This window comes from Enterococcus sp. DIV0240d, from assembly GCF_051711245.1.
Classification (GTDB): Bacteria; Bacillota; Bacilli; order Lactobacillales; family Enterococcaceae; genus Enterococcus_D; species Enterococcus_D casseliflavus.
This window is the reverse complement of record NZ_JBIOMG010000001.1, coordinates 115,343-173,013: the sequence shown is the minus strand read 5'-3', so window position 1 is coordinate 173,013 and position 57,671 is coordinate 115,343. Positions and strand designations below refer to the sequence as shown.

The 57,671-nt window shown below is 41.2% G+C and carries 43 protein-coding genes and 1 pseudogene (2 of these 44 running past the window's edge); 28 read left to right on the top strand and 16 right to left on the bottom strand.

Annotation, left to right across the window (positions count from 1 at the left end):
• Positions 1-732 carry the 5' portion of a biotin--[acetyl-CoA-carboxylase] ligase gene (locus IGJ25_RS00785; RefSeq protein ID WP_081117227.1) on the bottom strand. Its footprint begins 231 nt before the window's first position, so the window shows 732 of its 963 coding nt (coding positions 1-732); its start codon is at positions 730-732; its stop codon lies off the left edge, out of view.
• A gap of 433 nt (positions 733-1,165) precedes the next feature.
• Between IGJ25_RS00785 and rpoB the strand changes: the two genes are divergently transcribed.
• Both rpoB and rpoC read left to right on the top strand, forming a co-directional pair.
• Positions 1,166-4,783: a DNA-directed RNA polymerase subunit beta gene (rpoB, locus tag IGJ25_RS00780; RefSeq protein ID WP_008381746.1), complete on the top strand. Its 3,618-nt coding sequence runs from the start codon at positions 1,166-1,168 to the stop codon at positions 4,781-4,783.
• Positions 4,784-4,870: 87 nt separating this feature from the next.
• Positions 4,871-8,521, top strand: a complete 3,651-nt coding sequence (gene rpoC / locus IGJ25_RS00775; RefSeq protein ID WP_015510610.1) for a DNA-directed RNA polymerase subunit beta' — start codon at positions 4,871-4,873, stop codon at positions 8,519-8,521.
• Between the two features lie 230 nt (positions 8,522-8,751).
• On the opposite strand, the gene IGJ25_RS00770 is transcribed toward rpoC, so the two are convergent.
• Positions 8,752-10,158, bottom strand: a complete 1,407-nt coding sequence (locus IGJ25_RS00770) for a helix-turn-helix domain-containing protein (protein WP_194185552.1) — start codon at positions 10,156-10,158, stop codon at positions 8,752-8,754.
• Positions 10,159-10,456: 298 nt separating this feature from the next.
• Here IGJ25_RS00770 and IGJ25_RS00765 point away from each other — a divergent pair, with 298 nt between their 5' ends.
• Positions 10,457-16,648, top strand: coding sequence for a Spy0128 family protein (locus tag IGJ25_RS00765; protein ID WP_438779057.1), 6,192 nt, complete (start codon positions 10,457-10,459; stop codon positions 16,646-16,648).
• An 81-nt stretch (positions 16,649-16,729) separates the two neighbouring features.
• On the opposite strand, the gene IGJ25_RS00760 is transcribed toward IGJ25_RS00765, so the two are convergent.
• On the bottom strand, positions 16,730-17,401 hold the full coding sequence (locus IGJ25_RS00760; protein ID WP_081117230.1) for a prepilin peptidase: 672 nt from the start codon (positions 17,399-17,401) through the stop codon (positions 16,730-16,732).
• A gap of 125 nt (positions 17,402-17,526) precedes the next feature.
• Between IGJ25_RS00760 and IGJ25_RS00755 the strand changes: the two genes are divergently transcribed.
• On the top strand, positions 17,527-18,015 hold the full coding sequence (locus IGJ25_RS00755; protein WP_005230382.1) for a Dps family protein: 489 nt from the start codon (positions 17,527-17,529) through the stop codon (positions 18,013-18,015).
• A gap of 41 nt (positions 18,016-18,056) precedes the next feature.
• Here IGJ25_RS00755 and argH read toward each other — a convergent pair whose 3' ends face one another.
• Complete coding sequence (gene argH, locus IGJ25_RS00750; protein WP_081117231.1) at positions 18,057-19,436, bottom strand: argininosuccinate lyase; 1,380 nt, start codon at positions 19,434-19,436, stop codon at positions 18,057-18,059.
• 54 nt (positions 19,437-19,490) lie between these two features.
• Positions 19,491-20,705 (bottom strand): argininosuccinate synthase, encoded by a 1,215-nt coding sequence (locus tag IGJ25_RS00745; protein ID WP_005233014.1) that lies wholly within the window; start codon positions 20,703-20,705, stop codon positions 19,491-19,493.
• Positions 20,706-21,111: 406 nt separating this feature from the next.
• On the opposite strand from IGJ25_RS00745, the gene rplM reads away from it, so the two are divergent.
• Positions 21,112-21,558: a 50S ribosomal protein L13 gene (gene rplM, locus IGJ25_RS00740; RefSeq protein WP_301280258.1), complete on the top strand. Its 447-nt coding sequence runs from the start codon at positions 21,112-21,114 to the stop codon at positions 21,556-21,558.
• 15 nt (positions 21,559-21,573) lie between these two features.
• Positions 21,574-21,966 (top strand): 30S ribosomal protein S9, encoded by a 393-nt coding sequence (rpsI, locus tag IGJ25_RS00735; RefSeq protein WP_003128901.1) that lies wholly within the window; start codon positions 21,574-21,576, stop codon positions 21,964-21,966.
• A 174-nt stretch (positions 21,967-22,140) separates the two neighbouring features.
• On the opposite strand, the gene IGJ25_RS00730 is transcribed toward rpsI, so the two are convergent.
• The 4 genes from IGJ25_RS00730 to IGJ25_RS00715 form a co-directional block, all read right to left on the bottom strand.
• Positions 22,141-23,376: a tyrosine-type recombinase/integrase gene (locus IGJ25_RS00730; protein WP_225000773.1), complete on the bottom strand. Its 1,236-nt coding sequence runs from the start codon at positions 23,374-23,376 to the stop codon at positions 22,141-22,143.
• Positions 23,377-23,444: 68 nt separating this feature from the next.
• Positions 23,445-23,720 (bottom strand): helix-turn-helix domain-containing protein, encoded by a 276-nt coding sequence (locus tag IGJ25_RS00725; protein WP_048603186.1) that lies wholly within the window; start codon positions 23,718-23,720, stop codon positions 23,445-23,447.
• A 16-nt stretch (positions 23,721-23,736) separates the two neighbouring features.
• Positions 23,737-24,768, bottom strand: a complete 1,032-nt coding sequence (locus tag IGJ25_RS00720) for a replication initiation factor domain-containing protein (protein ID WP_064687422.1) — start codon at positions 24,766-24,768, stop codon at positions 23,737-23,739.
• Positions 24,743-25,255 carry a hypothetical protein gene (locus IGJ25_RS00715; RefSeq protein ID WP_048603188.1) on the bottom strand — a complete coding sequence of 171 codons (513 nt, stop codon included), beginning with the start codon at positions 25,253-25,255 and terminating at the stop codon, positions 24,743-24,745. The genes IGJ25_RS00720 and IGJ25_RS00715 overlap by 26 nt, the downstream gene beginning before the upstream one ends.
• A 1,088-nt stretch (positions 25,256-26,343) precedes the next feature.
• On the opposite strand from IGJ25_RS00715, the gene IGJ25_RS00710 reads away from it, so the two are divergent.
• The 10 genes from IGJ25_RS00710 to IGJ25_RS00665 all read left to right on the top strand — a co-directional run bounded on the left by IGJ25_RS00710 (position 26,344) and on the right by IGJ25_RS00665 (position 35,775).
• Positions 26,344-28,965 (top strand): sigma 54-interacting transcriptional regulator, encoded by a 2,622-nt coding sequence (locus tag IGJ25_RS00710; RefSeq protein WP_225000774.1) that lies wholly within the window; start codon positions 26,344-26,346, stop codon positions 28,963-28,965.
• A 142-nt stretch (positions 28,966-29,107) separates the two neighbouring features.
• Positions 29,108-29,524, top strand: a complete 417-nt coding sequence (locus IGJ25_RS00705; RefSeq protein WP_142652036.1) for a PTS sugar transporter subunit IIA — start codon at positions 29,108-29,110, stop codon at positions 29,522-29,524.
• 2 nt (positions 29,525-29,526) lie between these two features.
• Complete coding sequence (locus IGJ25_RS00700; protein WP_225000775.1) at positions 29,527-30,027, top strand: PTS sugar transporter subunit IIB; 501 nt, start codon at positions 29,527-29,529, stop codon at positions 30,025-30,027.
• A gap of 29 nt (positions 30,028-30,056) precedes the next feature.
• Entirely contained in the window at positions 30,057-30,815 is a 759-nt protein-coding gene (locus IGJ25_RS00695) for a PTS mannose/fructose/sorbose/N-acetylgalactosamine transporter subunit IIC (RefSeq protein WP_225000776.1), read from the top strand.
• Positions 30,808-31,623 carry a PTS system mannose/fructose/sorbose family transporter subunit IID gene (locus IGJ25_RS00690; RefSeq protein WP_225000777.1) on the top strand — a complete coding sequence of 272 codons (816 nt, stop codon included), beginning with the start codon at positions 30,808-30,810 and terminating at the stop codon, positions 31,621-31,623. The genes IGJ25_RS00695 and IGJ25_RS00690 overlap by 8 nt, the downstream gene beginning before the upstream one ends.
• Positions 31,624-31,632: 9 nt before the next feature.
• Positions 31,633-33,141 carry a glycoside hydrolase family 43 protein gene (locus IGJ25_RS00685; protein ID WP_225000778.1) on the top strand — a complete coding sequence of 503 codons (1,509 nt, stop codon included), beginning with the start codon at positions 31,633-31,635 and terminating at the stop codon, positions 33,139-33,141.
• Between the two features lie 27 nt (positions 33,142-33,168).
• Positions 33,169-33,876: an HAD family hydrolase gene (locus tag IGJ25_RS00680; protein ID WP_225000779.1), complete on the top strand. Its 708-nt coding sequence runs from the start codon at positions 33,169-33,171 to the stop codon at positions 33,874-33,876.
• Positions 33,877-34,131: 255 nt separating this feature from the next.
• On the top strand, positions 34,132-34,347 hold the full coding sequence (locus IGJ25_RS00675) for a hypothetical protein (protein ID WP_204686160.1): 216 nt from the start codon (positions 34,132-34,134) through the stop codon (positions 34,345-34,347).
• Positions 34,340-34,915, top strand: coding sequence for a Fic/DOC family protein (locus IGJ25_RS00670; protein WP_225000780.1), 576 nt, complete (start codon positions 34,340-34,342; stop codon positions 34,913-34,915). The genes IGJ25_RS00675 and IGJ25_RS00670 overlap by 8 nt, the downstream gene beginning before the upstream one ends.
• A gap of 626 nt (positions 34,916-35,541) precedes the next feature.
• Positions 35,542-35,775 (top strand): helix-turn-helix domain-containing protein, encoded by a 234-nt coding sequence (locus IGJ25_RS00665; RefSeq protein ID WP_010748885.1) that lies wholly within the window; start codon positions 35,542-35,544, stop codon positions 35,773-35,775.
• Here the strand turns inward: IGJ25_RS00665 and IGJ25_RS00660 are convergent.
• Positions 35,758-35,886 (bottom strand): annotated as a pseudogene (locus tag IGJ25_RS00660) (helix-turn-helix transcriptional regulator); the annotation flags it as partial. The gene IGJ25_RS00665 and the pseudogene IGJ25_RS00660 overlap by 18 nt on opposite strands.
• 610 nt (positions 35,887-36,496) lie before the next feature.
• Here IGJ25_RS00660 and IGJ25_RS00655 point away from each other — a divergent pair.
• The 12 genes from IGJ25_RS00655 (at position 36,497) to IGJ25_RS00600 (ending at position 51,897) form a co-directional block, all read left to right on the top strand.
• Positions 36,497-38,455: an alpha-glucuronidase gene (locus tag IGJ25_RS00655; RefSeq protein WP_081117109.1), complete on the top strand. Its 1,959-nt coding sequence runs from the start codon at positions 36,497-36,499 to the stop codon at positions 38,453-38,455.
• 139 nt (positions 38,456-38,594) lie between these two features.
• Positions 38,595-39,920 (top strand): ABC transporter substrate-binding protein, encoded by a 1,326-nt coding sequence (locus IGJ25_RS00650; protein ID WP_010748888.1) that lies wholly within the window; start codon positions 38,595-38,597, stop codon positions 39,918-39,920.
• Between the two features lie 91 nt (positions 39,921-40,011).
• Positions 40,012-40,896 (top strand): carbohydrate ABC transporter permease, encoded by an 885-nt coding sequence (locus tag IGJ25_RS00645; protein WP_010748889.1) that lies wholly within the window; start codon positions 40,012-40,014, stop codon positions 40,894-40,896.
• On the top strand, positions 40,897-41,772 hold the full coding sequence (locus IGJ25_RS00640) for a carbohydrate ABC transporter permease (protein ID WP_010748890.1): 876 nt from the start codon (positions 40,897-40,899) through the stop codon (positions 41,770-41,772).
• Positions 41,773-41,781: 9 nt separating this feature from the next.
• Positions 41,782-42,498 carry a hypothetical protein gene (locus IGJ25_RS00635; protein ID WP_010748891.1) on the top strand — a complete coding sequence of 239 codons (717 nt, stop codon included), beginning with the start codon at positions 41,782-41,784 and terminating at the stop codon, positions 42,496-42,498.
• A 27-nt stretch (positions 42,499-42,525) separates the two neighbouring features.
• On the top strand, positions 42,526-44,160 hold the full coding sequence (locus IGJ25_RS00630) for a glycoside hydrolase family 43 protein (RefSeq protein WP_438779050.1): 1,635 nt from the start codon (positions 42,526-42,528) through the stop codon (positions 44,158-44,160).
• 613 nt (positions 44,161-44,773) lie between these two features.
• Positions 44,774-45,766: an ABC transporter permease gene (locus tag IGJ25_RS00625; protein WP_081117105.1), complete on the top strand. Its 993-nt coding sequence runs from the start codon at positions 44,774-44,776 to the stop codon at positions 45,764-45,766.
• Positions 45,767-45,781: 15 nt separating this feature from the next.
• On the top strand, positions 45,782-46,666 hold the full coding sequence (locus tag IGJ25_RS00620) for a carbohydrate ABC transporter permease (protein ID WP_010748894.1): 885 nt from the start codon (positions 45,782-45,784) through the stop codon (positions 46,664-46,666).
• Between the two features lie 48 nt (positions 46,667-46,714).
• Positions 46,715-48,322 carry an ABC transporter substrate-binding protein gene (locus IGJ25_RS00615; protein ID WP_002323465.1) on the top strand — a complete coding sequence of 536 codons (1,608 nt, stop codon included), beginning with the start codon at positions 46,715-46,717 and terminating at the stop codon, positions 48,320-48,322.
• Complete coding sequence (locus IGJ25_RS00610; protein ID WP_081117104.1) at positions 48,323-49,807, top strand: glycoside hydrolase family 32 protein; 1,485 nt, start codon at positions 48,323-48,325, stop codon at positions 49,805-49,807.
• 176 nt (positions 49,808-49,983) lie between these two features.
• Entirely contained in the window at positions 49,984-50,976 is a 993-nt protein-coding gene (locus IGJ25_RS00605; RefSeq protein WP_015510589.1) for a LacI family DNA-binding transcriptional regulator, read from the top strand.
• Between the two features lie 51 nt (positions 50,977-51,027).
• The gene (locus IGJ25_RS00600) at positions 51,028-51,897 is read left to right on the top strand and encodes an ROK family protein (RefSeq protein ID WP_010748897.1); all 870 of its coding nucleotides are present in this window, start codon (positions 51,028-51,030) and stop codon (positions 51,895-51,897) included.
• A 432-nt stretch (positions 51,898-52,329) separates the two neighbouring features.
• Here the strand turns inward: IGJ25_RS00600 and IGJ25_RS00595 are convergent, their stop codons facing one another.
• The 6 genes from IGJ25_RS00595 to citD form a co-directional block, all read right to left on the bottom strand.
• The gene (locus IGJ25_RS00595) at positions 52,330-52,869 is read right to left on the bottom strand and encodes a DUF1697 domain-containing protein (protein WP_010748898.1); all 540 of its coding nucleotides are present in this window, start codon (positions 52,867-52,869) and stop codon (positions 52,330-52,332) included.
• A 274-nt stretch (positions 52,870-53,143) separates the two neighbouring features.
• Positions 53,144-54,535 (bottom strand): oxaloacetate decarboxylase subunit alpha, encoded by a 1,392-nt coding sequence (locus IGJ25_RS00590; protein ID WP_225000782.1) that lies wholly within the window; start codon positions 54,533-54,535, stop codon positions 53,144-53,146.
• Positions 54,532-55,074, bottom strand: coding sequence for a citrate lyase holo-[acyl-carrier protein] synthase (gene citX / locus IGJ25_RS00585; RefSeq protein ID WP_017144445.1), 543 nt, complete (start codon positions 55,072-55,074; stop codon positions 54,532-54,534). Before citX ends, IGJ25_RS00590 begins: the two co-directional genes overlap by 4 nt.
• Complete coding sequence (citF, locus tag IGJ25_RS00580; RefSeq protein ID WP_010748901.1) at positions 55,067-56,599, bottom strand: citrate lyase subunit alpha; 1,533 nt, start codon at positions 56,597-56,599, stop codon at positions 55,067-55,069. The genes citX and citF overlap by 8 nt, the downstream gene beginning before the upstream one ends.
• A 2-nt stretch (positions 56,600-56,601) precedes the next feature.
• On the bottom strand, positions 56,602-57,489 hold the full coding sequence (citE, locus tag IGJ25_RS00575) for a citrate (pro-3S)-lyase subunit beta (RefSeq protein WP_005230463.1): 888 nt from the start codon (positions 57,487-57,489) through the stop codon (positions 56,602-56,604).
• Positions 57,477-57,671 carry the 3' portion of a citrate lyase acyl carrier protein gene (gene citD, locus IGJ25_RS00570; protein WP_005230465.1) on the bottom strand. It continues 114 nt past the right edge of the window, so the window shows 195 of its 309 coding nt (coding positions 115-309); its start codon lies off the right edge, out of view; the stop codon is at positions 57,477-57,479. Before citD ends, citE begins: the two co-directional genes overlap by 13 nt.

Below are 57,671 nucleotides of genomic sequence, written 5' to 3'. Positions count from 1 at the left end.
TTGAATCAACGCGGCTCGAGAAAAGGTTGGATACTCTTCACCAGGAAAGAGTGAGGTCGCTTTTTCCCGAATCTCTGCTGGAAACTGCTGTTGCGGAATCGAAAAACTGATGCCGATACCGATAACAACCGAGGTAATGCGGCCTGTTTCAAAGTCACTGGTTGCTTCAGACAAAATACCGCAGATTTTTTTTCCATCTAAGTACAGATCGTTGACCCACTTAAGGGCCGTTTCCTTCATTAGAAGGGCATCGATGGCTTCTGCGACTGCCACCGCAGCCAAAACGGTATATTGCGGCAATTCTTGAAACGCTTGGTTTGGTTTTAAGAGCAAGCTCATGTAGATTCCTTGTTTTTTCGGTGAGAAAAACGGTCGTTCGAAGCGGCCATGGCCGCCTGTTTGTGTTTCGGTCAAAAAAAGGGCGGGGGTTGCCAGTCCACTGTCCAAAGCGGCGATCTTGGCTTCTTTCATGGTGGACTCAACAGCATCCTTGATTTGAATCGTGGGGATCATCGGCAAGGCGGCTGCAAGTGCTGCTTGATCGTAGCGGTCAGCGGAGACAAAGCGATAGCCGTTGGCCAAGTGTTCGAAATGATAGCCTTCTTTCTCAAGTTCTTTAATGGCTTTCCAGACTGCTGTACGAGAGATCGACAAGGCTTGGGCTAGTTTTTCTCCGGACAGTACAGTATCTTCTTTTTGTAATAAGGTCAGTATTTTTTCTTTTGTCGTCATAAGGATATCCTTCCTAATGTTTCACGTGTAACGTTTTCGTTAGCATAGCAAGAAATCGGCAAAAAGCAAAGTAGTTTCTTACGAAAAACAGTCCGCACTCGGTTCGTTTTTTTCTTTAGAAAATCTTAGGAAATGGGTGCGTCAGAAAAGCATTGTAACTTCCAATGAAAGCTTGACAGAAAAGTGCTTCGTCTGTATAATAAGGAGTTGCAAAAACTATCTGAACGAAAAAAGCAGAAACGAAATATTGTCCGTTTCGGCTTAGGAATAAGGAAACAAAAGTAGAAAATGCCCAATGCATCCGTTCTATTTTTGGTTTTTTTTTGCCTAAAAGCCGCAAAAAATGCTTTCTGTAACCTATATTTAATATTTGTTACAGTTTTGTAAATAATCGGATAGCCTTTTTGAAAGACTTTATGAAGAGGTGAAGAGCTTGGCTGGACACGTAGTAAAATACGGAAAGCATCGCGAACGTAGAAGTTTCGCACGGATCAGTGAAGTATTAGAATTACCGAATTTGATTGAAATTCAAACCGACTCTTACCAATGGTTCCTAGATGAGGGCCTAAGAGAAATGTTTGAAGATATTTTGCCAATCGAAGGATTCAACGGTAACTTGTCCCTAGAATTTGTGGATTATGAATTGAAAGAACCAAAGTATACAGTAGAAGAAGCCCGTGCCCATGATGCAAACTATTCGGCACCATTACATGTTACTTTGCGTTTGACGAACCGTGAAACTGGGGAAATCAAATCCCAAGAAGTATTCTTTGGTGATTTCCCATTAATGACTGAACAAGGAACCTTTATCATCAACGGGGCAGAACGGGTTATCGTTTCTCAGTTGGTCCGCTCTCCAGGTGTATATTTCCATGGCAAAGTCGATAAAAACGGCAAAGAAGGCTTTGGTTCAACTGTTATCCCTAACCGCGGTGCGTGGTTAGAAATGGAAACTGATGCCAAAGATATCTCTTACGTACGGATTGACCGTACCCGTAAAATTCCTTTGACGGTCTTAGTCCGTGCCCTAGGGTTTGGTTCTGATGACACGATCTTTGAAATTTTCGGCGACAGTGAATCATTGCGCAACACGATCGAAAAAGACTTGCATAAAAACGCAAGCGATTCTCGTACCGAAGAAGGATTGAAAGATGTTTACGAACGTCTTCGTCCAGGCGAGCCAAAAACAGCAGACAGCTCACGCAGCTTGCTGAACGCACGTTTCTTCGATCCAAAACGTTACGACTTAGCAAATGTTGGTCGTTACAAAGTAAACAAAAAATTAGACTTGAAAACACGTCTATTGAACTTGACCTTAGCAGAAACCTTGGTTGACCCTGAAACAGGCGAAATCATTGTTGAAAAAGGCACTGTTTTGACTCACCAAGTCATGGAAACACTAGGCGCATTTATCGATAATGGCCTAAACAGTGTAACGTACTACCCATCAGAAGATGGGGTCGTTACCGAACCAATGACCGTCCAAGTCATCAAAGTCTTTTCACCAAAAGATCCAGAACAAGAAGTCAACGTGATCGGTAATGGCTATCCAGATACTGCTACACGTACGGTTCGTCCAGCGGATATCATTGCTTCAATGAGCTACTTCTTCAACTTGATGGAAGGCATTGGCAATGTCGATGACATCGACCACTTAGGAAACCGTCGGATTCGTTCTGTTGGTGAATTATTGCAAAACCAATTCCGGATCGGGCTTGCTCGGATGGAGCGTGTCGTGCGTGAACGGATGTCGATCCAAGACACCGAAACCTTGACACCGCAACAATTGATCAACATTCGTCCGGTTGTCGCAAGTATCAAAGAATTCTTTGGTTCTTCTCAGTTGTCACAGTTCATGGACCAAACAAACCCACTGGGTGAGTTGACCCATAAACGTCGTCTATCTGCCTTAGGACCTGGTGGTTTGACCCGTGACCGTGCCGGCTATGAAGTCCGAGACGTTCACTATTCCCACTATGGCCGTATGTGTCCGATCGAAACGCCTGAGGGACCAAACATCGGGTTGATCAACAGCTTGGCCTCTTATGCCAAAGTCAACAAGTATGGCTTCATTGAAACACCATACCGTCGAGTTGACCGCGAAACAGGCCGTGTTACTGACAAGATCGATTACTTGACTGCCGATACCGAAGACCACTACGTTGTGGCCCAAGCAAACAGCTTGTTAAATGAAGACGGCTCTTTCGTAAACGACGTTGTTATGGCGCGTGCTACTTCTGAAAACTTGGAAGTTTCGATCGATAAAGTCGACTACATGGACGTATCACCAAAACAAGTAGTCGCAGTCGCAACCGCATGTATTCCTTTCTTGGAAAACGATGACTCCAACCGTGCCTTGATGGGTGCCAACATGCAGCGGCAAGCTGTACCATTGATCAATCCGAAAGCACCTTGGGTTGGTACTGGTATGGAATACAAATCAGCACATGACTCAGGAGCTGCTTTGTTATGTAAACATGATGGGATCGTAGAATACGTGGATGCAGCCGAAGTGCGCGTTCGTCGTGACAATGGCGCATTGGACGTTTATTCTGTTACCAAATTCCGTCGTTCAAACTCAGGAACCAGCTACAACCAACGTCCATTAGTAGCACTTGGTGAAAAAGTGGAAAAAGGCGACATCTTAGCAGATGGCCCATCTATGGAACAAGGCGAAATGGCACTAGGACAAAACGTCTTAGTCGCATTCATGACTTGGGAAGGGTACAACTATGAAGATGCCATCATCATGAGCCGTCGTTTGGTGAAAGATGATGTTTACACTTCTGTCCATATTGAAGAATATGAATCAGAAGCCCGCGACACAAAATTAGGACCTGAAGAAATCACTCGCGAAATCCCGAACGTTGGGGAAGACGCATTGAAAGACCTAGACGAAATGGGGATTATCCGCATTGGTGCGGAAGTCAAAGATGGCGATCTGCTTGTTGGGAAAGTTACGCCAAAAGGGGTAACGGAACTTTCAGCAGAAGAGCGTTTATTGCACGCAATCTTTGGTGAAAAAGCCCGCGAAGTGCGTGACACTTCTCTACGTGTGCCTCACGGCGGCGGCGGAATCGTCCACGATGTCAAAATCTTTACCCGCGAAGCTGGCGATGAATTGTCACCAGGTGTGAACATGCTGGTTCGCGTTTATATCGTTCAAAAACGGAAAATCCATGAAGGGGATAAAATGGCCGGACGTCACGGAAACAAAGGGGTCGTTTCTCGCATTATGCCAGAAGAAGACATGCCTTTCTTACCAGATGGCACACCAGTCGATATCATGCTGAACCCATTAGGGGTACCTTCTCGGATGAACATTGGACAAGTATTAGAGTTACACTTAGGAATGGCTGCGCGTCAATTAGGCATTCACGTGGCAACACCAGTCTTTGATGGAGCCAGCGATGAAGATGTTTGGGCAACCGTTGCTGAAGCAGGAATGGCCAGCGATGCCAAAACAGTGCTTTACGATGGACGTACCGGCGAACCATTTGATGGCCGCATCTCCGTTGGTGTCATGTACATGATCAAATTGGCCCACATGGTCGATGATAAATTGCATGCCCGTTCCATTGGACCTTACTCATTGGTTACTCAACAACCATTGGGAGGAAAAGCCCAATTTGGTGGACAACGTTTCGGAGAGATGGAAGTTTGGGCACTGGAAGCATACGGTGCTGCTTACACCTTGCAAGAAATCTTGACCTACAAATCAGATGACGTGGTTGGTCGTGTGAAAACATACGAAGCAATCGTCAAAGGGGAACCAATTCCAAAACCAGGTGTACCAGAATCATTCCGCGTATTAGTAAAAGAATTGCAATCACTGGGTCTAGACATGCGTGTACTAGATATCGATGATGCAGAGATCGAACTACGTGATATGGATGATGACGATGATGATTTGATCACCGTTGATGCCTTAACAAAATTTGCGGAGCAACAAACAGCCCGCGAATTAGAACAAAAAGCACAAACAGAAGCTAAAAATGCCGCCGACGCGTTGAACCAACAAATCGAGACAGCAGAAGATCGCTTGCAATAATAGACGGCCCTCGCTATTTCCGCCACCAGCGGAAATAGCCCCCGTTCTATCGGATATGTCCATGAAATGAAATGGAGGGAACCTTTTTTGATCGATGTAAATAAATTCGAAAGTATGCAAATCGGTTTGGCTTCTCCTGAAAAAATCAGAAGCTGGTCTTATGGTGAAGTAAAAAAACCAGAAACCATTAACTACCGTACGTTAAAACCTGAACGCGAAGGGTTGTTTGACGAGCGTATTTTCGGTCCAACCAAAGACTGGGAATGTGCTTGCGGCAAATACAAACGGATCCGCTATAAAGGCATCGTTTGTGACCGTTGCGGCGTGGAAGTAACACGTTCAAAAGTGCGTCGTGAACGCATGGGACACATTGAATTAGCAGCACCAGTATCACACATTTGGTACTTCAAAGGCATTCCTTCACGGATGGGTCTTGTTTTAGACATGAGCCCACGTGCATTGGAAGAAATCATCTACTTTGCTTCTTACGTAGTGATTGAACCAGGAAACACCAGCCTTGAGAAAAAACAACTATTGACTGAACGGGAATACCGTGAAAAACGTGACCAATACGGTCAAGAATTTTCAGCAGCGATGGGTGCCGAAGCCATCAAACAATTATTAGATGGCGTTGATCTTGAAGGCGAAGTTGCTGAATTGAAAGAAGAATTGAAAAACGCAACTGGTCAAAAACGGACCCGTGCGATCCGCCGTTTGGATATCTTAGAAGCATTCCGTGCTTCAGGAAACAAACCAAGCTGGATGGTCATGGACGTTATCCCAGTTATCCCGCCTGATTTGCGCCCAATGGTGCAATTAGAAGGTGGACGTTTTGCCACAAGTGACTTGAACGACTTGTATCGTCGTGTAATCAACCGTAACAACCGTTTGAAACGCTTGTTAGACTTGAATGCACCAAACATCATCGTTCAAAATGAAAAACGGATGTTGCAAGAAGCAGTCGATGCCTTGATCGATAACGGTCGTCGCGGCCGTCCAGTTGCAGGACCAGGGAACCGCCCATTGAAATCTCTTTCTCACATGTTGAAAGGGAAACAAGGTCGTTTCCGTCAAAACTTGCTAGGAAAACGGGTCGACTACTCAGGTCGTTCAGTTATCGTCGTTGGTCCATTCCTTAAAATGTACCAATGTGGTCTGCCAAAAGAAATGGCGATCGAATTGTTCAAACCATTCGTGATGCGGGAGCTTGTTTCTCGTGAAATCGCGTCAAACATCAAAAATGCCAAACGCAAAATCGAACGTCAAGAAGACGAAGTTTGGGATGTCTTAGAAGATGTCATCAAAGAACATCCAGTGCTATTGAACCGGGCACCTACGCTTCACAGATTAGGTATCCAAGCATTTGAACCAGTCTTAGTTGAAGGTCGTGCCATTCGTTTGCACCCACTTGTTTGTGAAGCCTACAATGCCGATTTCGATGGAGACCAAATGGCCGTTCACGTACCATTGAACGAAGAAGCGCAAGCAGAAGCACGTATGCTGATGTTAGCAGCCCAAAACATTTTGAATCCAAAAGACGGAAAACCAGTTGTAACACCATCTCAGGATATGGTCCTAGGGAACTACTACTTGACGATGGAAGAAGAAGGCCGTGAAGGGGAAGGCATGATCTTCCGTGACATGGACGAAGCAGTTACGGCATGGCGCAATGGCTACGTGCATTTACACACACGGATCGCCATCAATCCAAACACTTTAGGGGACAAACCATTCACGTCTGAACAAAAACAACGCTTGATGGTAACAACGGTAGGTAAAGTGATCTTCAACTCGATCATGCCGCCAGAATTCCCATTCTTGAACGAACCGACTGACTACAACTTGACGGTTCAAACACCAGACAAGTACTTTATTGAAGCTGGTACAGATGTGCCTGCCTTCATCAAAGAACAAGAGCTTGTTGGCCCATTCAAGAAGAAAAACTTAGGAAACATCATTTCAGAAGTCTTCAAACGTTTCCGCATCACTGAAACGTCACGCATGCTTGACCGCATGAAAGACTTAGGATACAGCCATTCAACAATGGCAGGTATCACCGTTGGTATCGCTGATATCATGAACTTGCACGAAAAACATGACATCATCGACAATGCCCACAAACAAGTAGAAACGATCACGAAACAATTCCGTCGTGGGTTGATTACCGATGACGAGCGTTATGAACGAGTTATTGGTGTTTGGAATGCAGCCAAAGATGAAATCCAGTTAAAACTGATGGAATCATTAGAAGCGAAAAACCCAATCTTCATGATGTCTGATTCCGGTGCCCGTGGTAACATCTCCAACTTTACTCAGCTTGCTGGGATGCGTGGATTGATGGCCGCGCCTAACGGACGAATCATGGAATTGCCGATCATCTCAAACTTCCGTGAAGGTCTATCTGTCTTGGAAATGTTTATCTCGACCCATGGTGCCCGTAAAGGGATGACCGATACCGCCTTGAAAACAGCCGATTCCGGTTACTTGACACGTCGTTTAGTTGACGTTGCCCAAGATGTCATCATCCGTGAAGACGATTGTGGTACTGACCGTGGTTTAGACATTCAAGCAATTCGCGAAGGAAACGAAATCATCGAATCCTTAGAAGAACGTTTGATTGGACGTTACACACGTAAATCAGTGATCCATCCTGAAACTGGCGAAGTCCTTCTAGGGGTCAATGAATTGATCACTGAAGATTTAGCTAAAGCCATCGTGGACGCTGGCATCGAAACAGTATCCATTCGCTCTGTCTTCACATGTAACACCAAACATGGTGTATGTAAACATTGTTATGGCCGCAACTTAGCCACTGGTTCTGAAGTTGAAGTTGGGGAAGCAGTCGGTACCATCGCTGCCCAATCAATCGGTGAACCTGGTACTCAGTTGACCATGCGTACCTTCCATACCGGCGGGGTTGCCGGAGACGATATCACGCAAGGTCTCCCTCGTGTCCAAGAAATCTTTGAAGCCCGTAATCCGAAAGGACAAGCGGTCATTACCGAAGTTACCGGAGAAGTCATCGATATCTCAGAAGACCCTTCAACTCGGACCAAAGAAGTGACCATCAAAGGGGAAACCGATACGCGTACGTATACCGTTCCTTATACTGCTCGGATGAAAGTAGCAGAAGGCGACTTTATCCATCGTGGTGCGCCATTGACGGAAGGATCGATCGATCCAAAACAACTGTTACAAGTTCGCGATGTCTTGTCTGTTGAAAACTACCTATTACGGGAAGTTCAACGCGTTTACCGGATGCAAGGGGTAGAAATCGGCGACAAACATATCGAAGTAATGGTTCGTCAAATGCTGCGTAAAGTCCGCGTCATGGATCCAGGTGATTCAGGCATCTTGCCAGGAACATTGTTGGATATCGCCGACTTTAAAGACCGCAACTACGACACATTGGTAGCCGGCGGCGTTCCTGCAACTAGCCGTCCAGTCCTATTAGGGATCACGAAAGCATCCTTGGAAACCAACAGCTTCTTGTCTGCTGCGTCCTTCCAAGAAACCACTCGTGTGTTGACCGATGCAGCGATCCGCGGCAAGAAAGATCCTCTTCTTGGATTGAAAGAAAATGTAATCATCGGTAAGATCATCCCAGCTGGTACTGGTATGCCTCGTTACCGTGAAATGGAACCAAAAGAAGTAACAGTTGCCAGCGAAAATGTCTACAGCATCTCAGACATCGAAGCACAAATGGCTGCTGAAGACGCATTGAACAGCCAAAACTAATCAATGCCCAGCACCTGATTGACTCAGTGTGACGGAAAAGCTTGTCATTCTTCGGAATGGCAAGCTTTTTTTGTAGTTATATAGGATCAAATGTTGAACGCTCTTGGCATACTAAAAAGCCCCGCCAAAAGTGAAACGAAGCTTGTATCCTCAGAAGTTGCTCTAACTTCTGAAGGGATAGCACTTCAATAGCTCCTTTTGAGGGGCTTTTTTGTTTTTCATCGGTCTTCCTACCGTTTTTGTAAATTGGCGATCCCTTTTTCCTGAATCTGCTGCGCAATAAAAGCCAAGTCATTTGAAGTCAGATTGATATCCGCATAATGAAACAGATTTTTTCTACTGGAAGGTGTCAGATTGCCGATGATCAGATCATAGGTCTCATCCAGCATAGTCAGAGAAAACGAATCGAGGGGATTTAAGATCGTGATCGTTAGCTGATAGGGAATAAACTGCTGGATCTTTGTTTGGATAAATTCCGTATGATAACTATTCGTATCATAAAACAAGGCTAAGCGAAAGCCAGCATTGGCGTCGATGATTTCTTTGGCAAAATTGGGAAAAGAAGTATGAAAAATATAAATCAGGTAATTGATCGTACTTGGTCGAATGATCGGTAAACTCGAATGGGTCAAAAGCTGAACGATGTCTTGGTTGACTGCTTGCTGAACAAAATCACAATTAGCAACAAAGCGGGCGAAGCGATCATCCAAAATGCAGTAAAGAACCTGCAGATTGATCCCAAGAAAATAGGAAAAGACGACGGCATCCAGCTTTTCTTCAAAATTGCTTTCGCGGTAGTTGTATTTTCGAAACAATTGCTTCGTCAAATGATAAAATTCTTGTTTGGTTTTGCGAAAGACAGCGGGGTCTTGCCCAATGTGCGTCGTGACATAGCCAACCATTTTTTCTACATAGGCACGGGTATAGCCAGTAAATTCACTCAAGTCGATTTTTTCTAAAAAATACTCGATATGATTCGCATTGGTTTCAGAGGCAGCAAAACGGTCACGCTTCGTATTGATATAGATGACAAAAGCGATCTTTTTGATATCGGAAAAATAGAGATTTAAGGGCGTCGCTGCTGCCATAATATGGGCGATTTTCAAAAATTCCTGTTCTTGATTGATGTTGGCGTCGATAAATTCATATTGGTATTTCTCCAAGAAGAAAATCAGAAAAAATTGGCGAATATTCTTTTCATTGCCTTTTAACTGGATAGGTTTGGTTGCGATAAAGAAATCAAAAGGAGCTAGGATCAAGTTGATCCTCTTAATTAAACGAATAATCGATGATTTGCTTAAATTTAATTCCAGCGCCAGCATATCATAACTGGTAAAACTGGAAGAAAACAATAATTCCAGTAATTGAAACGCAGAAGAACGGTTCAAAAAGTGGCTGTAAATATCCAAACGAGTAGCAAAGGGATGTAAGTGCAAGCGAACCGCTGAAAAATCATCAAATTGTAAGTCCAGAAACGAAAATTCATTGTCAATTTCTGCGATATAGGTTTTTGCTGAGGACATGGAGATAGAAAATTTCAGTGCTAAATCGTGAAGACTGGTCCCTTGATCGTCCAATAAATACTCAATCAGCTGTAGTTTCTTTTGTGAAGTGGATGATAACAATTTCCGTAACATATTTTCCTCCAAGCCTCCTTTTGACTAAATAGTATCACGTTTTTACATGTATTCAAAAAAATTACCTGTTGAATTTTTTTTGAATACATCACCACGTGATAATTTGGGAAAATAGAAGTGTGGGATAGTAGTAACACGTTTGATGCAAGTAGCAAAGACCTAAATCGTAGAATCATGGGGAGGGGGAAAAAAGCAGTTGTTTGTTGGGATATCTTGCTCACTGTTGAACAATTTTATTCGTGGAGCACTTCCGAAATCAATTGAATAAAAAAACTTTATACAAAAGGAATGAATAATCATGAAAAAGCCATTTTCTATCTATATATGTTTGCTGGTGTTGCTTGGTTCAATTATTTGTGAACCAACGATCATATTAGCAGAAGCACTTAACGCAACCGATAGCACGCAACGGACGACAGAAACGCTAGCAAGTAGCGAAGCAGAGAGCGAAACGATCGATTCGGAAAAAGCACCGACGGACTCATCTGGGACAGAGGAAACACAACCTACGACTACTCAATCTACAGAAGCACCAACTACCGTCCCTAGCGAGAGTCAAGAAACCCAAGCATCTTCGACATTGAATCAAAACAGTATTCAACCGCGAGCACCAGATGCTGAGGCGGAAACGGAAGCTTCGGCTACCGCGGAGAATCTTAGTGCCAACCTAAATGAACGGGGCGTGCAGCTATTTGATAATGTTCGGATCACTGACTTAAACGATCAACCCTTCACTGCCGAAAATCCACCGATGTATAACGGCAACATCAAAATCCATTTTGACTGGTCGTTAGCAGACACGGAAGAAATTCGCGCAGGCGATTATTATACGTATCAATTGCCAGACTATTTTGCCATTCATAATACCGTTAGCGGCGAATTGACTCGTTCTGGCGGACAATCGATCGGAACCTTTACCTTGGATCATGATGGTACATTGACTGTCACGTTTAATGAGGCCGCACAGACATTATCCAATCGTTCGGGAACCATTGATCTGATCACGGAATTAAGTGTGAGTACTGTTACTGAAGAAGTGACGATTCATACTGGGATCTACGATGAAGATGGTCATGAGATCATCATTACATTGCCGATTTATGAAGTCGATATCATTAAGACTGGTAATGTGACTTCCAGCGGTTCAGTGGTCTGGGAAATTATTTTTAACCAAACCAGTCGTGAATTGCACGATGTGGTGATCACCGATAAGATGCCCCAAGGCTTATCTTATAGTACCTCGACGGGCTACTTGTACGATGAAGCTACCAAGGAGTGGGTTCGTACCGATGGCTTATATACCTTTAACAGCGTCAACAACACGTTTACCTTCAATCAAACCGTCAATCAACCGGTCCGCATCGTCATCAATAGTGTAGTCACCGATCCAACGGCTTCTTCTTTCAAAAACACGGCAACAATCAACGGTAGCGATTTTACAGAAAAAACCGCAGAAGCAACGGTGACCTATGATGAACAATCAGAATACAAACGGTTTAAAGGGTATGATCAAGAAACGAAACGTGCGTCATGGGAAATTTCCGTCACATTGGACAAAGACCAAGCCAAAGTTTTGGATCAGACCTATTCAGGAACGGATCCTGAAAAAGCCCTGCACTTTTTTGTGCCAGAAACTTTGGTGATCACAGACAAAGATGGCAACTCGATTCCAGCAGAAGATTGGTCCTTTGATGGGACGTACCAGCTGGACAAAGAGGGGGAAATCGTACGCTTTGGTATTACGTTTGCCAAAGCTGGTTACTACAAGATTCAATACGATACCCAGCTGTATGAATCGGTTTTAGCCGATACCCGTATTTACAACTACGCTTCGGTCCGCGACAATCAAAATACCTCGTTGACGGGCAGTGGGATCGTGACGCCAACCAAAACGATCGGTGTCGTGAAAACAGCTGGCACCAAAGATTATGAGACAAAGACTGTCGTATGGAAGATTGATGCCAATACGAATCAGCAAACAGTTAGCGACCTGATCATCGAAGACCGCTATCAATTGATTTCTGGCGCAAACAGCAGCGCACTGGCCTTGTTGGCGGATACGCTGGTAGTGACGGCGAGCGGCGTGACCGAGCCTTTGGTTCTTGATACCGACTATACGCTGGAGCTGATCAAAGAAACGAAAACACTGACGGACGGCACAACGAAGGAACTTGAGACGGGTTTTCTCATCAAGTTGCAAGGGGCGTACCAAACGACCTCGGCAACGATCACTGTTAATTTTAAAACCAGCTTCGATGTTTCACAGCAGATCGCATTAGGAAGTTCTAGCAGCCGGTTTAGTAATGCAGCGTTTGTGCATTATAAAGACGAAGCTGGCAATACGTTCACGGAAGCTTCTGAAACCAATACATGGATGGACACCAGTTGGTTAAAAAATGCCTTGAAATACGGCCTATTTATTGGTGAAGGGGAAGATGTCGCTAAAGCGATTACCGCCGTATTAGGTCGGAATCTAGGAACTATTTTTGATGAGCAGACCGCTTCGAGCGATCAAGTCTATTGGATGGGGCTATTCAATACGTACAAAGAAAAAATCAACAAAGATGCAGTCATCACTGACCAGCTGCAAGAAGGCCAAACCTTGAAAGACTTGGCGCTTTACACGGTCACAGTAACTGGGTATACGACGCAAGTCAGAGCGCTGAAAGAACAATTGGTGGAGAACGAGGATTACATCTACACCTATGATCCTGATACGAAGAAAGTTACGATCACCTTGCTGAAAGAAACGTCTGAAACACTGGCGGTCTTCTTGGCAACCGAAGCAGCTGAAGAGGTATTTACCTACAAAAATACCATCACATTGACGGACAATGACACAACCTTGACTGCCGATGGCCAAGTCGACAAGTCCGCAAAAACGGACTGGTTGATGAAAAACGGCAGCCAGAATGCCGACAACAATCGATTGATTGATTGGGAAATCATGATCAACGCTGACAGTCGCAAAATCCACAATGCGGTAGTCACCGATACCATCAACTACAATCAGCACACCTTTTTACGCGATGCCAACGATGCCGTGATCGTAGAGGTGTATGAAGCGGTCTTAAACAATGGCACTTGGGAAAAAGGAGAAAAAGTCACCTTCACCAACGAGGACAATCCGAAAATCACCTCGGATGTGGTAGCAGGGACGCAATCGTTAGTGATCGCTTTTGAAGAAATGATTGATAAACCGTACTTTATCGTTTATCAAACACAGCTTGATCCTGGGATTTTGAACAATGAACGGGTGGCCAATAGTGTCAATTTAACGGGTAGTGAGATCGAGATTCACACAGTGACCAAAGAAATCACCATCAAATCGACAGACGGCAGCGGAACCTCTTCTGGTACGAACGGCTCCTTGACGATCGTGAAATACGATGCAGATGGCACCAAAGAACGAGGGATCGATGAAGAAGCAGTTTTCCAATTAAGCCGCAAAAATGCGCAAAATACCTATGAAGTCATCTTGTCGAATCTGGTGGTCAAAAACAATCAGATCATGGAAAACGGCAACGCCATTGATCGGATCGACAATCTGCGTTACGGCGATTATATGATCCAAGAAATCACCGCACCAGAAGGATACGAACGAGATGCGACTCAGTACACCTTCACTATCTCTGATAAAGAAGTCAATTATGTCTTTGAGCTAGCCAACAAGCGAGAAATCAAAGAAACGACCCATGCTTTGAATGTCCAGAAGCTGCTTCATGGACGCGAGCTGAAAGACGGCGAATTTACTTTCTACCTGGTGGATGAAACTGGCTCTGTGATTCTAACCCAAACCAATGACGGTAACGGTCAAGTCACTTTTGACGACATCACTTACAACGAGCCTGGCGATTACCATTACACGATTCGGGAAAAAGCCGGCGATGATCCAACCATCACCTATACTGACAAAGAACTAAAGGTAACTGTGACGGTGACAGAAGAAGACAGTCAGTTGATTGCGACAGCAGTCTATGAAGGCAATCAAGTCTTTGAAAATGACTATACACCAAAAGCTGGCAGTGTCGTTTTGAATGCTGAGAAAATTTTGACGGGTCGAAGCTTGCAGGCAGAAGAATTTGACTTTGAACTAGTTGATGAAGCAGGAACTGTGCTTCAGACAAAAGCCAATGATGCCATGGGCAAGATCTACTTTGACGCTATTCCTTACGATAAAGCAGGTGAATACCGCTACACCATCCGTGAGAAAGCCGGAACTGACGACACCATCACCTACGATGCAAAAGAACTTGCGGTAGTTGTGACCGTCACGGATGAAGACGGGCAGTTGACTGCAGTAGCGGAATATGAAGGCAATCAAGTCTTCGAAAACAGCTATCAACCAAAAGCTGGTAGTGTCGTACTAAGTGCCGAGAAAGTCTTAACTGGTCGTACCTTACAAGCAAATGAATTCGATTTTGAACTAGTCGATGAAGCAGGCAACGTACTTCAGACAAAAGCCAATGATGCCACTGGCAAGATCTACTTTGACGCGCTCCCTTACGAGGAAACAGGTGAGTATCACTACACCATTCGTGAGAAAGCAGGAACTGACGGCACCATCACTTACGATGCAAAAGAACTTGCGGTATTTGTGACCGTCACTGATGAAGACGGACAGCTCACGGCAGTTACCGAATACGAAGGCAATCAAGTCTTTGAAAATGACTATACGCCAAAAGCTGGCGGTGTGGTCTTGAATGTAGAGAAAGTGTTGACGGGACGCGCGTTAGAAGCCAACGAGTTTGCCTTTGAACTAGTCGATGAAGCAGGTGATGTAGTACAGACGAAAAGCAATGACGCAATTGGTCAAATCTATTTCGATGAATTGACATATGACGAAATCGGCGAATACCGCTATACGATTCGGGAAAAAGCTGGTGCAGATAGTACCGTTACCTATGATACGAAAGAAATTGGTGTTGTTGTGAGAGTCACCGATGAAGACGGGCAACTGGTGGCAACAGCAACGTATGAGGGCAATCAAGTCTTTGAAAACGACTATACGCCACAAGCAGGCAGTGTCGTACTAAGTGCCGAGAAAGTCTTGATAGGTCGTACCTTACAAGCAGATGAGTTCGCATTTGAACTAGTGGATGAAGAAGGGAACGTTCTTCAAACAAAAGCCAACGACGCCACTGGCAAGATCTACTTCGATGCTCTTGCATATGTCGAAGCGGGCGAATACCGCTATACTATCCGTGAACAAGCTGGCAACAATAGTACGATCACGTATGATGCAAAAGAACTTGCGGTAGTTGTGACCGTAACGGATGAAGATGGACAGCTCACGGCAGTTGCCGAATACGAAGGCAACCAAGTCTTTGAAAACAGCTATCAACCACAAGCAGGCAGCGTCGTACTAAGTGCTGAGAAAGTATTGATGGGCCGTACCTTGCAAGCAAATGAATTCGATTTTGAACTGGTGGATGAAGACGGAACTGTTCTTCAAACAAAAGCCAACGATGCCACGGGCAAGATCTACTTTGACGCGCTCCCTTACGAGGAAACAGGTGAGTACCACTATACCATCCGTGAGAAAGCAGGAATCGATGGCACGATTACGTACGATAGGAAAGAACTGGCGGTAGTTGTCACTGTAACGGATGAAGACGGACAGCTCACGGCAGTTGCGGAATACGAAGGCAATCAAGTCTTTGAAAACAGCTATCAACCACAAGCTGGCAGTGTCGTACTAAGTGCCGAGAAAGTCTTAACTGGTCGTACACTACAAGCAAATGAATTCGCCTTTGAACTAGTCAATGAAGAAGGCAACGTACTTCAAACAAAAGCCAATGACGCAACCGGCAAGATCTACTTCGATGCTCTCGCATATGATGAAGCAGGCGAATACCACTACACCATCCGTGAGAAAATAGACAGCGATGGCACCATCACCTACGATACAAAAGAGCTGGCGGTAGTTGTGACCGTGACGGATGAAGCTGGACAGCTCACGGCAGTTGCCGAATACGAAGGCGATCAAGTCTTCGAAAACAGCTACCAACCACAAGCAGGCAGTGTCGTACTAAGTGCGAAGAAAGTCTTGACGGGTAGAGACTTGCAAGCCAACGAATTCGCATTTGAATTAGTGGATGAAGCTGGAAAGGTTCTGCAAACCAAACACAATGACGCAAATGGAACGATTACCTTTGATGCATTGACGTATGACGATGCTGGGGAACATCGTTACACGATTCGTGAAAAAGCTGGCAACGACGCCACGATCATCTATGATGAAACCACCTATCAAGTAACGGTCACCGTCAAAGATCAAGCAGGAAAATTGGTGGCTGAAGCGGAGCAAACGGCAGAGATGGTATTCAACAATCGTGTCAAAGAAGGCAAAACACCGAAGCCGGGAACTGACAACTTACCGAAAACCAATGACACCACGACCGCTGGTTGGGTCGTCTTGGGACTGTTGTTAGTAGTAATCGCAGTAGGCATCTACCTTGATCGCAAAAAACGGACGCCGTTATCATAGGCAGGGGAAGCAACAGAGCAGAAAGAGAAAGCGGGATGAGGCCAACTTGTCCCGCTTTTTCCTGTCCCGTTTTTCTTCACTTCAAAGAAAAAAACCGTCAAAAGTATGAAACGCTAGGAAGCGAACAGTCAGCAAACCCAGACTCAAGAAGGGGACGAAGGGCAACTGCGCCAATCGTTTCTTCCAGATGCCTTGATAGCTAAAAAAAGCGAGGAGACCGAGACTGCTGGCTACTAGTAAGAGGGCCAAAAGTGTCTTTGGCGCTAGCCAAGTGCCCCAGCCTGCCAGCACTAAGAGATCGCCGCCGCCCATTTTTTCCTGCCAGACAAAAAAGACCAGTGGAACCAGCAAGCCTAAAGACAGCCATTGAAAAGAAGCGCCGCTTCTAAGCTGTGCCAGCGCTAGCAGTAGGTGGGCGGGGTACAGCAGTTGCGGGTAGACGCTATAGTCTATCAAGTCGGTCAAGCTGAGTAAAAAGGCACTGGTCAGCCAGACAAAAGCCAGGAAGCTTTCTGAAGCATGAAAGGCAACCCCGCAAAGTCCGCCATAGCATATGCAAGCGAAGACCCAATAAAGCGGGGATGAAAGCCATCTTGTAGGAAGGAGAAGAAACCAATGGTTATCCGAAACTTTGTTCACTTTCTGGTAGTGAGAACGAGAATCACTTTTTGGTAGATTCCAAAACAGGGTTTGTAAGAGCAAAAGCCAAAAGAAGCCGAGTAAAGCGCCTAAAAAAAACACGAAAATCGTCATTTTTCGTACCCCCTCATAAAGAAATACGTAAGAGAGTGAGAAATTTTCTCAAATAGATGATTTTGTTGTACTTTTTATTTGTTTCGTATTATCCTTAAAATAGATAATTTAGAGGAGGAATCGTTATGAAATTTGAACAAACAAAAGAAGTATTAAACCAACTTGTTGCTGATTTAAGCCAAATGGCTATGGTCGTTCACCAAACACACTGGTACATGCGTGGACCTGGCTTTTTGACATTGCATCCAATGATGGACGAATTCATGGATGATCTAAATGAGCAATTGGATGAAGTTTCTGAACGCTTGATTACATTAGACGGTTCACCATATTCAACTTTGCGTGAAATGGCAGAACACACTCAAATCCCTGATGAAGTCGGCAACTGGGACCGCACGATTCCAGAACGCTTAGCTACATTGGTGGAAGGCTACCGTTACTTAGCGGACTTATACCAAAAAGGGATCGAAGTATCTGGTGAAGAAGGCGACGATCCAACCCAAGATATCTTCATCGGCTTCAAAACAGCCATCGAAAAACGTATTTGGATGATCCAAGCGCACTTAGGCGAAGCGCCATTGATCGATCCAGCGAAATCTCGCGTACGTCATTAATCAACAAAAAAACCAGCGAAGAATTTTCTTCGCTGGTTTTTTTACTTGCTTGTTAATAATGTTTTGGCGGCTTCAATTTGCTGTGCCACTTGATTAAAACCGGTGCCGCCATAGGAATGACGATTTTTGACGGCGGTGTAGGAGTCAAGTTTTTCAAAAATATCGCTGTCGATGGCAGGATGGATCGCTTGGTAGTCTTCCAAGGAAACATCTTGCAGATAGATGCCTTTGGTCAAGCACTCGCTGACGAGTTTGCCGACAATCTCATGTGCTTGTCTGAAAGGCACGCCTTTGCCAGCTAAGTAATCCGCTAATTCTGTTGCGTTGGAAAAATCCTTTTCAGTGGATTCTTGCATCCGTGCTTGATTGACCTTCATCGTTGCGATCATGCCCGTCATGATCTGCAAGCTTTTCGTGATGGTTTCGGCACTGTCAAACATACCTTCTTTGTCTTCTTGGAAATCTTTGTTGTACGCCAGCGGCAAGCCCTTCATGACCGTCAAAAGACCAAAGAGGTTCCCATAGACACGTCCTGTTTTTCCACGGATCAGCTCCGCCATGTCAGGGTTTTTCTTTTGAGGCATGATGGAACTGCCAGTGGAGAAGGTATCGGTCAGTTCCACGAATTGGTACTCGTGGCTGCACCAAAGAATCAGCTCTTCACAAAAACGAGACAGATGCATCATCAATAAAGAGGCGTTGCTTAAAAATTCCAAGATAAAATCACGATCGCTGACCGCATCTAGGCTGTTGCTGTAAATATTGCTGAACCCTAACTCTTGAGCAGTGAAGGCGCGATCGATAGGGAAGGTAGTTCCTGCCAAAGCAGCACTGCCTAAAGGCATCACATCGATGCGGCTCAAACTCTCACTGAAACGCTCTTGGTCACGCGTCAGCATACTGTAATAGGCTAAGAGGTGATGGGCAAAAGAAATCGGCTGTGCATGCTGCAGATGGGTATAACCGGGCATGATGGTGTAGATGTTGGCTTCGGCTTGTAAAACCAGCGCTTCTCGCAACTCAGCGATCAAAGTGATCACCTCTTGCACGACTTCTTTCAAATACAAATGCATATCGGTCGCCACTTGGTCATTACGACTACGGGCAGTATGCAATTTGCCTGCCACTGGTCCAATCAATTCATGCAAGAATGTCTCGATGTTTAAATGGATGTCTTCATTTTCAATCGTGAAGGTCAATTCGCCAGCGGCTAATTGCTGTTGAATCGTGGTCAAGCCGCCAATGATCGCTTCGCCATCGGTTTGACTGATGATGCCCGTATGGACCAGCATTTTGACATGGGCCAAACTGCCAAGAATGTCTTGCTTTGCTAACTTTTGATCAAACGTGATGGAAGCCCCAAAAGCATCGATCCATGCTTCATTTTTCCCATCGAAACGTCCGCCCCATAATTTTGCCATATTCTCACCTCAAAAAAAGATTACGGCTGAAGCGGCAGCTTCAGCCGTGCATACTTAAATCAATGTTTCTGTTAGTTGCTGTTGTGCTTGGATCTCAGCGTGCACTTTGCTTGGCAGTCCCCATAATTTGATGAAGCCGATGGCCGCATGCTGATCAAAGGTATCTGCAGAAGTATACGTTGCTAAGTTTTCATCGTACAAGCTGTTTTCAGATTTCCGTCCTTCACAAATGACATTGCCTTTGAACAATTTCAAACGCACGATCCCGTTGACGTAGACTTGCGTGCTTTTCAGGAAGGTAATCAAGGCTTCCGTCAATGGATTGAACCAAAGACCATCATAGATGACTTGGGCTAATTGCTGCTCGATGATTGGTTTGAAATGCGCCAATTCCCGTACAAAGACCAAATCTTCCAATTCTTTATGAGCCGTCATCAAAGCGATCGCTCCTGGACATTCATAAACTTCCCGTGATTTGATTCCCACCAGACGATTTTCGATATGGTCGATCCGACCAACGCCATGCTCGCCAGCCATTCGGTTTAGTTTCATGATCAATTCTGCTAGATTCATCGTTTCGCCATCAATGGCGGTCGGTACCCCTTGATCAAAAGTGATCTCAACGATCGTTGGTACGTCAGGAGTATCTTCTAATTCTTGCGTGATGGCGTAGGCTCCTTTTGGCGGTGTTGCCCAAGGATCTTCTAAGACGCCGCACTCACAGGCACGTCCCCACAAGTTTTGGTCGATGGAATATGGATTGTCCAAGTCAGCGGGAATCGGCACTCCTTTTTCCGCTGCATAGGCAATTTCTTCTTCTCGGGACCATTTCCATTCCCGAACCGGTGCGATGACTTTCAAGTGAGGCGCTAAAGCAGCGATCGCCACTTCAAACCGAACTTGGTCGTTGCCTTTACCAGTACAGCCGTGGGCGACGGTCGTTGCGCCAGTCGCTAATGCCAACTCCACCAATTTCTTGGCAATCAATGGACGAGACAAAGCGGAAACAAGAGGATAAGAATTTTCATAAAAAGTATTGCCTTGTAAAGCGATCAAAGCAAAATCTTGGGCGAATTCTTCGCGGGCATCGATGGCATAAGATTCAATCGCGCCAACTGCCAAAGCTTTGTCTTTAATGGATTGGGTGTCGCGACCTTCACCGATGTCTAGGCAGCAAGCCACCACATCATATCCTTGGTCCGTTAACCATTTAATTGAAACGGAGGTATCTAATCCTCCAGAATAGGCCAATATTACTTTTTCTTTCATACTTATTAACTCCTTTTCCGCGTGTTTTCAAGTGATTGAAGCTATCTTATCAGAATAAAAATAATAAATCAAGGGTAAAATTAAATATTTATACATAAAAGTGGTGATTATCAGGTTTTTATACTATTATCGATGGTTAAGGAAAAGAAGTGGATGCTCACTTTGTTAATGAAAGTTTATACATAATATTCATTATGGTATTCAGTTTTAGAAACCTGCAACAACAAGTTTCGTTTTTCAGAGAAAATGGCAGAAAACGAATGGAGAAAATTTTCAAAAAGAGGCGGAATTACGTTGACATTAGGCTTTATAGAAGGTATTATGTTATATGGTATTGTTTGCCCCACAAGAGCCCCGGAAACTCAAGTGTATGTCAAACATTCGTGAAATTGAATTGGAGGAAAAAATTGTGCGTACAACATATATGGCCAAACCAGGCGAAGTAGAACGTAAATGGTACGTAGTAGATGCAACAGATGTTCCTATGGGTCGTCTTTCAGCAGTAGTAGCATCTGTCTTACGTGGTAAAAATAAACCAACATTCACACCTCATGTGGATACAGGCGATTTCGTAATCGTCATTAATGCAGAAAAAATCAAATTAACAGGTAACAAAGCAAGCGATAAAATTTATTACCGTCACTCAAACTTCCCAGGAGGATTGAAATCAGTCTCTGCTGGAGAATTACGTGCTAAAAATTCTCGTCGTTTGATCGAAACTTCTGTAAAAGGCATGCTTCCTAAAAACACTTTAGGCCGTAAACAAGGAATGAAACTTCATGTTTATGCTGGCGCTGAACACCCACATGCTGCACAACAACCAGAAGTATTGGACATCACAAACTTAATCTAATAGGAGGGAATTTCATTGGCACAAGCTCAATATATCGGCACTGGCCGTCGTAAAAATGCAGTAGCCCGCGTACGTTTAGTACCAGGTACTGGTAAAATTACTGTTAACAAAAAAGATGTTGAAGAATACATCCCACACGCAGACTTGCGTGAAGTAATCAACCAACCATTCGGCGTTACAGAAACTAAAGGTTCATACGATGTTTTTGTAAACGTAAATGGTGGTGGATACGCTGGACAATCAGGTGCAATCCGTCACGGTATCGCACGCGCATTGTTACAAGTTGATCCTGATTTCCGTTTAGCTCTTAAACGTGCTGGCTTACTTACTCGTGACGCACGTATGGTTGAACGTAAAAAACCAGGTCTTAAAAAAGCTCGTAAAGCTTCTCAATTCTCTAAGCGTTAATATCCCTTATATATCAACGTTTCAGGCACTTTCCAATTTTTGGAGAGTGTCTTTTTTTGTACGCTTAGGTACGAAAAAATGTACGAGATTTTGAATTGGCTGTTTTTAAGACCTAGGTCAGACACTATATCATCGTTCTTTTTAGGTTGTATAATTGTTATTTTAAATAGTTATTTATTTTGCTTGTCGCGCTTCATCTAGGCGTTTCTCGAATTTCTCATAAGTGGAAAGATCGACAATATTTGGGGTATTGACGTATATTTCTGTCGTTTTGATATCCGAATGGGTTAGGGCTTGAGAAATTTGCGCCATTGTTGCACCACCTTCACGAGCCAACGTGCTAAAGGTATGTCGTAGCTTGTGTGGATTTGTCTGGGTTAGTTCCTCATGTCTTCGGTGAATGGATTTTAGCCGATAATTTAAGTAATCCACATGAACCGGAATATTTACTTCGCCACTTCGATTGGCATAAGTGAAAAGAAATTGTTCTTTTATCTGCTTAATCCCAAGTTGTAAAAGTTCTTCCTTTTGTTTTAGCTTCCATTCTTTCAATAGTTTAATAAGGAATGTCGGAATCTTGAACTTCGTGGCTTTTCGACCTTTTGTGGATTTTAAATTACCAAATTTATCCTTACTTTGAATCAAACTGACATAACCATTTTCAAAATCAATATGCTTCCACTGAAGGGCATAGGATTCGCTCTTGCGGTCACCTAGGTTCAACGTTAGCATCAAGAGAACATAGTCTTGCATGATTAGTAAACCTTTGCTGTAATCCTCATTGACTGCGTCTAACCAAGCAATCAATTCTTCGGCTGTCAGTGCTTCACCGTTTAGCTGACGCTCCGCCTTTAGTTGTTGTTTCTTGGGATCACCCACGTACCGAATCACTTTTTCAATCCGATTGTATTCGATATACTCTAATAGCTCCGCAATATCAAAAATCTGATTGACGTAACTTTTGATGATTTTGATATTGGCGTAAGTTTGGGATTTTTTCATCAAAGCGCGAAGCACAAAGTCTTTATTGTCGTTTAAGAACTTGATGGAATATTCACCAAACATCGGTAGAATATGAAGACGGAAGACATCTTTCGTATTGCTAACGGTTGTGGCAGTTGGTATTTGCCTAGATCGTCCAGTAGAACCAGCAATATACATATCCAACCAAACTGTCTCATAAAACTCTTTGAATTTGATATGACCGCTTAATTCAAATGAACGAGCACTCTTTTCATTAAGCACACGTTGAATTTTTTGAGACAGGTCTTTTTCAGCCTGTTCCGCTTCTTTTTTCGTCCTAAATGTTTTGCGGTAGCGCTCGGTAGTGACACCGAGAATTTGTCGCACCTCCTTGGGGTAAAACACCTCCAATTTGTAGTGGTTGTTTTTCAGTTTAGTAATTGCCATGTTATTTCCTACTTTCTTATACGCAAACCAGAACGTAGGAATTACTACGTTCTGATTATAAACCGCTTCTAGCGAGTATAGCAATGGAGCCATTCGTCTATAGCTTGCCGATCAAACCGCACAACACCTTGAATCGTAATTTTTGGCAGGCCTTGTTCGACCCATTTGTCCAAAGTGTTGTTCGCAATATGGAGATACTGGCAAGTTTCTTTCTTGGTTAAATAGCGTTTGTCAATCGCAGTATCTTGTCGTACTTGATTCACATTGTTTAGAAGAAGTGTGTACACACTATTTCCTAGCTGTTTCATCTGCTCATCGTTCAGTAAAAATTGAACTTCGTGCATAGGCAACCTCCTTTCTCTAGTAAGAATCTTCATTTTCCAATTCCAGTATTTTTTGTTCGATAAAGGTCTGATCTGTTTCCGTGAATTTTTCTTTTCCTGTGGCTAGTAATTCTCTCAAATAAACTTCTGCTTGTTCTGGGCCATAGGCTTGTAGAAAAGCTTCGTAAATCATGGCGAGCGATTTCGAAGTGGCATTTTCTAACCAAGCTTTCTTCTTGGAAAAGGTTGGTTTTTCACGAATTACACGTAAGGGTATTTTGGGAATACCCCCCACAAATTTATCCCACCATTTCATGTTCGGCCAACGAGCTTTGTTATGATAGTTGACGGGGCCTTTGGGTTTGGTCTTGAAGCTGTAGTGGGAAGCTAAAATGCCGCGAATTACCGTATTGAGTGGTATTCCTTTCGCAAGCTTTTCTACGGCTTGCCGAGCTTTCTGATCGGTTAATTCCAGTTCCCAGCGAACCCACTCGTTGACTTGAGCAATTTCCCCCGTTTTATCGCGGATTTCTTGCTTTTTGTCATAAATCCGCAGTAGTTGCGGCTGAGCGCCAATATAAAGCGTATGGCCAGTTAGAATGCCTTTCTGTAGTTGCCCACTGTTTACTTCCCGAAAGTGGCGACTTTGAGAGCTGAGTTGGCCGTTCTTCACGTATTTTTGCAAGGTAGACACAGGAGGAGAGGAGCCGTCAAATAAATCCATTGCCAAGTCGGCACGAGTAATGGTTCCTTTGGCTTTTAGAATGGTGGCTAAGAATTTCTGCCAATGCCACCCCTCCACGCTAGACATATATTCTTCATATTGGCGACACCCTTGACCCGATAAGTTTACTAATAGATTATTGTGGTGATCACTCTGGTGAATGATAATATCTGCAAAGGAATAGTGAGAATCGTAAGTGGGAAAAGGACTCCCTTTCTTTTCCGAAGTGAAGTCAGAAAGGGCAATTCCCAATAAGTCCGCAACTTTTTCCATTGAAGAATCTGGTAATGAAAAACGTAGAAAATCGATTAGACATTCGTTACTTTGCCGGTGTGTTTGGTTCATTCACTTCTCCTAGTTGATAGGAGGTGGCACTGATTTTCAATGCTGCAAATTGCCAGGTATCAATCATTGGTTGACCTTCTCCCACAAATGATTTTTTCTGAATTTTTCGGGGATAGACATTTAAACCAGTAAAACGAATGGGAATCAACTCGCCGTCTTCATAGTTATCTAAAATGGGCAGTTCTTCTTGATGCTCGACCACAATGGTAATCGGGGAGCCGAGTTCTGTTCCGCCGTTATTCAGAACCAGTTCGACAAAAGCCCGATCATAGACTTTGAAGGTGAGGATCATTAGCCCGGTCTCTACACGTTCGCCAACATGATTCTGTTCACGTTCCATGCGCATTTGAATATCACTTTTGGCTACAACAAAACGTTGCGGGAGTTTGAATTGTTTGAGATCGAAACGTAGGCTAGCTAGATTGACAGTTTCTGAATCGTTTAGTGAGATGCTGGTTCCTTTTTGGATCATTAATTTATTTGACATGTGTATTTCTCCTTTGATTTTGAATTTAGTCTTTGTTTTAATTGGTTGAAACAAAGTAGAGTGGGTGCACGAATCAGTTGCATAAAATTTCCTCCTTTCACTAACAAGAACAATTTGGAACTCCCTATTTTCCAAAAAATGTGGAATTTCTCATAATTTTCTTTATGGATGATTTCCCTTCCATTACTACTACAATCTGAGTAGGGTAATTTTTCGAAACAACAGACAATTGAATTGACTTGTAAGAGATTCTTAAACTATTTGCTTCTTAATCGCCTCATTTCGAAAAAGTTTCTTTTTTGAGAAAACACAAAAAAGACGTGTAAACGAACTCGGCTCTGCCGCTGGCAGCCGGTCCGTTCACACGTCTTTTGCTTTTCTATTTAGCTAATTTTGACAAAAATCGAATCTTTGAAGAATGCTCATGAGGCCTTTTGTAGCAACCTTCAGAGAGATTTCTAATGAGTTCGGTACCCCCGTGTTACTTACGGGGTGATATATATTATGTTTCCAAATAATTCAAATCGAAAACTAGAAGAAAGCTGAACTTCAAATTTTCTTTAATCTTTATTATCAGTTATAGTTGAATCTTCTTGATATTCCCTTGTGGTATTTTGTATGTTCTGTAAAAGTAGTCTCATATGCTTCTTAGTGTTCTTGCGATTTTCTTAATTGTATGAGCTCGAGAGTTCAAAATATTTACTATTTTAAAATCATTAATCGTACAGATGGTTAGTTACTGAAACGAATTTGTTTGATGAAGTGGCCTTGGTCACTTCATCAATAGCACTTGAAAACAGAGTTGTCTAATCAATCTTCTCCATAAATTGAAGGGGTCATCTTTACATCCAGCTGTATATTTGATTTCACATTCTTTAGCTATATTTTTTATTATTTGTTAATATATTGACAATGGAACTAGCTGTAAAATCAGTAATTTCAACTGAGTTAATACTCAAATTGAATTGAGTTAAATCATAAGAAATATATTTCGGTGAGCCTCGAACTTTTTGTATTAGACACATTTTAAAATCTGAAGTATAATTCAGTCAATATCTTTTAGACACATCTATAGCTAGGAGGTAAAGATGAAAAAAAGTGCTAAAAATAAGGTGTTTGAAACTCTTATAAGTATTACAAATCAAGAGGAGTCTCCATCTGCTACTGCTGCTGATATTGCCTTTATTCTGAATATTTCTAGACAGAATGTTAGCCATTATTTAACCAGGCTAATGGAAGAAGGGTTTGTAGATAAAATTTCTGGGAAACCTGTTTATTGGAAACCAATTAAACAGAATATGCTTGAAAATTCTAATGAAGAAACCAATTCTTTCCAAAATGTAGTTGGTTATGATGGTAGTTTGAGGGAAATTATTCAAAAGTGTATTTCTGCTGTTAAGTATCCGCCAAGCGGGTTGAATATACTAATAAATGGTAGCACTGGTGTTGGTAAAAGTTTTTTAGCAAATCAAATTTTTAATTATGCTAAAGAAGTTGGAATTATTGGACAGAGTGCACCTTTATCAGTTCTGAATTGTGCAGATTACGCGGACAATCCTGAATTATTATCTTCAACACTGTTTGGGTATAAAAAGGGAGCATTTACCGGAGCTGAAAAAGATACCAAAGGATTATTGTCGCACGCAGATGGAGGATATCTTTTTTTAGATGAAATCCATAGGCTTTCTCGTGAAAACCAAGAAAAACTTTTCTTATTTATGGATACAGGAAAATACCGACCTATCGGGGAAAATTCAGATTGGTCGGAAGCCAATGTTCGCTTTATTTTTGCGACTACGGAAAAAAGTGAGGACTTTTTTCTGGATACTTTCGAACGGCGTATTCAAGTAGTGGTAAAAATACCTGATTTTGGTGTGCGACCGTTAATTGAACAAATTGAGTTTGTTCAATTATTTTTCCATAATGAAGCAGAGATTCTTGAAAAAGATATTTTAGTTACCAAAGAGGTATTAGAAATTTTACTTACACATTCAATATTAGGTAATATTGGTCGACTAAAGAATATAATCAAAATAAGTTGTGCGGATGCGTATAGTAAAAGAAGTGGTTCAAACCTAGTAGTTACCAAAAGAGATCTGCCAATTGAATCACTAAAACAAGTGTCTAGAGAAGTCGCCTTTCCAATTAATGATTTACTTATTTCATATAAGCAACCTTTCTCATTAAATAAGCAGAATTTTTTTGACTTAGATGAGCGGTTAGAAAAAATGATGACTCAATTTAACAATAACGATTTGTCAGCGAGAACAATCGTATTAAAAAAAGAAATTCAAAGCTTAATTACATTGTTGGATCAAAAATTTCAATTAACAGATTCACAACAACTGAAAATGCAAATGTACCAAAAGATCTGGCAAAAAAAAGTTCAAAAAAAATATGGCTTGATTAATAGTTATCCTGCTGCTGAAGTTAGTAGCAGGATATATGCAAACATACCAGAATATAGCGTAAATCTTTCTAAGCTAGTTAGAAGTCTAACAAAAGAATTCCCCAGAACGGCCTATGTATGCTCGGCATTTTTGGATCATTTACCAGCACTTACTCAAAATGAGCGAGAACTGTTAGAATTGTTACTTATTATAACTTTATCTGATTATGTGGATGAGAAGCTACAGTTAAAAGGTTTATTATTAGCCCACGGAGATTCTACCGCAACAAGTATCCAATCAGTAGTAAATCAGCTGTGTGGAGATTACGTTTTCGAAGCTTTTGATATGCCTATCGAAAGTAATGTGTTAGAAGTCGTGCAATTAACAAAGCGGTTTGTAAACAATCAAGTCAATACTAATGGGCTAATTTTAATTGTAGATATGGGATCATTGAATCAAATTTATACGAAAATCAAAAGTGATTTAAAAGGGGAGTTATTAATTCTGAATAATTTGACTACCTCGATTGCTTTGGATATTGGCCTAAAAATGACCAATAACGTGCCTTTTAATCAAATATCGGAAGATGCTGTCGGTAAGTATTCGGTGAATGTTCAATATTTTGAAGGTTTTTCTCCTAAAAAAAATATCATCATTTCTTGTATGTCCGGTTTAGGAATTTCCAATAAGCTAAAAGATATCTTTTCAGAATATTTATCAGGAGATACAATTGAAGTTTTTGTAAAAGAATACCGAGAATTACGCGAGTTAATTAGTCAAAATGATGAAAAATTTTTTGACAATACCAAGTTAGTTATTACAACTTCGGATCTCCCTAAATCATTTTTAATACCTAATATAAATATATACGATATTTTAGAGGGGGAGGAAAGTGATCGCTTTGAACAGATTTTCCAAGATGAGCTTACTCATCAAGAATACTTAGAGTTGATTCAAGAGCTAGTGAAGTTCTTTTCGATAGAAGGCGTTGTCAGTCGATTAAATTTTTTAAATCCAGCAATCGTCATTTCTGAGGTGGAAACAGCCATATCAAAGTATGAAAATTATTATAGATTTACTTTAAATGGTAGAATCAAGTTAAATTTATATATGCACACAGCTCTGATGATGGAACGTTTATTTTTGTCTCGAACCGAAAAATCAGAGGAACCAACCCACGAGTTATCTCCAACTGAAGAAGAGTTCTATTATGTTTCTCGTAGTATCTTCCAACCGCTTGAAATGAAATATAATTTGAAGGTAAATGCTTATGAGCTTTCATTATTATATGAATTATTACGTACATTTTTAAAAAAATAATATGTCTAATGGAAGTGTCTAACTTTTTTTGTGTGTTAGACACTTTTTTTTATGTGCTTAAAAAAGGCTTTATAGCAATTTTTTGATTACTTGGCACGATTATTGCTTTAAATATTATGTAAAGGAAGCGAGGTGAATTTCAATGAATAAAATACTATTAGCATCTCATGGAGAGCTTGCAAAAGGAATGCAAAATACTGTTGAGATGATTACAGGGGATAAAGGAAGAATTTATGCGTTGTGTATGACCCCAGAGAAGGATCCGAGTTTTATTCTAGATGAAACACAAAAGATAATCGATGGAATGGATCAAGATGATCACCTTTTTATGTTCAGCGATTTTCCTGGGGGTAGTGTAAATACAGCATTGACAAAATTTATTACTAGTGAAAATATTCATCTTATTTCTGGTATGAATGTTGCAATGTTGCTTGAGTTTGTAATGTCAAATGTAGAAGATGCTAGCCAGTCCATTGTTAATAGCGTTGAAGCAGGAAAAAATGCAATCCAAGAAGTAAAATTCAAAAAAATTATTGAAGAGGATATTTGGGAGGATTAATAATGATTAGTTTATTAAGAGTAGATGATCGACTTATCCATGGTCAAGTTGCAGTAGTGTGGTCTAAATTTTTAGGAGCGACTAGAATTGTTGTTGCAAATGATCAGGCTGCTAGTGATGAGACACAAAAAATGGCTTTATCAATGGCGGTTCCTTCAAACATTAAAGCAGCATTTAAAACAGTAGATGATGCAGTTGGTATGTTACGAGACCCGAGAGCTGAAAAATTAAATATTTTTGTAGTGGTAGCATCTCCTAAAGATGCGTTGAAATTAGTGAAAGGGTTACCAGAACAGGTCAATGAAGTAAATTTAGGTAATTATGGAAGAATGAATAACTTGGAGGGGGCTAAGAAAGAACAGTTATCTCGAAATATTTTTGTTACGGATGAAGATAAAAAAGATTTACGAATGATTGACGAAATGGTCAATGATTTATACATTCAAACAATTCCATCAGATTCAAAAACACAAATTAACTTTGGAAAGGAGAATTGGTTATGATATATGAATCGTTAGTTGTCGGGGGACTAATGGCATTTGGATTGTTTTCTGATAAGGCATTAGGGGATCCGATGTTAAGACGCCCATTGGTAATGGGGGCATTGGTAGGATTATTGTTAGGAGATTTGAGGCAAGGGTTAATCATGGGAGCAGCAATTGAAGTTGTTTTCTTAGGAACTTCTCAAATCGGTGGTTCACTACCATCAGATACAATGACTGGATCAATTTTCGGAACAGCATTTGCAATTCTTACTAATCAGAATGTTGAAATCGCATTGACTTTGGCTATTCCAATTAGTATGTTAGCTGTTGCTATTAATCAGGCTTGTCTTTTTGTAGTCGGCCTTTTCTTGGATCGTTTCAATTCCTTGGTTGATAAGGGTGAATATAAGAAATTTGCTACCTTACATTGGGCACTTTGTTTAGCTCAATGTGCCGTGTATTTTATAGTTGGATTTGTCGGCATTTCATTAGGAACTACAGCCATTCAACATCTATTAGACATTATCCCTCAAGTGATTATGGATGGCCTTACTTTAACCGGTCAAATTCTACCTGCATTAGGGATTGCACTTCTATTAAACATGTTGTGGGATTCTAAAATTGCAGTCTTTGCTTTATTGGGATTTGTTTTAAATGCATATCTTGGAATGCCGTTGATGGGTATTGCTTGTATTGGAATTGTAGTTGCAGTTGTAGTTGGACTCCGAGATAAAGAGTTGGTTGAAATGAGTAATAGTAATACAACTAGCACGTCAACAACGAATGGAGATGATTTCTTTGACTAAACTAGAAAAAAAGGAATTGAATAAATTAAATCGTTCTAGCTTTTATCGTTCTTTGACACTGTCAGGCTCATGGAATTACATCAATGCCCAAGGAAATGCTATGGCATATACATTATTTCCAGCTTTGAAAAGAATCTATAAAGATAAACCTCAAGAATTAAAAGAAGCAATGAAGAGAAATATGGCATATTTTAATATATCCCCTCCATTTTCAACATTTTTGGCAGGTGTCACTACTAGTATGGAAGAAGAAAATGCAGCAGACTCTTCCTTTGATGCAGCTTCAATCAATGCTGTAAAAGCTAGCTTAATGGGGCCTTTAGCAGGTATTGGTGATTCTTTATTTTGGGGAACCTTTCGAATTATTACTACTGGTATTGGGATTAGCTTAGCTGAACAAGGAAATGTATTAGGTCCAATTTTGTTTCTAGTGTTGTTTAATTTGACCTATATGATTCCAAGATTTTATGGATTTAAGTTCGGCTATAATGTGGGTGCACAATTCATCCAAAAGGCTTATCAAAATGGTTTGATTAACATTATAACGAAAGCCGCTACTATCTTAGGTTTGATTATGGTAGGGGGAATGATATCTTCAACTGTATCCATTTCTACTAATTTTGCGTTCACTGTTTCAGGGACTGAATATAAAATTCAAGAAATTCTGGATCAAATCTTTAAAGGTATGCTTCCTATGCTTGCCACAATTGCTTGCTTTGGTTTAGTTCGAAAGAAAGTTAGTGCCAATAAAATTATTATTGGAATTCTGATTCTATCAATGATTCTTGCAGCAGTTGGATTCATTTAGGAGGACGCTATGAAATATCATAATCCAATTCTTAAAGGATTCTATCCAGATCCTAGTGTTTGTAAATTCAAAGGAAAATATTACTTAGTCACATCGACATTTGAGTATTTCCCTGGGATTCCGGTTTTTGAAAGTGATGATCTCGTAAATTGGGAACAAAAAGGACATTGCCTAGATAAAAATAGCCAATTAGATTTAACTAATAGTGAAACTTCCAAGGGGTTATTTGCGCCAACGATTCGGAGTGACGGTAAACGGCTATATATTATCGTAACCAATGTTACAATCATGCGGAACTTTTATGTTTATACGGATGATATTGAAGCTGGGTGGTCCGAACCAATATTTATTGATGGTTGGCCAGGAATTGATCCTTCTTTATTCTTTGACGATGATGGAAAAGTATACATTCAAGGAAATGCTTATAAGTCTAATGAAGCATTAGGAATTTATCAGGCCGAAATAGATATCACAACCGGGAAGCTACTTTCCGAAAGAACCTATATTTGTGCAGGAACTGGTGGAAAGGCTCCTGAGTCCCCACATGTGTTTAAACGTGATAGTTTTTATTATCTTTTAATGGCTGAAGGTGGTACTGAGTATGGTCACATGGTGACAATTTTTAGAAGTTCTTCTGTTTGGGGACCATATGAATCTTGTCCCTCAAACCCAATTCTAACCCACCGCAGTATTCAAAGTGAAATCCAGTGTGTAGGGCATGCAGATATGGTAGCAGATGATTTAGGAAATTGGTGGATGGTTTGTTTAGGAATTCGAGTGAAGGGTAGTCATAGTTATTATCATCATTTGGGACGAGAAACCTTTTTAACGCCAGTTACTTGGAACTCAGAGAGATGGCCAATCGTTAATAAGAACAATAAACTTGAATTAGAAATGGACGGTCCATTGATTAATCCACAGGTCATCAAAGAAAATAGTGTATCGTATAACTTTATGGAGTTAGACCAAATTCCAGATAGAATAATTTTCCTAAGAAATCCTGATGTGAATAACTATCAATTTATTGAAAATAAAGGAATGATGATGTACGGATCTGAAGGGGGATTGTCTGATGTAAGCACGGTTTCTTTTTTAGGAATTCGTCAGTCTGAGTTTAAAATGTATTTTTCAGTAGAAATTGATTTTAGTAATCATAAACAAGGAAAATTTGGAATTTCAACCTTCATGTCGAAGGATTTCCACTATTCTGTAGAGGTTGATTCGGCTTATAATAAAATTTCCTTCCGAAAGAAAATTGGAAGCATTAACTATATAGTTTGTGAATACGACTTGCCAGCGACGTCCTCCATAGAATTAAAGGTAACAGCAGATGAAAAATACTATTACTTTTCTTATATTGTAGAAGAAAATGAACATGCGCTGGGACAAGCAGAATGTGCTTTCTTAGCATCAGAATTATCTGGTACATTTACTGGAACGATTTTAGGAACATATAATCACGGGAATAAAAAACAAGTAGTATTAGTGGAAAAATTAAGTTATTTAGAAAATCAATAGAATTCCTATTTTTAAGGAAGTGTTTGAATGTGTAAAGCTGTATTATTTGACTTCAATGGCATCTTACTTCCGGATTCTCCTCAAAACGAGGCGGCTTGGTTGGAGTTTGCTAAAACTACTGCGGGGAAAATTTTATCACCCTCGGAATTTCAAGAAAATGTACATGGTAAAAATAATCGTTTGGTATTGGAGTATCTTTTTGACCGTAGCTTTACCAAAGAAGAAAGTATTCAATGGGGAGAAAAAAAAGAGAAAATCTATCGCCAAATGGTAAGACAGACGCCCAAGACGCAACAATTGCTATCGGGAGCACCAGAGTTTCTGGATTATTTAAAGGAGAGAGGAATCCCAGTAAATATCGCAACGGCAGCTGGATATAGCAATGTTCGTTTTTACTTTGATTTTTTTCATCTTGATCGTTGGTTTGATTTCGATACAATCGTGTATGATAACGGTGAGATGAAGAGTAAACCTGCTCCAGATTACTATCTACAGTCAGCCACAAAAATTGATGTTGATCCAAAAGATACAATTGTTTTTGAAGATTCTTATTCTGGATTACTGGCAGCAAAAAATGCTGGAGTAGGAAAAATTATTGCTATTGAAACTGAGGATAATCGCGATAATCTATCATCATTAAAAATTACCAATATAGTTGTAAAAGATTATTTTGCTCCTGAAGTGAAAAAACTATTTAATCAAATTAAAGTGAGCCATACAGTTGCTAAAATTTAAATCGTTTAAAAAAGCCCATTCTATCGGATTGCATTGATAAAATGGGCTTTTGTTGTTATTAGTAAAAATAATGGTTTTTTCTCAATTATCGTATTTGTATAATGGAGTTCTTCTGTTTTGTCAAGGTATGGTTACTATAAATGTCTTTGGCTATTATAGCATTAAATTTTTCGGTAGAACAGATTCGAGAACGTATGGAAGCTGTGAACTCATGGTATAATAGTGACTAGCATATTGGATAAGGGGTTGAAATATATGTCTGATTACAAATATTCAATAAAAAACACCACAAAAATCGAGCGTGAAAAACTTCGTAATGTAGCCTTGAGTTACTCAACATTAGATGCAGCAGCCCCCTCAGAAGATACAATGAAATTAGTAGAAGAGTATGTTGCTGGAAATATTGAAATTGCAGATGCTTTAGAATCGGTTATTGAAAAATACCGTAATATGGGTTTACAAAATGTTTGATCCCTATGTAATTCCTGGTACAGATGTTTTGAAGAATCATCTAGGGATAACTGATAAAGAGCTTCTTGATAAGGCAGAGGCAGATATTACCTACCTAAAGTTACTAGATATTGACGCTTGGTTTGAGAATAGACCACTTAACTATGAAACACTTTTGGCGATTCACGGGTATATATTTGGTGATTTATATCCTTGGGCTGGGCAACTAAGAACGATTGATATTTTTAAGGAAGAAGAGGTTTTAGGCGGTGTATCCTTAAGGTATGGGGATACTTCTTCGTTAACTGATCAGATTGTGGCTGTTCTTGATAAATTGAATCAGGTTTCCTGGTCAGAAATTAGTTTAGAAGAAACAATACCGTTGTTTTCTGATCTAATTGCTAAACTGTGGCTGATTCATCCTTTTCGAGAAGGAAACACGCGGACGATCATTCGGTTTGCTGGCTTGTTTGCAAATACGAAAGGTTTTCCGCTAAACTCTAAATTTTTACGAGACCATGCAAACTATGTAAAAAAATCATTGGTGCTATATTGTGTTGAAGAGGCTCCTGAAAAGGTTATTTCTTAAAAATCATGGGTGAAGCAATTAATGACTTTTAAAATTGATTCCTGTTACTTATAAAAAGTAGTCGTGTTCTGGTTTGCGTATTTTTTTGATGTACGTTTTGATGTACGAGTTGCTTGAAATCAGTTTAAATTGATTGATATATAGATTTGAGAAAAATCTATAAAAACCTTGATATTAAAAGATAATAAAACTTGTTTCGTTATTTATAAGCAAAACCAGGTCTTAAGAAAGCTCGTAAAGCTTCTCAATTTTCAAAACGTTAATCTTTTTATCGAAGATTCGAGACACTCTCTTTTTGGAGAGTGTCTTTTTTCGTATCAAATGGTAAGTTTGAGTAATTTTTCATTATTAATCGGTCCTTTTTACAACCAAATAATTTGATTAATACCTCTAGCATCGATGACCATGATCGAAATTGCTCAGGTGTTATTTATAGCGCATTAATATCTTGTTGAGTAATGGTTTTAATCGGTTGATTCTTCTTTGTCAGGAATTCTTTATTTTCATTTTTCGATGTTATAAGGGTACCTTCTTCTATATTTATAAACTTCATGTCTATACGAACAACAATCTAAAATTATTGTACTATACCATGTTTATATAGACAACACGAGGAGGAAATATAAATGAACGAAAATGAAGGTGATAGAAAAGTGAAAGTGCTAATCAACGATTTATTAGCAGAACGTCAGATGTCTTTAAGAGAACTCGCAAGGTTGTCGGGAATTGAGCCATCAAATTTAAGCAATTTGGCAAATGGAAAAAGACAAAAAATTTATTTAGAACACATTGAAAGGATTGCAGATGCGTTGGACATTGATGATATCTCGAGGATATTAAAGTTGAGTAGGAATGTCTAATTTCCCTGACTCATAGCGGGAGTAAGTGGTTTGGCTGATATTCAGTAGTTTAGCAAGTTGTTCTTGATTCAAGTCTTTGTCTTCGCGTAAGTCGCGAATTCTATGATACACAAAATCACCTCATATGATAATATTAATACGGTCAAAGAGATTACAGCATAATAACAAATTGTACACATCGATTACTTTATCCATCAAAAAAACATAAATCATTTCTGTTATTAAATCATTTCCCTCAGATTTGGTCTTGCTTTCCAAAACGGGTTTCTATACAATAGAGGGGAATAGAAACCGAATAAAAAAAGGCACCCCGTATCAGAGTTGGCGCTCCAATACGAGGCCTTGAAAAGTCACGCGAACTGACTAATCAAGTTGCCATAGTCAATACCCTAAGGTATCGACCTGTTTATTGTACCTAATATTCTGTTCTTTTTCTAGTAGGAAAAGCAGATTTTATGGGATTTTATGCAGGATGCCTTATGCTTATTTCGCTATGTCAAAAGGATTGGACAGTCGTCCAATCCTTTTTTTGTGTTTCAAATGGGGAAGTTAAAATAACAGGAGATTGACGCATTCCAATTCTAAAACAGAGTGTCGGCAAGCCTCGGTTTCTATTCGTCTATCAAATAATCAAAAAGTTCTGAGGAGGGATTCACATAGAAAGTGAAGTTGCTTGGAAACTGCCGGAAGGGATTTTTTAGATAAAAGAGGGGATGAAGCAATGAGAAAGAAAGACGAGTGTTGGCTAAAAAAGCGTGTAGCAACTGATGTAGTTTCGACATATAGTTTCGAGCAGTCGGACCAATTGACGGATACGATCAAACGAGAGATGCAGTTATTATTTCCAATGTGCCGCTGTGTGGAAGAGACAAATGCAGAGTTATATTTCAAAAAGGCAACGGATGCGCTGCTTGAGGATGAAGGATTTGAGATCAGTCATGAGCACAATCAGACAGTCGTTTATGCGAACACTAGTAAAGGCTGGTTATATGGCTTCTTTGAACTTTATAAGCATGTGATTCGAACCACTGAGTTGCCAGAAAATCTAAGGTCGATTCCCAATCAAGCCATTCGTATGGTCAATCATTGGGATAATTTTGATGGGACGATCGAACGTGGCTACGCTGGAGAATCGATTTTCTATTCAAACAATCAGTTTCGGCAAGACCATGAAACGGTACGCGACTATGCGCGTTTCTTAGCTTCCATCGGAATGAATGCGGTTTCTATCAATAACGTGAATGTTCGCGGAGATGCCAAATGGTTTATTACGGAACCGTATTTGATTGAGATTAAAAAGATCGCAGATACATTCGCTGCCTATGGGATTCGGACGTTTTTAAGTATCAACTTTGCGGCACCTATATCCGTTGGAGGACTAACGACCGCCGACCCGTTAGCTGAGGAAGTTATTGCATTTTGGCAAAAAACAGCAGATACAATCTATCAGGTGATGCCGGATTTTGGTGGGTTTGTAGTCAAAGCTGATTCTGAAGGGGAACCGGGACCGTTTGTTTACGGGCGTGACCATAATGATGGTGCCAATATGCTGGCACGAGCGTTGCAACCCTACGGAGGGCTACTGATATGGCGCTGCTTTGTTTATGACTGTTTACAGGATTGGCGAGATCGTTCAATTGATCGTGCCAAAGCTGCCTACGACCACTTTATGAAATTAGACGGTACGTTTGAGGAAAATGTTATTTTACAGATCAAAAATGGACCGATTGATTTTCAAGTACGAGAACCCGTGATGCCGCTTTTTGGCGCGTTAAAATACACCAATCAAATGTTGGAATTCCAAGTAACGCAAGAGTATACCGGACAACAAAAGCACATTTGCTGCTTACTACCGATGTGGAAAGATGTGCTAGATTTTGATACGAAGCATCCACTTGAACACGCCACAGTAAAGAAGATTCTACCAGAGCAAAGTCCAAATCCTAAATACTCTGGCGTGGCAGCAGTCGTCAATGTCGGCATGGATGATAATTGGACCGGACACAAGCTAGCGCAAGCGAACCTTTTTAGCTATGGCAGATTGATTTGGAACAATGAATTAAGCACAGAAGCTATCCTTTGCGAATGGATCGATTTGTCCTTTGAGTTAGATGATTCTGCAAAAAAAAGACTACTTGCAATCCTCGCTACGTCCTATCAGACCTATGAAAATTATACTGCCCCGCTAGGTATCGGTTTTATGGTTCGTCCCAATCATCACTATGGGCCTGATGTCGATGGCTACGAATATGATAGATGGGGGACGTATCACTTTGCGGATAGAAAGGGCATTGGCGTCAATCGAACGTTAAAAGACGGCACCGGCTATGTAAGGCAGTATGCGGATGCTTGGTGTGAAACATACGAAAATGTAGAAACTTGCCCAGATGAACTTGTCTTATTTTTCCACCATCTGCCATACGACCATGTCTTACAAAGCGGCAAAACGATCATTCAACACATTTATGACACGCATTTCGAAGGCTATGAAAAAGTAGAGGAATATGTTACCGAGTGGGCTTCCTTACAGGGACAAATCGATGAAGAAAGTTATCAAAACGTCGCCGAACGATTGCAAGAACAAGTTCGTTCTGCTAGAGATTGGCGGGATCAAATCAACACGTATTTTTATCGTAAAAGCGGCATTCCAGATGCACATGGACGTCAAATTTATGCGTAGAAAGAGAATCAAGTGCTAGATTTAAAAGAAGTAATAGCACGTTTAGATCACTAAGAAAAAAGATTTCAATCAGAGGTAAAATTTTTTGTAATATAAGTTAGTTTATCCAACTTACTAAAAAGAATCAGGAGGAAGAGTGATGAAAAAATGGAAAAAACAATTGATAGTGGTAGGTTCTTTGCTTTCGATATCTTTGGTGTTGGCTGGATGCAATGCTGGGAGAAAAAAGACTGAGACAACGGGGAGTGGTGATCGAGTAGAAATCAGCTTTAGTTGGTGGGGAAATGACGATCGCCACCAGGCAACCCAAGAGATGATCGCTCATTTTGAAAAGGAGCATCCTGAAATTGCAGTCAAAGGAGAGCCGAGCGGCTTTGGCGATTTGGATCAAGCCTTCACGACGAGGTATGCTGGCAATACTTTGGCGGATATCACGACTTTACTCTACAATTGGGTGCCGCAATTCGGACAAAATGACGGGTTTTATGATCTTAATACAATCGATAGTTTGGATCTGTCCACCTATGAACCTGATTTTTTGGCATTCGGACAAGTTGATGGAAAGCAGGTTGCCGTTCCTTATGGGGAAAATACTTTAGTTATGTATTTAAACAAATCCGAATATGAAAGACATGGTATTGATGTCACTACGTTGAAGACGTGGGACGATTATGTGGAAGCCGCTAAGAAGTTACCAGAAGGGACCTTTTGTGTCGTATCCCCAACTTGGCGTTTTCCAGTAACCATTTGGTTGCAACAAAAGACTGGAACGTCTGAGTTTGATGAACAAGGAAATATGAATTGGACAGAACAAGACTATTTAGAAGCGATGACTTGGTATAAGGAAATGGCAGATGCTGGGGTCTTCGTTTCAAGACAAGATTATTTAGAAAATGTCGGCTCAGAACCGGTATCCTTAGCCACCAACAAAAAGTGGATTGAAGGACAATATGCGGGCGGTATCGATTGGAATGCCAGTATGTCTTCTAATTATGAAGCATTGAAAGAAGTAGGGGATGAAATGGTCGTCGTTGACTACCCAATCGCAGAAGGCGGCACCGAGGTGAATTTAATGTCAAAACCTTCACTCCTTTTTGCCGTTCGGAAAAATGTTGAACATCCAGAGGAAGTAGGCACATTTCTAAATGAATTTTTAAATGGCGAGGAAGCAAATAAAATTTTGGGTCTTTCCAGAGGGATTCCTGCTTCAAGCAAAGCGATCGAAACGTTGATGGAAGATGGACAATTATCAGGTGTGATGAAAGAAGGATTTGAGTACGCCCAAAGTGTCGCAAAAATCAACCAAACACCGTTCTATGAAGATGGTACCTTAACGACTATTTACACTGCAGAAATGGAAGCTGTCGAATTAGGACGAACGGATTTAGAAACAGCTGCTCGCAACGTCTACACGAAAACAAAAGAACAAGCCGAAAAGCTTGCGAAAGACTATAAATTGCAATAGGCAACTATCCGCATGCTTTATGGGAGTGAATGGCTTTTGTTTGCTTCCATGAAGTATCGTGAATCGTTGTCAAAAAGATTGGAGGGATTTTATGAAAAAGGAAAAAGTGGGCTTGATCTATGTAACCCCTTGGCTGATTGGCTTTTTACTGTTGACCGCTTGGCCGATCTTGTCCTCATTTTATTACTCACTGACCGATTATTCTTTGGCTCGTGTCGGACAGACACCTACATTTTTAGGCATTCAAAATTATGTGAATCTCTTTAAGGATCAAACGTTTCTTGATTCGATGCGGGCGACACTGATTTATACGGTGTTTACTGTGCCTTTTCAACTAGGGTTTGCATTGTTCGTTGCGTTTATTCTGAATTTCAAATTAAAAGCCATCAATTTCTATCGGACGGCGTATTATATTCCCTCGATTCTAGGGGGAAATGTGGCCGTTGGTGTGCTTTGGCGATCAATGTTTCAACCAGAAGGTTTGGTGAATATTTTTCTAGGAACCGTTGGCATCGAGCCAATCAACTGGTTATCGACACCTACAGGCGCAATGGTCGTCTTGATTCTCTTGAAAGTGTGGCAATTTGGTTCCTCAATGTTGATTTTCTTAGCTGCATTGAAGGAAATCCCCCAGGATTTGTATGAGTCCTCGAGTTTGGACGGTGCATCAAGGGTGACCCAGTTTTTCAAAATTACGATTCCTTTGATCACACCAACCATTTTTTTCAACTTAGTGATGCAACTGAACAATGCCTTTCAAGAATTTAACGGTCCTTTTATTGTCACCGGTCGTGGTCCCCTCAATGCCACGTATCTGTCCTCAATGTTTATTTATGATAAAGCATTTAAAGAATTTGATATGGGCTACGCAAGTGCGGCAAGTTGGGTGTTGTTTGCGTTGATTGTTTGTTCAACGGTTCTTCTTTTCACGAGCCAAAAACGATGGGTCTATTATTCTGATGGAGGTGGGAAATAAATGGAGGCAACCCCTGTAGCATCTGCAAAAAAGAAGCACTCGAATAAGCATGGTCAAGCACTGATTCGCTATGTTTTGTTGACGGTCGTTGCACTGATTATGCTGTATCCAATTATTTGGATGGTTGGAGCGTCCTTCAAAACGAACACAGAGATTTTCACATCAATCGGCTTCATTCCTTCAACGATTGATTTCCAAGCATATATTGATGGTTGGAACACCAAGGGCGATTATACGTTCACCTTGTATTTTATCAATACCTTTAAATACGTCATTCCAAAGATTCTTTTTACCGTTGTCTCGGCGACTCTTACAGCCTATGGATTTGCTCGGTTTGACTTTCCATTCAAGAAAATCATGTTCTCGTTGTTAATGGCAACGATGTTTTTACCTCAAGTCGTAACCAGAATCCCCTTGTATCTCTTCTGGAATCGCTTGGATCTATTAGATACGTATGTTCCGTTACTGGCCAATTCATTTTTAGGACAAGAACCCTTCTTCGTGTTCATGATGATCCAGTTTATGCGTTCAATTCCACGGGATCTCGATGAAGCAGCGATCGTTGACGGTTGTTCTTCTTTCGGTGTTCTCTGGCGTGTCCTGATTCCGTCATTAAAACCTGCACTGATTTCTTGTGTGATTTTTCAATTCGTTTGGAGTTTCAGTGATTTCTTAGGTCCATTGATTTATATCACTTCACAAGACAAATTCCCAGTATCTCTTGCGTTGCGGCTCAACGTTGATCCATCTACTAATACCCCATGGAATCAAGTGTTTGCAATGTCGGTGATCTCATTGTTGCCAGCCATCATCTTATTCTTCAGCGCACAAAAGTATTTTGTCGAAGGTGTCACAAGTTCGGGTATCAAAGGATAGGAGGTAAGTATGAATCCTTTCTTTCACGCTATTTCTGAGTGGACCGTTGCCATTGTCCACTCAGCCTATCGGCTTTTGGTTTATCAACTGTATTTCATCCTGTCGAATAGTTTACTCCTGATGCACTTGTTTTTTCTTCGATTGACTCTGAATAATATTGTCTTCTTTTGGGTACCCCTAGTATTTTTTATTGCAAGTCTGTCCGCTCAATTCGGCTTATTTAACAACCCAGAGCATTTATCGAATAGAAAGAACTATTCTCAGTACTATCGAGAATGCTTGAAGAAAAACTGGGGATTATATTTCTTGTATTCTCTGATTATTCTCTTGATTCTCTTTGGACTGAAAATACTGATATTATATCAACGATCTGTTATGTTTTTGCCATTTGTCCTTACGAGCTGTTTTTTATTAAGCAGTATGCTCTTTGTCTTACTGATCTCAAGCGATTCCCGCGTCACTCAAATCCCATTTAAGAAGAAAATAGAATGGTCATTGCTGATAAGCTACCGTTTGCCTTCAGTCACTGTTTATAATAGTGCATTTATTGGACTGTCGATCTTTTTGATGCAGTATTTTTCTTTGGCGTATCTTTGTTTTCTTAGTGGTGCAATCAATTACGGCGTGTATCGTAATTTGATTCGACGATTTTCACTTGATTTGTTTTTTGAGGAGTGGGGCAACAAGAGCGAACGGCTTGAAATGAATACTAATCAAAAACTGTAGCTTAATTTTAAAAAAAGAGGTGTTTCTATGAAAATAAAAAATCCTGTCTTATCCGGCTTTCACCCTGATCCGTCCATCATCCGAGTAGGAGATACGTACTATCTAGCTAATTCAACGTTCGAATGGTTCCCTGGGATTCGTTTGCACGAATCAAAAGACTTGGTCCATTGGAAACTGCTGGATGCTCCTCTCGATTCAGTAGAGATGCTAGACATGAAGGGAAATCCGTCGTCTGGTGGAATATGGGCACCAGACTTATCATATGCAGACAACAAATTTTGGTTGGTGTTTACCGACGTCAAAGTTGTGGATGGGGCATTTAAGGACATGACCAACTATTTGACTACCGCAACGAACATCCATGGACCGTGGACTACACCGATTCGATTGAATGGCGTTGGCTTTGATCCCTCTCTGTTTCATGATGAGGATGGCAGAAAATACCTCGTGCAACAGACGTGGGATCATCGAGAGTATAAAAATCCTTTCAATGGCATTACACTGACCGAATTTGATGTAGAAACCATGCAGTTGAAACCAGAAACTGCTCGAATGATTTATGAAGGAACGAATGTAGGATTAGTTGAAGGGCCGCATCTATACAAAATAAATGGGCGTTACTATTTATTTGTGGCAGAAGGTGGAACTGTCTTTACCCATCAAGAAGTCGTAGCTAGATCCTCTTCACTGGAAGCTGATTCGTTCGAAACCGATCCTCATGGTCCGTTTCTAACCAATTACGATACGCCTCATTCATACTTGCAAAAGCAAGGACATGGGGCACTTGTGTCTACTCCGTCAGGCGAATGGTACTATGCATCGCTATGTGCAAGACCCTTACATCGAGAAAACGAGTCGGTGACAAATCCTCGCGGATGGTCAACTTTAGGACGTGAGACCGCCATTCAAAAAGTTGAATGGGATTCTGAAGACTGGCCAAGAATCGTTGGTGGACATGGGGGACAAACAAGCGTGGAGGCACCTAAAGATGCAGTACCTACCGAAGTTTTGAGTAGCCGCTCTCATTATGATGACTTTAGTGAGAAGCAGCTAAATAAAAACTGGCAGACCCTTCGTGTACCAATTTCAGCAGAAATGGGCAATGTAGGCGATGGGAAACTAGAACTAATTGGAAAAGGAAGCTTAACAAATCGCCATGATCTTTCAATGATCGCACGCCGTTGGCAAACCTTTTATTTTGATACAATAACAAAAGTAAAATTTGATCCATTTTCTTACCAACAAATGGCAGGACTAACCAATTATTATAATGACCAACACTGGTCCTTCATTTTTATCACTTGGAATGAAGAAAATGGAAAAGTAATTGAAGTAGCTGAAAACAATCAAGGAACCTATACGTCCTACTTAAGAGAAAATGCGATTGCCATTCCAGATGATGTGGATTTTGTCTGGTTCAAAACAAAAGTCCGCAAGCAGACCTATAGATATGCCTACTCCTTTGATGGAGAAACATGCCAAGATTTACCAATCGAATTTGATTCTGCTATTCTCTCGGATGATTATGTATTACAAACTTGCGGCGGCTTCTTCACCGGAGCATTTGTCGGACTAGCAGCGGTTGATTATGCAGGCTATGACACAAAAGCTGTGTTTTGTGAATTTGATTATCGAGAGATGGATGAGGAAGGGCGCAGTTAATTATTATATTGATCTAGAGTAAACTCATTTTTTGTGAGTTTACTCTTTTTCGCTAATTTCTTTCAGTTGGCAGATGAAAAAGTGAATACCCTTAGGTGCTACACTTTTTTTTAATTTTGATTGGCGACCTTAGTTTTCCGATATTCCCCTAAAAAGCTCATCTAACAGCTCCTAACCTTATATACATTTACATATCTAACTCTTATCTTTTCGCTTTTAGTTAGTTAAAAAGCAAAAAATAAATGTGAATCCGAGCTATTTTTAAATAATTAACCAGATAATCTTCCGATTGGAACGATTAAATAGTGAATGATTGGTAGAAAAGAGATTAGAGGATGCGAGTTGTGATAAGTAAACTCATAAAAGAAGAATGCTAGAAAAGTAGAGAAAAAATAGGATTAATGAAATAATCGAGATCCTTATTTTATAACAATTTTCGAAAACCATAAATGAATTGAAGGAAGCTTAGTGTGGGTGAAAGAATAATTACAAAAAAATATTGACTTAAAAAAATGGCTATGGTAATCTATAAACGAAAATAGTGGGAACGTTTCCAAAAAAGTGACTTCGTTAAATTTTTATTTTTTTAAACAAAAATGGAAACGTTTCTAAAATGTATTGGGAGGAGATTGAATTGGAAAAGACATTGGGACCAGGTGGTGAGATAAGGGCGGTACAACGGGATAACAAAAATATCTCGAAGTGGAAAAAATTAAAGAAACAGTTGCGGCGTGATAAGTGGATGTACTTTTTGCTCTTACCCGGTATCATCATGACGTTTATCTTTAAGTATGTGCCAATGTACGGTGCTGTGATTGCATTTAAAGACTATAATCCTATGCTAGGAATTTTGGAAAGTCCTTGGGTAGGACTAGATCACTTTAGGGAATTTATCAGTTCACCAAATTTTACACTTTTGCTGAGCAACACATTAAAAATTAGCATTTATGGTTTATTGTTAGGTTTTTTTCCACCAATTATTTTAGCACTGAGCTTGAATCAAATTATCAATAAAAAAATAAAACAGAAAATCCAGTTGATTCTATATGCGCCGAATTTTATCTCAGTAGTTATTATCGTGGGGATGCTGTTTTTGTTCCTATCCGCAAATGGACCTATTAATGGGTTAGTAGAAAAGGTTACGGGGCAACCAATTATGTTCATGTCTAATCCAGCTTATTTCAGAACGATTTATATTTTATCTGGAATTTGGCAAGGAATCGGCTGGTCATCCATTCTTTACACCGCAACACTGGCGGGAGTCAGTACCGATTTATATGAGGCAGCAAATATCGATGGGGCAAATATTTTACAAAAGATTTGGCATATCGATTTGCCTGCATTGAGGCCTGTGATGGTGATCAGCTTCATCTTGGCCGCCGGCGGTATTATGAATGTAGGATATGAAAAAGCCTACTTGATGCAAACTTCAATGAACATCCCTGCCTCAGAAATCATTTCCACTTATGTATACAAAGTCGGCTTGCAATCAGGTGATTATGCCTACTCTGCTGCTGTTGGTCTGTTCAATATGATTATTAATGTCGTTTTATTACTGATTGTCAACAATATAACCAAGCGGCTAAACGATGGTCAAGGCTTGTAATGAAAGGAGAAAATTATGAATAGTGCTTTATCAAAAATCGACCGTCAAATCTTATGGTTGAATCGAGTGATTGTAACTTTTTTAGTCGTCATTACCATTGTTCCGCTGATTTATGTACTGGTAGCTTCTTTTATGGACCCAGCTACTTTGATCAATAAAGGTATAAGCTTCAATCCGAAAGATTGGACAATACAAGGATATCAACGGGTATTTGCAGATGATTCCATTTTACGCGGTTTCGTAAATTCGTTGTTTTACTCTTTTAGCTTCAGCTTATTGACTGTATTTATTACGATGATCACTGCGTATCCTTTATCTCGACCTAACTTGGCTGGGAAAAAGATTATTATGACTTTTTTTGTCATTACAATGTTCGTTGGTGGCGGCTTGATACCTACCTATTTATTGGTAAAGAACTTGGGCATGTTAGATAGTGTATGGGCGATTATCATACCAGGTGCTATAAATGTGTGGAATATTATCTTAGCGCGTACCTATTTTAGTGCTTTACCAAAAGAACTTTCTGAAGCTGCTACTATCGATGGCGCCAATGACTTGCAAATACTGTTCAAAGTCATGCTTCCATTAGCTAAACCAATTATGTTCGTATTGTTTTTATATGCCTTTGTTGGGCAATGGAACTCATATTTTGATGCCATGATCTATATCAAAGATCCCGACTTACAGCCGTTGCAACTCGTATTAAGAAATATTTTGATCCAAAACCAACCCTCACAAGACATGGTGGGAGCCAATACAGCCATGGCAGAAATGAAACAAATTGCTGAGTTGATCAAATACGCAACGATCGTCATTTCTAGTCTGCCATTAATCATAATGTATCCTTTCTTCCAAAAATATTTTGATAAAGGTGTTTTAGTTGGTTCTGTTAAAGGATAAGTATTGTTCACTATTTGTATGAATAAAAATTATAAAGGAGATTTTAAGATGAAAGCAAAATGGATGCTGCCAATCGTTTTTACTTCCGTACTAATTTTGGGGGCTTGTGGAGGCTCAAAAGAAAAGAGTACATCAAGCCCTGATTATGAACTAGAAAATGTCTCTTTTCCATTGAAAGAAAAAGTATCTTTAAAAATGATGTCTCAAAGTGCCCCTTTGGCTCCCAATGATCCTAATGACAAATTGATTTTCCAACGATTAGAAGAAGAGACCAATCTCCATATTGATTGGACAAACTACAGTAGTGATTTTGCCGAAAAAAGAAATTTGGATATCGCTAGTGGTGATTTACCAGATGCCATCTTCAACGCCGCTGCAGGTGACTATGATTTATTAAACTGGGCGGAAAGTGGTGTTATTGTACCGATTGAAGATTTGATCGAAGATTATATGCCAAATCTGAAGAAAATTTTTGATGAAAACCCCGAATACCGACAAATGTCTACTGCACCTGATGGTCACATTTACTCTATGCCTTGGATTGAAGAATTAGGCGAAGGAAAAGAGTCGATTCATACAGTAAATGGGATGGCTTGGATCAACAAGGAGTGGTTGGATAATTTAGGTCTTGAAATGCCGCAAACCACTGATCAGTTGATGACTGTGTTGGAGGCTTTCAAGACGCAAGATCCAAATGGTAATGGTGAAGCAGATGAAATTCCTTTTAGCTTTATTAACAATGGAGGAAACGAAGACTTAAAATTTTTAATGGGGGCATTCGGTCTAGGTGATAATGATGACCACTTAGTCGTTGATAACGATGGCCAGGTACAATTTACTGCTAACAAAGAAGGGTATAAAGAAGCCATCAAATATTTCAATGAAATGAATAATAAAGGTCTTATTGATAAAGAGGCTTTCGAACAAGATTGGAATACGTATGTTGCCAAAGGGAAAGAACATAAGTATGGCGTGTACTTTACTTGGGATAAAGCAAATATCACGGGTGCAGATGATAGTTATGACGTCTTGCCAGTCTTAGCGGGACCAGATGGAACGAAACACGTTACTCGTACGAATGGCATGGGTTTCTCAAGAGATCGTTTCGTAATTACTAGTGCGAATAAAAACTTGGAACTTACAGCTAGGTGGATAGATAAAATGTATGAACCGTTACAGTCTGTCCAAAATAACTGGGGAACCTACGGTGATGAAGCACAGGCGAATATTTTTGAATTAAAGGATGGTATGTTAAAACATTTGCCTTTAGAGGGGACAGCACCGGGGGAACTAAGACAAAAAACCGAAGCTGGAGGACCATTAGCAGTTCTTGATTCTTATTACGGCACAGTCACGACTATGCCAGATGATGCGAAGTGGCGTTTAGATTTGATGCATGACACGTATTTGCCATATATTACAGAAGACAATATCTATCCACGTGTCTTTTTAGAAAAAGAAGAAACAGATCGATTAGCAAAAATCGAAACGGATATGTGGGATTACATCTATCGCAAAAGAGCAGAGTGGATCACCGGCGGTAAAATCGATGAAGAATGGGAAGAATACCTTGCTGAATTGGAACGTGTAGGTTTGGAAGAATGGATTCAAATAAAACAAACTGGCTATGATAATTTTTTGAAGGGAGCACAATAAGTGTTAGTAGAAGAAACGGCGATTTTGGATAAAGCAAATCGATTTATTGAAATGATGCGAGGAAAAGTTAACCCTCAGTATCGACAAAACTATCATTTTTCCGCACCCATCGGGTGGATAAATGACCCCAATGGGTTTATATATTACAAAGGGCATTACCATCTCTTCTATCAATACTATCCTTACGATAGTCGATGGGGGCCCATGCATTGGGGACATGCGCGCAGTAGTGATTTGGTCCATTGGGAAGATCTACCAGTAGCGTTAGCCCCAGATCAACCTTATGACAGCGGCGGGTGTTTTTCAGGAAGTGCAATTGAAAGAGACGGAAAACTATATTTATTTTATACAGGCTGTCAAGAAATTGATGGTATTAGCCATCAGCATCAATGTTTGGCGGTCTCTGAAGATGGTATTCATTTTAGCAAATACAGTGGTAATCCTGTGGTAGCAGATAAACAATTAGGTGAAAATGGGTTGATACAAGAATTTCGTGACCCTAAAGTAATTGTTCACAACGATGCTTACTATATGGTAGTAGCTACTAAATCTGCACAGTCTACTGGTAGAATAGTGATGTTTCAATCATCAGACTTGTATACTTGGCACTTTTACTCTGTGTTACTAGAAGGGACTTCAGAGCAAGGAATAATGTGGGAATGTCCTGATTTATTCCATTTAGACGGACGAGATGTCTTAATCATGTCACCGATACAAATCAAGAAGAACGGACTGGAATATCATAATATCAGTTCTACCATGGCTTGTATTGGTGAGGTAGACTGGGAAACAGGTCAGATGATAGTTGATAATTTCCATGAAATGGATTTTGGAATGGATTTTTATGCACCACAAACAACAACAGATCCTAATGGCGGACGGGTGATGATTGCTTGGATGCAGATGTGGGATCGTACATTGCCTACACATGAGTTAGGCCATCTTTGGGCAGGCTCTATGAGTTTGCCCCGAGAGTTAAGAGTGAAAAAAAATCGATTGGTACAAAAACCCATCTCAACTGTATATAGTCATTTAGTTTATCAACAAGGCAGTGAAAATATCGCAGTGACTGACACATCAGTCGTATTTCGAAACGCACTGTCGGATTCTTCATATTTACATCTAGTCGCAGATTTGGAGAAAGCAGAAGTTTTTACAATTGAATTACTGCGGTCTAAGACGGATTGTCTCAAACTAGCCTATGACACTGCTACACAGGTTTTTGAATTGGATCGTCAGAAACTAGGAAGAGAGCTTACAGGGGCGGAAGAAGACCCTCTGAATGTCCGAAAAGTTGAAGTACCTTTGATTGATAATCAGCTCGTTCTTGAGATTTTTAGAGATACCTCATCAGTTGAAGTCTTTATTAATGGGTTAGAAGTTATGACGGCTACTTTCTATGAGCTGGAAAAAGCTCGAGATATCTTGTTTCATTCGATTGGAGAAAGTCGTATTCAAGCTTTTGAAACAGCGAGTGTGAAATAAATGTTTGATTGCTTAGGCGATGTATCAATTATTTAATAGGTTTTGAAGGATAATGTTTTTAGAAAAGAACAGATAGCTAGATTTCCCATGGTTTTGCTATTAGTATTTTGAAAAAATTAGTAATTTATGACAAAATTCATTATACTAAACTTGTGCAGAAATGTGAGGGATCAACTATGAAAGCAACAATGAAAGATGTCGCAAAATTAGCAGGTGTCGGAGTAGGAACTGTTTCCCGGGTATTGAATAACGGTTCTGTTAAAGCTTCTACTAGAGAAAAAGTTGAAGCAGCAATGACAGAGTTAAACTATCAACCAGATTTTTATGCCCGGGGGTTAAAGATGAAGCATACGAACACGGTTGCTTTGATTCTACCCACTGTATGGCATCCATTTTTTGGCGAATTTGCCTACCATGTAGAAACAGCATTAGAAAGACAAAACTACAAGCTTTATTTGTGTAACTCCAGTGGGAATAGTGAAAAAGAACAAGAATATATCCAGATGGTCAGTCAAAATAAAGTAGACGGCATCATTGGAATTACTTATTCAGATATCGATGAATACATTTCGAGTAATCTGCCTTTTGTTAGTATTGACCGTTATTTCACTGAAGAGGTGATTTATGTGACCGCTGACAATGCGGCCGGTGGACGTTTGGCTGCAAATGAACTTTATCGCCGAGGATGTCAGAATGTAGCATATATCGGTGGGTACCAAGAAACACCGAATGAAACGAAGAGTCGTCGAAAATATTTTGAGATTGAGTGCCGTCAATTGGGGATTTCCTATAAAGCGTTAGATATGTTAGAACCTTTAGACCATCTCTCAGAACGTGTAACAAATTTTTTGTTAGAGAATCCCGATATCGATGGTATTTTTACGATCAACGATCCAATGGCATTAGCTGTCATTGATATGCTTGAAAAAATAGGGAAAAACGTACCAGAGGATGTCCAAGTTATCGGATTTGATGGTCAAAAGATGACAGAAGGAGATCCTTATCTAGTCTCAACGATTGCCCAACCTACAAAGCAAATGGCGGAAGTGGCAGTGGCAAAATTAATTGCTGTCATTAATGGAGAGACAGTAGAAAAACGTACCGTATTGCCGATTGAATTTGGCGAAGGTGGCACAACGAAACCTTTAGTGAGAAACGATTTTGCTTAGTGCAAATACGTTTCTTTTTTTGAAAATGAGTGAATGAAAGGTGTAGATAAAATGTTATATGGTGGAATAGAAGCTGGTGGAACAAAGTTTGTCTGTGGGATTGGTAATGAACAATTACAAGTGATAGAACGGAAAAGCTTTCCAACCACAACACCAGAAGAAACGATGAAGCAAGTGTTTGATTTCTTTGATAAGTACAAAGGAAATATCGCATCAATTGGTGTAGGAGCATTTGGGCCTATTGATATTCAAATCGAATCAAGAACTTACGGATATATCACCAACACTCCGAAGGTAGCTTGGCAAAATTATCATTTTGTAGGAGCTTTGGAAAACGCCTTGTCGGTTCCCATCTATTGGACTACCGATGTAAATGCTGCTTGTTATGGAGAATATATGGCAGGTTATGGAAAAGGTAAAAATAGTGTTCTGTATTACACCGTTGGTACTGGTGTTGGTGGTGGTGCTGTAGTCGATGGAAAAATAGTCGCAGGTTTCAGTCATCCTGAAATGGGACATATGCTCTTACAACGTCATAATGAAGATCAATTTGAAGGGATCTGTCCTTTTCATCATGATTGTTTGGAAGGGTTAGCCTCAGGACCCGCGATTGAAAAACGCTTTGGAAGAAAAGCCCAAACCATTTCATTTGATCATCCTTATTGGGCGATTGAGGCAGATTATCTTGCTCAGTGTGTGTATAACACAACTTTACTATATGCACCGGAAGTAATAATTTTAGGTGGGGGTGTAATGAAACAGCCACAACTACTCGAGTTGATTCGCCAAGCGTTTAAAGAAAAAATGGGTTCCTATGTGGATACCCCTACTCTCGAAGAATACCTACTAACTCCAATGCTTGCTGACGATGCAGGTTTGATCGGCTGCTTAGCTTTAGCAATAAAGAAGTTGGAACAATAGCAGCATGTTAAAGAACGTGTGAGAGAGTTTTTATAGCAGTTAGGATAGATAAAAAGGTTAACTAAAATGTGAGCTAGAAAAAAGGATGGCTAATAATAGATGTTCATATGTATCTTTTTCGTAATCGAATGTTGCGAATAAGAATTTTTTCTTTCGTTCTATACTATTGTCTAGTTGCCTCAAATTGCTTCTTAATGCTTGGGTTTTGTTTTATCATAGATATTCAGTATAGAAATACACGATGTGAAAATCTATTATTCTTCTCGGTAGTTTATTGCTTCTAGTTGGGATGATTGCGTAGAAACTTAACGTCAGTTAAAGCGCGTCACGAATAGTAGTAACGAGAACTAATGAGACATTAGAATGTTATAAGAAACCCGTCAGAAGAGTCTGCCTGACGGGTTTTATAATTATTAGAAGGCTTGCTATTCCTCACAGCTCCGCAATCTTCCGTACGGTATTGATGGTCCGAATCGTAATCTGTTTACCGACGCTGGTGCCGGCTGTTTTTTTCCACCAATTGGTTTTTTGATAGTCTTTGCGGATGTAGGACCAGAAGACGACGTCTTTGTAAGGGAAAACCTGTTCAAGGTCGGCATTTGGAGCCCCGAGTTTTTCAGATAACACCTCGTAGGTCAGTGAAGGCATCAAAAAGATCAGGTTGTCATAGATGGTTTTATCTTCCGTTCCTGACCAGTCAGGTATATGGGTCAAGCGTTCCTGCAGCTCTGTTTGGCGAATGATATAAATAGCGATATCAAAGGAAAAGTCGTGTTTGACCATTGCTTTAATCATTTCGGCAAGGGCTTGTGGATCATACCCTTCACTGGAAAAAATCACATTGCCGCTATTCAAATAAGTGACCACATCTCTAAACCCTAGTTCTTCAAAACCGGCTTTCAATTCTTTCATAGAAATTTTGTTCTTTCCACCGACATTGATGCCTCTTAATAAAGCGATGTATCGTTGCATGGCTAGACCCTCCTTTAAAACGCTTCTTTTAGCTGATTATAGAATGGATGGAGCGGAAGCACAATCCTGGCTTCTCAGCTACCCAAAATACGTGAGCGAGAAGCGATTAATGCAAGCTTATTGGTGGAGTGGCTGTGGCGTACGTATTTTTGCACTGCTGATTAGTAAAAACGAAGAAACAGCCTATAGATGGTAATACCCCTCACAAATTTGCTAAAGCAAGCGAATTTGTGAGGGGCACTTTAAGTTGTTTTCTCTATTTCTGGTTTCATTGTTAATCCACCGCAATCTTCACAGACACTGTCTGTACGGGGACATCATAAAAGGGATCTTCTCGTCGGCCTAAAAAGTCTTGGGCTTGCTGAGGGAAGAGGGCGTACATCAGCACGTCTTCTTCGCTTTTGGCATACTCAGCGATTTCTTCCTTGAAGGCTGGCAATTGCGGTGCCAGTAGATCAGCTGGTCTGACAGTGATCACTTCAGCATCTCCGATAATTGTTTCTTTGATTTCGTCGCTGATGGGTGCTGGCGATTGTCCATAAAGTCCTTTGACGTAATCTTTGATCTCACTTGGGACAAGTTTGTAGCGTTCTCCTGAAATCACATTCATCAAGGCTTGAGTGCCGACCATTTGCGACAATGGGGTCACTAGCGGTGGATAGCCCAAGTCCGCTCTGACTTTTGGTACTTCTGCTAGGACTTCTTCATACTTGTCTTGCAATCCTTGTTCCGTCAATTGGCTGAGTAGGTTCGACAACATGCCGCCAGGTACTTGATAGATCAAGGTTTTGGGTTCGATGTCTTTGACTTTTGGATTCAGCAGCCCTTCTTCACGGAAACGATCACGAACGGGATTGAAATGTTCTGCAATCTCAGCGACTTTCTGCAAATCAAGTCCAGTAGCAAAGCCGCAATCTTCTAAGGCGATCGCCACAGATTCGGTCGCTGGCTGACTGGTGCCGCCAGCAAAAGAGGAGATGGCAGTATCAATGATGTCTGCGCCAGCTTCCGCAACTTTCAAGTAAGTCATCTCAGCAATGCCGCTGGTGGCATGGGTATGGACTTCCAGCGGCAGATCGACCGCGTCTTTGATTCGGCTGACCAACTCGTAGCCGGTTTGCGGCGTCAAAACGCCTGCCATATCTTTGATACAGATAGAATCTGCGCCGAGGTCTGCCATTTTGTTGGCAAGGTCAACGAAGTAATCCACGGTATGGATCTGGCTAGTAGTATAAGAGATCGCCGTTTGACAGTGTCCACCGGCTGCTTTTGTGGCACGGATGGCAGTTTCCAAATTGCGGACATCATTTAAAGCATCAAACAAACGAAGAATGTCGATGCCGTTTTCGACCGATTTGGTCACAAAGTCAGCAACGACGTCATCGGCATAGTTTTTGTAGCCTAAGAGATTTTGTCCCCGTAAGAGCATTTGCAGTTTGGTCTTTTTCACTTCTTTGCGGATTGCGCGCAATCTTTCCCATGGGTCTTCATTTAAAAAACGCAGGCAAGCATCGAAGGTCGCGCCGCCCCACATTTCAAGGGCATGATAGCCTGCTTGATCCATGGTTTTTAAAATCGGCAGCATATCGCTGGTAGGCATTCGCGTGGCGATCAGACTTTGTTGGCCGTCCCGCAAGACGGTTTCGATAAATTGGATTTTTTTCATTCTTTCACTCTTTCCTGAATGATTTTACGGATCTGCTGCTGCATGTCTGCTACGCTATGGGTTCTAGAACGGCCACAAACTTTGGCGTCTTGTTCACAGATGTAGCAGCTTCTTGCAGGCAGTCCAATTTCGGTGCGGCTGATAGGTAAAAGCTGGTCTTGGGTTTTGGTTAAGACATCCAGATCCACCAACCGGCCGTAAGGATGATTGGTCTCAATCTGAACCATCATTCGTTTTAGTTCATAAGGATCTGTGGGCAGTACGAGATAATATTCTGGTCCGGTCTCCAAACTGCGGTAGAGGTTTGCCAGTGGAATTAGTTCCTTGACGACCTCTTCGATTTCCGTAATGAGTTCTTCAAAAACTGCGGTCAATGGGGCAGAATTTTTCACGGGACCAGGAATATTCATGGTGGCAACAAGTAATGCCGCTTTTTCATCTGCAGCGAGAAGCTCCCGTTGAAGGGAGCTTCTATTTTCTCGCGCCTGCAGCATGTCGGTTAGCGTCACAGGGGTTCCTGAAAATAGGGCATCAGACATTTTTGACCACATCAATGATCGTGCCATCGCGGTATTCGATCAAAGCGACGGTTTTTTCCCCGTACTTGATTGGTTCGGGTTGACCCACGATACTGTAGGCTTTTTCTTTTAGCTCTTCAATGGTGTATTGGGGAATATCCAATGCTTCAAAATGGCTGATCAGGTCTTTGCGAGCAGGATTGATGGCGATCCCGATTTCTGTGACAACGACATCAATGCTGGCGCCTGGCGTGACGATCGTGTTGACGGTATCGACGATCGTTGGGATCCGTCCCCGCACGAGAGGAGCGATCACTAAGCTCATTTTGCACGCCATACTGGTATCTGAGTGGCCGCCAGAAGCACCGCGGATCACACCGTCAGAACCGGTGATGACATTGATGTTGAAATTCGTGTCGACTTCCAATGCGGAAAGAATGGCGGTATCCAATTGATTGATAAACGCCCCTTTGCTTAACGGTGAGGCATACATATTGGCATCGATCTCGTAATGATTGGCGTTTTTCCCTAGCGATTGTGCGGAAGGATGATCGAAGTCTTGGACATCGATCAGTTTTTCCACTAATCCTTCTTCTAACAGTTCCACCATGGCATTGGTAATGCCGCCAAGGGCAAAGCTAGCTTTGATCTCATCTTTGATCATTGCTTCGCGTAAAAAACGAGAAACAGCTAATGCGGCACCACCTGTTCCAGTTTGGAAGGAGAAGCCTTGTTGGTAATAAGGCGAGCTGGTGATGACCTTGGCTGCATACTCAGCAATCAGCAATTCTTTTGGATTTTTGGTAAAGCGGGTCGCGCCTTTTGCGATCCCTGCAGGATCACCGATGGCGTCGACTTCCACGACATAATCGACATCCGTTTGGGGAATGCTGATTGGGGTATTTGGAAACGGCACAAGGGTGTCGGTGATGATCACGACTTGGTCGGCGTATTTTGCATCGACCATCGCATAGCCCAATGAGCCGCAGGTTGCTTTTCCGACAGTACCATTAGCATTGCCATACGCATCTGAGCTAGGCGCTCCTAAGAAAGCGACATCGATGTGGATATCGCCGGCGGCAATCGCACGAGCCCGACCGCCATGAGAACGGATAATGACTGGGGCATCCATAATGCCTTCGGAGATTGCGGCACCGACTTTGTCCCGCAGACCGCTGGAGGTGATATTGGTCACGACCCCAGATTTGATATGTCCGATCAATGGTTCATGGACATTGGCGATGGAACTAGGGGCAATCGCAAGATTCTTGATGCCCATTTTTGCGATCTCGTCCAAAACGAGATTCATGATAAAGTCCCCTTCGCGAAAATGATGGTGGAAGGAGATCGTCATGCCGTCCGTTAGCCCTGTTTTTTCAATGGCTTCACGAATACTGCCCACGACCTTGCTCTTGCCTGGCAGGACTGGCTCGATCTTGCGACTCGCTTCTTTGTAGGCATGGATATTGGCTGTTTCATTTTCAAAGACCCCGTATTGGTTGGCATAGCATTCAGGGATGTCTTTTCCTGCTTTGTTTAACACCATAATTACACTTCCTCCTCGGTAATCAATTTCGCTGCTTTGGCAAGGGCGATCACGCGTTCCGCTCGCTCAACGATTGGTTTATCGACCATTTTGCCATTCAAGGAGATCACACCAGAGCCTTTGCTTTCGGCTTCGCGAATGGCCCAGATCACTTCTTTGGCCTGTTGGATCTCGGCTTTTGAAGGCGCATAGATCCCATTGACTAGGGGAATCTGCCGTGGATTGATCACTGATTTTCCGTCAAAACCAAGTTGCTTGATGCGAGTCGTTTCAGCAATAAAGCCATCTGTGTCATTGATATCAGAAAAGACGGTATCGATAGCGGCGATCCCCGCAGCTCTAGCTGCATGCAAGATCATACTGCGGGCAAACAACAATTCTTGCCCATCTGGGTAGCGACGGGTTTTCATATTGGTGACATAATCTTCTGCCCCTAAAGCGATCCCGATCAAACGATCGGAAGCTGTAGCGATGTCTCGGGCATTTAAAACGCCTTCGGCAGACTCGATGGCAGCCATCATTTTGGTGGTTCCTACAGGCAGATCGTTTTCTTCTTCTACTTGTGTGATCACAGCGGCAACGTCAATGATGTCTTGGGCGGTTTCGGTTTTCGGTAGACGAATGACGTTGACCCCCGCTAGGACCATCGCTTCGATATCAAGGGCACCCACCGTGTCGAGGCCGTTGATGCGTACGACGGTTTCGATGGCAGAATAGTCAAAGGTTTTTAAGGCAAAATGCACCAGTGTCCGAGCGGAGTCTTTTTCATTCAAGGAGACCGCATCTTCTAAATCAAACATAACGGAATCGGCGCCATACAATGGTGCATCCCGTAGCATGGCAGCATTGGCTCCTGGTACAAACATCATCGTTCTTCTTAAACGTTCCATGTGTCGATCTCCTTCCAAGCATACTGTTCTTGTTCGGCGGCCCGATGAACGGCGGTCAGAGTTCGGGCTTTGATGGTACAGTCCAATGCGCCTTTATCGGTGGCAGTGATTTTGGCCTGTGTCACGCCTAGATGGTTCAGCGTCTCAAGGATGACGGCGCGAATTTGTTTGCCGAATTGTTT

What these genes read in the sequence shown, in the direction of transcription:
- IGJ25_RS00615 (WP_002323465.1), top strand. Translation starts at nt 46,715, where the DNA reads ATGAAAGCAAAATGGATGCTGCCAATCGTTTTTACTTCCGTACTAATT.
- IGJ25_RS00710 (WP_225000774.1), top strand. Translation starts at nt 26,344, where the DNA reads ATGAAAAAAAGTGCTAAAAATAAGGTGTTTGAAACTCTTATAAGTATT.
- citX (WP_017144445.1), bottom strand. Translation starts at nt 55,074, where the DNA reads ATGTCTGATGCCCTATTTTCAGGAACCCCTGTGACGCTAACCGACATG.
- citE (WP_005230463.1), bottom strand. Translation starts at nt 57,489, where the DNA reads ATGGAACGTTTAAGAAGAACGATGATGTTTGTACCAGGAGCCAATGCT.
- IGJ25_RS00765 (WP_438779057.1), top strand. Translation starts at nt 10,457, where the DNA reads ATGAAAAAGCCATTTTCTATCTATATATGTTTGCTGGTGTTGCTTGGT.
- IGJ25_RS00715 (WP_048603188.1), bottom strand. Translation starts at nt 25,255, where the DNA reads ATGTCAAATAAATTAATGATCCAAAAAGGAACCAGCATCTCACTAAAC.
- IGJ25_RS00630 (WP_438779050.1), top strand. Translation starts at nt 42,526, where the DNA reads ATGAAAATAAAAAATCCTGTCTTATCCGGCTTTCACCCTGATCCGTCC.
- IGJ25_RS00670 (WP_225000780.1), top strand. Translation starts at nt 34,340, where the DNA reads ATGTTTGATCCCTATGTAATTCCTGGTACAGATGTTTTGAAGAATCAT.
- argH (WP_081117231.1), bottom strand. Translation starts at nt 19,436, where the DNA reads ATGGCAAAATTATGGGGCGGACGTTTCGATGGGAAAAATGAAGCATGG.
- IGJ25_RS00620 (WP_010748894.1), top strand. Translation starts at nt 45,782, where the DNA reads ATGAATAGTGCTTTATCAAAAATCGACCGTCAAATCTTATGGTTGAAT.
- IGJ25_RS00605 (WP_015510589.1), top strand. Translation starts at nt 49,984, where the DNA reads ATGAAAGCAACAATGAAAGATGTCGCAAAATTAGCAGGTGTCGGAGTA.
- IGJ25_RS00595 (WP_010748898.1), bottom strand. Translation starts at nt 52,869, where the DNA reads ATGCAACGATACATCGCTTTATTAAGAGGCATCAATGTCGGTGGAAAG.
- IGJ25_RS00700 (WP_225000775.1), top strand. Translation starts at nt 29,527, where the DNA reads ATGATTAGTTTATTAAGAGTAGATGATCGACTTATCCATGGTCAAGTT.
- IGJ25_RS00625 (WP_081117105.1), top strand. Translation starts at nt 44,774, where the DNA reads ATGTATTGGGAGGAGATTGAATTGGAAAAGACATTGGGACCAGGTGGT.
- IGJ25_RS00705 (WP_142652036.1), top strand. Translation starts at nt 29,108, where the DNA reads ATGAATAAAATACTATTAGCATCTCATGGAGAGCTTGCAAAAGGAATG.
- IGJ25_RS00635 (WP_010748891.1), top strand. Translation starts at nt 41,782, where the DNA reads ATGAATCCTTTCTTTCACGCTATTTCTGAGTGGACCGTTGCCATTGTC.
- citF (WP_010748901.1), bottom strand. Translation starts at nt 56,599, where the DNA reads ATGGTGTTAAACAAAGCAGGAAAAGACATCCCTGAATGCTATGCCAAC.
- IGJ25_RS00695 (WP_225000776.1), top strand. Translation starts at nt 30,057, where the DNA reads ATGGCATTTGGATTGTTTTCTGATAAGGCATTAGGGGATCCGATGTTA.
- IGJ25_RS00725 (WP_048603186.1), bottom strand. Translation starts at nt 23,720, where the DNA reads ATGCACGAAGTTCAATTTTTACTGAACGATGAGCAGATGAAACAGCTA.
- IGJ25_RS00680 (WP_225000779.1), top strand. Translation starts at nt 33,169, where the DNA reads ATGTGTAAAGCTGTATTATTTGACTTCAATGGCATCTTACTTCCGGAT.
- IGJ25_RS00640 (WP_010748890.1), top strand. Translation starts at nt 40,897, where the DNA reads ATGGAGGCAACCCCTGTAGCATCTGCAAAAAAGAAGCACTCGAATAAG.
- IGJ25_RS00755 (WP_005230382.1), top strand. Translation starts at nt 17,527, where the DNA reads ATGAAATTTGAACAAACAAAAGAAGTATTAAACCAACTTGTTGCTGAT.
- IGJ25_RS00600 (WP_010748897.1), top strand. Translation starts at nt 51,028, where the DNA reads ATGTTATATGGTGGAATAGAAGCTGGTGGAACAAAGTTTGTCTGTGGG.
- IGJ25_RS00590 (WP_225000782.1), bottom strand. Translation starts at nt 54,535, where the DNA reads ATGAAAAAAATCCAATTTATCGAAACCGTCTTGCGGGACGGCCAACAA.
- IGJ25_RS00665 (WP_010748885.1), top strand. Translation starts at nt 35,542, where the DNA reads ATGAACGAAAATGAAGGTGATAGAAAAGTGAAAGTGCTAATCAACGAT.
- IGJ25_RS00650 (WP_010748888.1), top strand. Translation starts at nt 38,595, where the DNA reads ATGAAAAAATGGAAAAAACAATTGATAGTGGTAGGTTCTTTGCTTTCG.
- IGJ25_RS00675 (WP_204686160.1), top strand. Translation starts at nt 34,132, where the DNA reads ATGTCTGATTACAAATATTCAATAAAAAACACCACAAAAATCGAGCGT.
- IGJ25_RS00720 (WP_064687422.1), bottom strand. Translation starts at nt 24,768, where the DNA reads ATGAACCAAACACACCGGCAAAGTAACGAATGTCTAATCGATTTTCTA.
- IGJ25_RS00770 (WP_194185552.1), bottom strand. Translation starts at nt 10,158, where the DNA reads ATGTTACGGAAATTGTTATCATCCACTTCACAAAAGAAACTACAGCTG.
- IGJ25_RS00685 (WP_225000778.1), top strand. Translation starts at nt 31,633, where the DNA reads ATGAAATATCATAATCCAATTCTTAAAGGATTCTATCCAGATCCTAGT.
- IGJ25_RS00645 (WP_010748889.1), top strand. Translation starts at nt 40,012, where the DNA reads ATGAAAAAGGAAAAAGTGGGCTTGATCTATGTAACCCCTTGGCTGATT.
- IGJ25_RS00655 (WP_081117109.1), top strand. Translation starts at nt 36,497, where the DNA reads ATGAGAAAGAAAGACGAGTGTTGGCTAAAAAAGCGTGTAGCAACTGAT.
- IGJ25_RS00760 (WP_081117230.1), bottom strand. Translation starts at nt 17,401, where the DNA reads ATGACGATTTTCGTGTTTTTTTTAGGCGCTTTACTCGGCTTCTTTTGG.
- IGJ25_RS00730 (WP_225000773.1), bottom strand. Translation starts at nt 23,376, where the DNA reads ATGGCAATTACTAAACTGAAAAACAACCACTACAAATTGGAGGTGTTT.
- IGJ25_RS00745 (WP_005233014.1), bottom strand. Translation starts at nt 20,705, where the DNA reads ATGAAAGAAAAAGTAATATTGGCCTATTCTGGAGGATTAGATACCTCC.